Annotated in this window: 33 protein-coding genes and 2 pseudogenes; 21 read left to right on the top strand and 14 right to left on the bottom strand. The window is 60.2% G+C overall.

All coding sequences use genetic code 11. The features are described 5' to 3' along the window. From VGO12_RS28395 to VGO12_RS28355, 9 genes and pseudogenes are all read left to right on the top strand, one after another. The coding region (locus VGO12_RS28395; protein WP_327516075.1) for a LysR substrate-binding domain-containing protein at nucleotides 1-313 on the top strand (313 nt) is incomplete at its 5' end. 306 nt (nucleotides 314-619) lie between these two features. Beyond that, nucleotides 620-2,416, top strand: coding sequence for a caspase family protein (locus VGO12_RS28390; protein WP_327516074.1), 1,797 nt, complete (start codon nucleotides 620-622; stop codon nucleotides 2,414-2,416). Continuing rightward, nucleotides 2,413-3,378 (top strand): hypothetical protein, encoded by a 966-nt coding sequence (locus VGO12_RS28385; RefSeq protein ID WP_327516073.1) that lies wholly within the window; start codon nucleotides 2,413-2,415, stop codon nucleotides 3,376-3,378. The genes VGO12_RS28390 and VGO12_RS28385 overlap by 4 nt, the downstream gene beginning before the upstream one ends. Before the next feature lie 77 nt (nucleotides 3,379-3,455). After that, nucleotides 3,456-3,833, top strand: a pseudogene (locus tag VGO12_RS28380) (LysR family substrate-binding domain-containing protein); the annotation flags it as partial. A 224-nt stretch (nucleotides 3,834-4,057) separates the two neighbouring features. Next, nucleotides 4,058-4,450, top strand: coding sequence for a RidA family protein (locus VGO12_RS28375; RefSeq protein ID WP_327516072.1), 393 nt, complete (start codon nucleotides 4,058-4,060; stop codon nucleotides 4,448-4,450). A 135-nt stretch (nucleotides 4,451-4,585) separates the two neighbouring features. Further along, nucleotides 4,586-5,584: a DctP family TRAP transporter solute-binding subunit gene (locus VGO12_RS28370; protein WP_327516071.1), complete on the top strand. Its 999-nt coding sequence runs from the start codon at nucleotides 4,586-4,588 to the stop codon at nucleotides 5,582-5,584. 80 nt (nucleotides 5,585-5,664) lie between these two features. Continuing rightward, complete coding sequence (locus VGO12_RS28365) at nucleotides 5,665-6,141, top strand: TRAP transporter small permease (RefSeq protein WP_327516070.1); 477 nt, start codon at nucleotides 5,665-5,667, stop codon at nucleotides 6,139-6,141. Next, nucleotides 6,138-7,418, top strand: a complete 1,281-nt coding sequence (locus tag VGO12_RS28360; RefSeq protein ID WP_327516069.1) for a TRAP transporter large permease — start codon at nucleotides 6,138-6,140, stop codon at nucleotides 7,416-7,418. The genes VGO12_RS28365 and VGO12_RS28360 overlap by 4 nt, the downstream gene beginning before the upstream one ends. Before the next feature lie 35 nt (nucleotides 7,419-7,453). Then, complete coding sequence (locus VGO12_RS28355; RefSeq protein ID WP_327516068.1) at nucleotides 7,454-8,698, top strand: Zn-dependent hydrolase; 1,245 nt, start codon at nucleotides 7,454-7,456, stop codon at nucleotides 8,696-8,698. A 31-nt stretch (nucleotides 8,699-8,729) separates the two neighbouring features. Here the strand turns inward: VGO12_RS28355 and VGO12_RS28350 are convergent, their stop codons facing one another. The 7 genes from VGO12_RS28350 to VGO12_RS28320 form a co-directional block, all read right to left on the bottom strand. Beyond that, the gene (locus VGO12_RS28350; protein WP_327516067.1) at nucleotides 8,730-9,650 is read right to left on the bottom strand and encodes a LysR family transcriptional regulator; all 921 of its coding nucleotides are present in this window, start codon (nucleotides 9,648-9,650) and stop codon (nucleotides 8,730-8,732) included. A gap of 328 nt (nucleotides 9,651-9,978) precedes the next feature. Continuing rightward, entirely contained in the window at nucleotides 9,979-10,470 is a 492-nt protein-coding gene (locus tag VGO12_RS28345) for a hypothetical protein (protein WP_327516066.1), read from the bottom strand. 1,199 nt (nucleotides 10,471-11,669) lie between these two features. Beyond that, nucleotides 11,670-12,875, bottom strand: coding sequence for a succinylglutamate desuccinylase/aspartoacylase family protein (locus tag VGO12_RS28340; protein ID WP_414650793.1), 1,206 nt, complete (start codon nucleotides 12,873-12,875; stop codon nucleotides 11,670-11,672). A 715-nt stretch (nucleotides 12,876-13,590) separates the two neighbouring features. Then, nucleotides 13,591-14,040 carry a DUF308 domain-containing protein gene (locus tag VGO12_RS28335; RefSeq protein WP_327516065.1) on the bottom strand — a complete coding sequence of 150 codons (450 nt, stop codon included), beginning with the start codon at nucleotides 14,038-14,040 and terminating at the stop codon, nucleotides 13,591-13,593. Between the two features lie 609 nt (nucleotides 14,041-14,649). Continuing rightward, entirely contained in the window at nucleotides 14,650-14,943 is a 294-nt protein-coding gene (locus tag VGO12_RS28330; protein WP_327516064.1) for a YMGG-like glycine zipper-containing protein, read from the bottom strand. 726 nt (nucleotides 14,944-15,669) lie between these two features. Beyond that, nucleotides 15,670-16,293, bottom strand: a complete 624-nt coding sequence (locus VGO12_RS28325; RefSeq protein WP_327516063.1) for a response regulator transcription factor — start codon at nucleotides 16,291-16,293, stop codon at nucleotides 15,670-15,672. Continuing rightward, the gene (locus tag VGO12_RS28320; protein ID WP_327516062.1) at nucleotides 16,283-18,190 is read right to left on the bottom strand and encodes a PAS domain S-box protein; all 1,908 of its coding nucleotides are present in this window, start codon (nucleotides 18,188-18,190) and stop codon (nucleotides 16,283-16,285) included. Before VGO12_RS28320 ends, VGO12_RS28325 begins: the two co-directional genes overlap by 11 nt. A 445-nt stretch (nucleotides 18,191-18,635) precedes the next feature. Here VGO12_RS28320 and VGO12_RS28315 point away from each other — a divergent pair, with 445 nt between their 5' ends. From VGO12_RS28315 to VGO12_RS28305, 3 genes are all read left to right on the top strand, one after another. After that, complete coding sequence (locus VGO12_RS28315) at nucleotides 18,636-19,610, top strand: alpha/beta hydrolase (RefSeq protein WP_327516061.1); 975 nt, start codon at nucleotides 18,636-18,638, stop codon at nucleotides 19,608-19,610. Between the two features lie 99 nt (nucleotides 19,611-19,709). Then, nucleotides 19,710-20,336, top strand: coding sequence for a pyridoxamine 5'-phosphate oxidase family protein (locus VGO12_RS28310; RefSeq protein WP_327516060.1), 627 nt, complete (start codon nucleotides 19,710-19,712; stop codon nucleotides 20,334-20,336). Further along, nucleotides 20,336-20,806, top strand: coding sequence for a nuclear transport factor 2 family protein (locus VGO12_RS28305; RefSeq protein WP_327516059.1), 471 nt, complete (start codon nucleotides 20,336-20,338; stop codon nucleotides 20,804-20,806). The genes VGO12_RS28310 and VGO12_RS28305 overlap by 1 nt, the downstream gene beginning before the upstream one ends. Nucleotides 20,807-21,086: 280 nt before the next feature. Here VGO12_RS28305 and VGO12_RS28300 read toward each other — a convergent pair whose 3' ends face one another. The 6 genes from VGO12_RS28300 to VGO12_RS28275 form a co-directional block, all read right to left on the bottom strand. Continuing rightward, the gene (locus VGO12_RS28300; RefSeq protein WP_327516058.1) at nucleotides 21,087-21,986 is read right to left on the bottom strand and encodes an NAD(P)-dependent oxidoreductase; all 900 of its coding nucleotides are present in this window, start codon (nucleotides 21,984-21,986) and stop codon (nucleotides 21,087-21,089) included. A gap of 326 nt (nucleotides 21,987-22,312) precedes the next feature. Then, nucleotides 22,313-23,068 (bottom strand): SDR family NAD(P)-dependent oxidoreductase, encoded by a 756-nt coding sequence (locus VGO12_RS28295; protein ID WP_327516057.1) that lies wholly within the window; start codon nucleotides 23,066-23,068, stop codon nucleotides 22,313-22,315. Between the two features lie 144 nt (nucleotides 23,069-23,212). Then, a complete protein-coding gene (locus tag VGO12_RS28290; RefSeq protein ID WP_327516076.1) occupies nucleotides 23,213-24,193 on the bottom strand; it encodes a LysR family transcriptional regulator in 981 nt (326 codons plus the stop codon). Between the two features lie 90 nt (nucleotides 24,194-24,283). Beyond that, a complete protein-coding gene (locus tag VGO12_RS28285; RefSeq protein ID WP_327516056.1) occupies nucleotides 24,284-24,652 on the bottom strand; it encodes a hypothetical protein in 369 nt (122 codons plus the stop codon). A gap of 633 nt (nucleotides 24,653-25,285) precedes the next feature. Next, the gene (locus tag VGO12_RS28280; protein ID WP_327516055.1) at nucleotides 25,286-26,125 is read right to left on the bottom strand and encodes an alkaline phosphatase family protein; all 840 of its coding nucleotides are present in this window, start codon (nucleotides 26,123-26,125) and stop codon (nucleotides 25,286-25,288) included. Nucleotides 26,126-26,186: 61 nt separating this feature from the next. Beyond that, a complete protein-coding gene (locus VGO12_RS28275) occupies nucleotides 26,187-27,770 on the bottom strand; it encodes an ABC transporter substrate-binding protein (protein WP_327516054.1) in 1,584 nt (527 codons plus the stop codon). A 220-nt stretch (nucleotides 27,771-27,990) separates the two neighbouring features. On the opposite strand from VGO12_RS28275, the gene VGO12_RS28270 reads away from it, so the two are divergent. After that, on the top strand, nucleotides 27,991-29,442 hold the full coding sequence (locus VGO12_RS28270) for a PLP-dependent aminotransferase family protein (RefSeq protein WP_327516053.1): 1,452 nt from the start codon (nucleotides 27,991-27,993) through the stop codon (nucleotides 29,440-29,442). A 90-nt stretch (nucleotides 29,443-29,532) separates the two neighbouring features. Here the strand turns inward: VGO12_RS28270 and VGO12_RS28265 are convergent, their stop codons facing one another. Next, nucleotides 29,533-31,623: an FAD-dependent oxidoreductase gene (locus VGO12_RS28265; protein ID WP_327516052.1), complete on the bottom strand. Its 2,091-nt coding sequence runs from the start codon at nucleotides 31,621-31,623 to the stop codon at nucleotides 29,533-29,535. A 560-nt stretch (nucleotides 31,624-32,183) separates the two neighbouring features. Between VGO12_RS28265 and VGO12_RS28260 the strand changes: the two genes are divergently transcribed. The 8 genes and pseudogenes from VGO12_RS28260 to VGO12_RS28225 form a co-directional block, all read left to right on the top strand. Next, the gene (locus VGO12_RS28260; RefSeq protein WP_327516051.1) at nucleotides 32,184-33,446 is read left to right on the top strand and encodes an MFS transporter; all 1,263 of its coding nucleotides are present in this window, start codon (nucleotides 32,184-32,186) and stop codon (nucleotides 33,444-33,446) included. Then, nucleotides 33,446-35,461: a CocE/NonD family hydrolase gene (locus VGO12_RS28255; protein WP_327516050.1), complete on the top strand. Its 2,016-nt coding sequence runs from the start codon at nucleotides 33,446-33,448 to the stop codon at nucleotides 35,459-35,461. The genes VGO12_RS28260 and VGO12_RS28255 overlap by 1 nt, the downstream gene beginning before the upstream one ends. Before the next feature lie 33 nt (nucleotides 35,462-35,494). Then, the gene (locus tag VGO12_RS28250) at nucleotides 35,495-36,442 is read left to right on the top strand and encodes an ABC transporter permease (RefSeq protein ID WP_327516049.1); all 948 of its coding nucleotides are present in this window, start codon (nucleotides 35,495-35,497) and stop codon (nucleotides 36,440-36,442) included. Next, a complete protein-coding gene (locus VGO12_RS28245) occupies nucleotides 36,439-37,344 on the top strand; it encodes an ABC transporter permease (protein WP_327516048.1) in 906 nt (301 codons plus the stop codon). The genes VGO12_RS28250 and VGO12_RS28245 overlap by 4 nt, the downstream gene beginning before the upstream one ends. Then, nucleotides 37,341-38,213, top strand: coding sequence for an ABC transporter ATP-binding protein (locus tag VGO12_RS28240; protein ID WP_327516047.1), 873 nt, complete (start codon nucleotides 37,341-37,343; stop codon nucleotides 38,211-38,213). The genes VGO12_RS28245 and VGO12_RS28240 overlap by 4 nt, the downstream gene beginning before the upstream one ends. After that, a complete protein-coding gene (locus tag VGO12_RS28235) occupies nucleotides 38,210-39,211 on the top strand; it encodes an ABC transporter ATP-binding protein (protein WP_327516046.1) in 1,002 nt (333 codons plus the stop codon). The genes VGO12_RS28240 and VGO12_RS28235 overlap by 4 nt, the downstream gene beginning before the upstream one ends. A gap of 39 nt (nucleotides 39,212-39,250) precedes the next feature. After that, nucleotides 39,251-40,795 (top strand): ABC transporter substrate-binding protein, encoded by a 1,545-nt coding sequence (locus tag VGO12_RS28230; protein WP_327516045.1) that lies wholly within the window; start codon nucleotides 39,251-39,253, stop codon nucleotides 40,793-40,795. Nucleotides 40,796-40,804: 9 nt separating this feature from the next. Continuing rightward, nucleotides 40,805-41,188 (top strand): annotated as a pseudogene (locus VGO12_RS28225) (electron transfer flavoprotein subunit beta/FixA family protein); the annotation flags it as partial.

The raw sequence follows: 41,188 nt of genomic DNA, 5'->3' as shown, positions 1-41,188 counted from the left end.
CTTTTCCCGCCAGAACCTCTCATACTCGGAGCGCTATTTTTTCGAGATGTTCGAGACCCATGGGTTGACCGGCAACATTGCTTATAGCTGCGACGATACATTCTCACTGGTTTCGCTCGTATCCGCCGGCCTCGGCATCGGCTTTGCGCCGGAATGGACGAAGGACCTGCCGAACCGCGACTTCGAGCTTCGGCCGGTGAGGGGAGTGGATCTGAAGATCGGGCTTGGTGTTGCCTGGAGCAAGGAAGACCCAACCGCGTCACGGGACGACATCATCGAAATTGCTCGTTCGCTGGCGCGTCCGGGCAGATGAGGGGAGCGCGCAGATAGTCATGAAGGGAGCCGCCTTGCGAGATAGGGCAAACGTACATTCCGCCGATGCAAAGATGCGTACGCCCGTCGAGCCCTGGGCGCTCGCTGTGGCAATTTGACTGAGCAGCGGACCGCAAAGCGTGTTCGACGCTGCGGATGCAGAGGTCGCGCTGCGCTGCCGGTCTGGGGCCGGAAGACAGAGAAACCTCGCCTCTCAGTCTTTTATATGATAAGTTACTTAAATTGTCGGCGGCACCCTAGCATTGCAACAAAGTGGGGGCCTGGAGTATCTTTTTGGGAGGACTCCATGAAACGGCGCGAAGTTCTGGCTTTAGGTGGATCGTTGGTCGGCGCAGCAGTGGCGCGCCGGGCGTTGGGGCAAGATGCCATACCCTCGCCTCGGGCAGCCGTTGTGATAGGGGTGGACCGACCAACGGACTTGCGCCCCCTCAGTGCAGCTGCGTCAGGGGCCAACGTATTTGGAGATTGGCTCAAATCTGAAGGTTTCGAAGTCCGACGGTTCACCGACGATGTCGCCCCTGTATTCATGCAGCCGATCGCTGACGCCGTAAGAGGTCTGGTGAAGCGGCCTAACCTCACCCAATTGGTCATTTATTTCGCTGGTCATGGGTGCCTTGTCACAGGGACCGAGTGTTGGCTCCTGTCTGGCGCTCCCGAAGACTCGAACGAAGCCATCAACTTCGCCGCGTCGTTCGACCGCGCTCAACTTTGGCCGACACCGAATATCGTTTTCATATCGGACGCTTGCCGCTCAAGGCCGGATTCAATGCGTGCCGACGATCTACGTGGTGACTCGCTCTTCCCGGTTCCTGCCGGTGTTGTGGGGCGGACAAACGCAAAGATCGACAAGTTCTTCGCCGCCAGACCAGGACAAGCCGCCTTGGAAGTGCCGATGGGCGAAAACGTAAGCCAGTACGAAGGGATTTACACCTCGGTGTTCCTTGAGGCCTTTAAACATCCTGATGAAAACATGGTGCTTGATCTCGGCAATGACCTCAAAGTCGTACCCAACCGGAAGCTGGAGGACTATCTTTTCAGGGAAGTGAGAAAGCGAGCCGCGCAACATGACATGAGCGTGCAATGGCCCCAGACAGATGTATGCTCCTCTGACTCAACCTATATTGGACGCCTCACAGCAGCTTCTCGGACCAAAGAGGCGCGCGCGCCCGAGCCGACTGTTTCAGATATAGTCACGATCGCGCTCGCCCAAGTCGAGCCGAACCTGAGTGCTCCCCGCGCTAATTTCAGCAAGACCAGCGTGGATGCCATCGCGGCAGCCTCAGGTTTTGATGAGGCTCGCAAAGCCATCCTGTCAGCCCCCACTCAGGCTCCGCCAGGCGCATCCCTGATGTCCGGATTCACAGTCGTGGGAGCCGAAGTTGAAAGTATCGACACTTCTGCCGAAGCGCGAACTGAGCATTCGGTAGCTGGTGACCAGACGATCGTTCAGGTCGACTTCAAGGGCGTTGCCGCGACTGTGTCTATACGGTTTAAAGGCGGCGCCGGAACCGTCGTCGCTGGTCTCAAGGAATATGTCGGACATGTTGTTGTAGAGGGAGGTCTCGTCAGAAACGTCAGCTATGACCACCAGGGAGAGACCCCTACCGAACAAATTCGTGAGTTGCATGCCACAGTTGCAGCGGCTGCGGAGCTCGGTGTTTTTCGAATCCGAGGTTACGGGGAAGAAAAAACAAGGCAGGCGCGAGAGCTCGGCAATGCCTTGAGAATGGGGAAGTTTGCCGATCCTACGCTTGGTCTCTATGCGGCCTACGCCTATAACGAGGCATCTCTGGAAGACTTGGTAAAGTCAGTCGGCAGTTTAATGCGAGGACAACTCGATGCGATTCTCTTCGATGTCGCGATGCTCTCGGGAGAACTTAAGAGCGGGGCGGTTGCCAACGATGTCTTTCCACAATGCCCAATGCTCTCGCAGGGGTGGAACCTCCTTAAAGTAAGAGGTGTAACACTGCCGGAAGCCTACCTCAGCGCCCAGGCTTATTTGCTACCGGCATTGTGGACGACCTTTGACGCGCCCGGCATGGACATTGTTGTGAAGGCGCTGAAGGAAGGCAGGCTCCGGTGACCGATAAGATTATGATCGCTCGCCGAAACATGCTCAAGATTTCCGGGGCCATTGCTTTGGCAATCGCGCTGCCTCGCCCGAGCAATGCCACCCCATTGAAACTTGCGTTCGTTCACGGCATTGGGCAAGGCGGTTTCGACCCCATCGAACTCAAGGCCACTTGGTATGACACCTTGAAAGAGGGAGCTGCCTCCATTGGAACGACGGTGCCAGCGGGTCTTGAAATTACATTTCCCTATTACGGCAAGGTGCTCGACGACCTTGTCCGTCGGTCGAAGCTTCCACGGCCATCAGAGATTCATTCGAGAGGTGACGCTCCCGATCAGGGCTTTCTCGACTTTCAGGGAGAGGTCGTTAACGAGATTCGACTGCGCAAAGGGATCACCGACGACCAGATCAATGCAGAACTCGACGAGACCGCGAGAGAACGCGGCCCGCAGAACTGGCAGTGGGTTCAGGCCATCATTCGCGCTTTTGACCGACATCTTCCTAAGTTCAGCCAGGACTCTCTCGAAGTCTTTCTGAGGGATGTCTATCTCTATACGACCAATTCCGCGGCGAGGGACGAGATAGATGCCATCGTTGCGAACGAACTAACGCGCCAACCTACTGTTATTGTCGGCCATTCCCTTGGATCGGTCGTCGCCTACAACGTGCTGGCGAGCGATGGGGACCTCAATGTACCTTTATACGTAACCCTGGGATCTCCCCTCGGCATTAACGCAATCAAGCGCTCTTTAAGTCCGATCAACTACCCCAAATCCGTGGCCACGTGGTTCAATGCCTTCGACCCGCGCGATGTCGTGGCTCTTTATCCACTGGACACTGCCAATTTTCCAGTTACCCCGCTTATCGAGAATTATGGCGGGGTGAACAATGCGACCGACAATCGACACGGCATCATCGGATACCTCAATGATAAGACCGTTGCCGAACGCATACTGCGGGCCGTCGGGACGTAACGATCGCCCTGTGTACGAGAGCCACAATCCGCAGTTCTGAACGTCGCTGTCTTGAAACGATTTTCCTGCTAGGTTGGACGAATTGGCTCGCGCTTCGAAGCGAGATCGACATCGAGGATCTGAGGGGAGAGAAGATCATCGCTTTCTCCCGGCAGAACCTCTCCTATTCGGAGCGCTACTTCTCCGAGATGTTCGAGACCCATGGTCTGACCGGCAACATCGCCTACAGCTGTGACGATACATTCTCGCTGGTGTCGCTCGTTTCCGCCGGCCTTGGTATCGGCTTTGCGCCGGAATGGACGAAGGACCTGCCGAACCGCAATTTCGAGCTTCGGCCCGTACGCGGCGTCGATCTGAAGATTGGCCTTGGCGTTGCCTGGAACAAGGAAGACCCGACGGCGTCGCGTGACGATATCATCGACATTGCCCGGTCGCTAGCGCGGCCGGGCAGGTGAGGGCAGGGTGCCAACAATGTGTGGGTCTCGGGCATTTGAAGCATCCGGCCACTCGCGACCTCAGTTGTGAGGTGCGCGCTTGGCCATTTTTCGGCCGGTCTTTACAGGCGTGCTAGCGGCTTCTTGATCACCACCGGTGGCCCGACCTTCGCTGTGCCCCTCTTGCCTCAAGGCATGCAATAGGGCGAGAAAAACATCTGCAACAGCGCAAGAGAGTGGGCACAATGAAGCATGAACTGATTGAAATCCCTGTGATTTCCGAGGCGATCCGCAGACTTGGAGCGCCGACGTCGGCCTTGTCCAGGGTAGATGGCCTTCTCTACACCTGCGGTATGCCGCCGATCGACCTCAACACGGGGGAAATCGTCAGAGGTGATATCACGACCCAGACGCGCGCCTGCCTGGAGGCACTGTCCTTTACGCTCCAGCACGCCGGGTCTTCGCTTGATAACGTCTTCAAATCACTCGTCTTTATCACGGACAATGCCTTGGCCGGCGAGATGAACGCCGTCTATCGGGAGTACTTCCCAGATCGTTTTCCGGCTCGAAGCTGCGTTGCAATCAAGCCCTGGGCGCTGTTTGACATCGAGATTGAGTGCATAGCAACGGTAGGCTGAGCCGAGCGGTTGCCACAGGAAATCGCGTTGCGTCCCATAGGCGGACGCAATGCTTGCCATTGGGACCGGTTATTTGTCTATGGTCGATCCTGTCTGCCTAATGTGCCCAGAACAAATGCAACAAAAGAGGGTGCTATGAAACTGGGCATTTCGAAAATTTCCCGCGGCCTGGCCGCGACGGTGATGGCAGGCATCATCGGTCTTTCCACTCACTCCGCAGCGATGGCTGAGACGAAAATCCGTCTTGGCCACGTGCTCGCCGATACCCATAGCTGGCACAAGGCCTCCACTGACTTCGCCAAGGAAGTGGCCGAAAAGACCGAGGGCCGGGTGAAGATCGAAATCTTCCCCTCGGGCCAGATCGGCACGGAAAAGGAAGTGATCGAGGGCATGCAGATCGGCACGATCCAGGCTGGTCTCATCGGCAGCGGCTCCTTCCAGTTCGTCGAGCCGAAGTTCGGCATCATCGAAATGCCCTATGCCTGGACCAGCCGCGAACAGGCGTTCGCAGCGCTTGACGGCAAGCTGGGTACGACGCTTGCCGACCTGCTTCGCCCGAAGGGCATCGAGGTGCTCGCCTGGTGGGAGAACGGCTTCCGCAACATCACCAACAGCAAGCATCCGATCAACAAGCCTGCGGACCTTTCAGGCATCAAGATCCGCGTGACGCCGGACAAGGTGCGGCTCGCAACATTCGAACTGCTCGGCGCGCAGCCGGCGCCACTCGCCTTCGGTGAACTGTATTCGGCCCTGCAGCAGGGCGTGTTTGACGCACAGGAAAACCCGCTGTCGATCATCGATGCTTCTTCGTTCTTCGAAGTGCAGAAGTACGTTTCGATGACCGGTCATATCTGGGGTGCGGCATGCCTCGCCGTATCGAGCATGACCTGGGCCCAGATTTCTCCCGAGGATCAGGCAATCGTCAAACAAGCTGCCGTCAAATGGGGCAACGCCCAACGGCAGATGGTCGCCGACAACGAAGTCGCGCTCATCGAGAAGCTCAAGTTGAAGGGCATGGAATTCAACGAGGTCGACAAGGCGGCCTTCGTCGAGGCGCTGAAGCCGATCTGGGAGAGCGAAAAGGACGTCTTCGGTCCTGAACTGCTCGCGATCATGGACAGCTATCGCAAGTGACGCATTCCGCCCTGTCTGCCATTGGCGGGCAGGGCGGCATCGGCGCCGAGTTCGTCCACCTGACACCAGCGAGATTTTCCATGCAAAGTGAACCGATGCCGCGTTCGCGGATCGCCGCCGCCATAGACCGGGCAGCCGGCACCATCGGCGGCCTGGCGATTGCCACCTTCACCGCCATCATCGTCTATGTCGTCATCTGCCGATATATCTTCTCCTTCACCCCGCGCTGGTCGGAGGAAATTCCGCGCCTGCTGCTCGTCTGGGTGACGTTCATCGGCGCGGTATCGGCCTTTGTCCGCAAGACGCATCTGTGTGCCGGGCTGACCGATTTGATGGTTGCGCCCGGCCGGTTGCGCGACTTTTTTGCGCTTCTGTCGCGCATCGCAGCGTTCCTGTTTCTCGCAGTCGTGTTCTGGTCCGGATGGAAAATCACGGTCCTCACCTGGTCGCATGAGACGACAGTGCTGAGCTGGCCCGCCGGTCTCGTCTATCTCTCCCTGCCCGTCACCGCGGCCTTCGCCTTCATCGCTTTGCTTGCCATGGAGCTGCGCAAATGAGCATCGCCCTCATTGTCCTCTTTCTCGTCTTTGTCCTGTTGCTGCTCATCGATGCGCCGATCGTCATCGCGCTCGCGCTTTCGTCGGTCGCCTATCTCCTGATCGGCGATGCGCTGCCTGTCATGGTGGTGGCGCAGCGTATGGTCGCCGGCATTGACAGCTTCACCCTGCTCGCGATTCCGTTGTTCCTTCTTGCCGGACTTCTGATGGTCCACGGAGGTCTTGCGCCAAGGATCGTCAACCTTTGCGCTGCCGTCGTCGGCCAGCGCACCGGCGGTCTTGCTATCGTGATGATCGCCGCCTGCATGATGTTCGGATCGCTTTCCGGTTCGGGTGTAGCCGATGTGGTGGCGATCGGATCGATGCTGCTGCCGGCCATGAAGGAGCGCGGCTACGACCCCGGCTTTTCCGCCGCCGGCCTCGGCTGCGCGGGTTCGCTCGGCACGGTCATCCCGCCGTCGATCGTTCTGATCGTCTATGGCACCGCGACCGGAACGTCCATCGGCCAGCTTTTCATCCATTCCATCGGTCCTGGCATCCTGCTCGGGTTCGGCCTGATGCTCGTTGCCTGGTGGATCTCGCGCAAAAACGGCTGGAAGGGCGGCGAGCCGTTCAGCTGGGGCCGGTTGGCCGAGGCGCTGCGGGAGTCGGTGCTCGCCCTGCTTGCGCCTGTCATCATCGTCGGTGGCATCCGCTTCGGCATCTTCACGCCGACGGAAGCAGCGGGCATGGGTGTTGCCTATGCTTTGCTTGTCGGCACGCTAGTCTATCGCCGCCTGACGCTTGAAAAGGTCTTCAGCCTTCTTCGCGACACGACGGAGATGACCGGTTCGATCCTCATCGTCATCGCTGCCGCCTCGGTCTTCGGCTGGATCCTGACAGTCGAGCAGGTGCCTCAGCTCGTCGTCAACGCCATCACGGGTGCGACCGAGAGTGCCACCGTTGCCCTGATGTTGATGATGCTTGCGGTTCTCGTGCTCGGCACGTTCATGGAATCGATCGCGATCATCCTCATCCTCGCGCCGGTCTTCCTGCCTGTTTTGCGGGCCTTCGAGATTGATCCGGTCTACTTCGGCGTCCTGCTTACGATCAACCTGGCGATCGGCGCCAACACGCCGCCGCTCGGCATCGACCTGATGGCCGCCTGCCGCACCGGGGGCATACCGATGTCGGCCTCCTTCCGCTACCTGCTGCCGTTCATTGGCGTCATGACACTCATCATGTTCCTGCTTGTCCTGTTCCCGGGCCTTATGACGCTGATGTCGTTCGGCATGTGATGAGACCAACCGCAATCGCATCTGAAAGGTGAACCATGTCGTTCGCACCCAATACCCGTGTCGATATCGATCGCTTATGGTCGACCATCGAAAGCTCCGCCGAAATCGGTCAGGGCCGGCCGGGCGGCCTCGCCCGCCTGACGCTGACGGATGCAGACCGCCAGATGCGTGACCTGTTCGTCACCTGGTGCCGGGACGCGGGGCTGAGCGTCGAGATCGATGAGCTCGGCAACATCTTCGGCCGACGGGAAGGTCTTGATCCGTCCCTGCCGCCGGTCCTGATCGGTAGCCATCTCGACACCCAGATCAACGGTGGCCGTTTCGATGGCATCGCAGGTGTCCTTGCAGGCTTAGAAGTCGTGCGAACACTGAACGATGCCGGCCATGTCACCCGCCGTCCGATTGTCGTCGTTGACTGGACGAACGAGGAGGGCGCCCGGTTCTCTCCGCCCATGGTGGCGTCGGGTTGTTTCGTCGGCGCCTACAAGGCCGATTGGGTGCGCAACTTGATCGCAGACGACGGAGCCCGCTTTGGCGATGAGCTGGAGCGCATCGGCTACAACGGCAACAAGCCGTGTCATGGTGGCGAAATCGACGCTTATTACGAACTCCATATCGAGCAGGGACCGATCCTTGACCTTGAGGGGCGCGACGTTGGCGTGGTGACCGGCGGTTATCCGAGCTACGGCATGCGTGTACGTTTCGATGGCAAGACCGCGCATACCGGCCCGACGCCGATGGATTTGCGGCGCAACGCGCTGATTGCCGGCGCCCGCTGGCTGACGGCCGTGGACGATATCGGCTGGGATTTCGCCGTCGGTGACGGCAAGGCGACCGGCGCAAGGCTTGCCGCCTGGCCGAACAAGCCGGGCATCCTTTCCGACACTGCGCAGGCCATCTGCGACGTGCGCCACCCCGATCCTGCAACGGCACGCGTGATGGGCGAAAAGATGCGTCGGGCGGTCTTTGAAAGTGCGGCCCGCGCCGGCTGCGAGGCGGTGATCGAGGACGAGTGGTTCTGGGGCGGCGATATCTTCGACCGGTCGATGGTCGATGGCATACGGTCCGAAGCTGTCCGCATGGACTACGACTGGCGCGATATCCAGTCTCAGGCCGGGCATGATGCCTATTTCCTAGCCCGTCATTGCCCGACGGCGATGATTTTCACGCCGTGCAAGGGCGGCGTCACACACAACAACGAGGAAGACTGTGATCGGGACGATCTGGCGCCCGGCCTCAATGTCCTCCTGCATGCGGTCGTCGCACGCGCCGACCGCTGAACGTCGAGAGAAAAGGGCGCCGCTGGCGCCCTTAATGCATGTCGGGGTAGAGGCTGCGCAGCTCCTTGATGAGCTCGAGAAAATGTCGCTCGGGGCGGGAATAGTCGCATTCTGGATGGGTCACCAGGAAGACGTCGGCGCCGAGCGGGAAACCCTTGATCTCGAGCGGCCAGAGCAGGCCATTGGCGACCTCGTCGTGCACTGCGGTCAGTGGCAAGATACCGATCCCGAGACCGGCCACGATCATGCGCCTGACTTCCTCCAGATTGGGGCTCTGCCCGCTGATGCGCTCCCCCAAACCGAGGCTTTGGCTGAGGACGGCCATCGGCTCAAGCCCCATGCCCTCGGTCGCGCAAGTAAAGGATACGAAAGACTCCTGCCTGAGCTCGCGTTTTTCCACCTCCTTGCGGCCGAAGAACGGATGCTCTGCACCGCAATAGACGCTGAATTCCTCACGGAACAGAAGTTCACAGGTGAGGCTGAAGACGGGACGGGAAAGCAGGCAGAAGCCGATGCCGCTCTTCTCCGTCTGGATGCGCTTGATGGTATCCTGGCTGTTTTGGACGTCGACGGTCCAGGTGACCGAGGGATAACGCTGATGGTAAAGCCTGAGAGCCTCGTTGATGAGCGGCGATTCAAGGTTTGAGATGATCTGGATCCGGACTTCGCCGAACTCCTCTACCGCTCTTTCCTGGGTGCTCTGGGCGATCCGCTCAACCGCCTGGAAGATCTCGCTGCACTCTTCGTAAACCTTCTGGCCGGGAGCCGTTAGCTCGAACTTTCGGCCGCCGCGCAGCACGAGTTGGCAGCCCAGTTGTTCCTCCAGCCGTTGGAGTGCCTGGCTCACGGACGGTTGGCTCATGTTCAGCCGCGCTGCAGCCCGTGTCAGGCTACGCTCTTCCGCAATCAGGAAGAAGGAGCGCAGCAGATTGAGGTTGAGATCAGCTAACATCCGACAACGTTTAGACAGCGCGGGCCGAAACGGCAATTCACAAGGCGGGTATATTCATAGAGGCACTGAGAAAGCGTAGGCTCTGTCGGGATACGGACACATACGAAATCGCAGAGGCCGCCGCGACTGCTTCGCCATGCCCAAGTCTGTCGGCGTCTGTCGGCCACGGTCTAACCTCGGATTTGTCTGGTGAGCTGTTTCGTTCGAAGGGTTCTAAGCGACAACGCATGCGAAGCGTGCGGCGTTGTCGGTCGGCGTCTTTGCAACGTCGTTCGTGATGGGTCTGTGTCATCGCCGGCAAAAAGCGGTTCTTCATGTCGAATGGGCACTAGTTTGTTGCGACCTCGGACAAGTATGCCTGATAGCCCAAAACCGGGTCGAGGTGCAGATCCTTACCATCAAACCGAACCACGAACGCGTCCAAGTCTGTCTGCCGCGAAAAACCCATCGCGAGCGCTTCTATGCTCTGCGTGTCGTCGTCCTCGTTTGCGTGAAACGCGCTCATCTCTAGAGCGCCCAACCTTTCGAAGTTTGCCTGCATCTGGAAAGAAAGCCAAACAAGATACTCCAGAGGGTAACCGGGGTTTCCTCCGTAAGTAACGATGTAGGGGTAACCCAGGCGAAAACGCTCGACCAAGGCCTCGCTCTCCAGCAAAAAGACCAGAAGGTCGCTATCCCCATCCAGGCTGCAGAGGTCGATTGTCAGATCATGCCTACGAAGCGCCACATAGCCACCGAGCTTATCGGAGGGCAGGGATGTCAGGACAATGTCGCGCCACTGTTCGAAAGCTTCGCGCAAATCCAACGGTTTCAAAAACATAACATCCCCTAAAGGGCTGTTCGAAGCAATGGTGGCGCGCAAAATCCTTGCGCAACCAGACGGCGGCATCGCACCCGAGAATCGCGTTCGTCGTTGCACACTCAGGCGAATGCGCCAGTCTATAATACACGTAAAGGTTAATGAATATTAGGGTAGTCTAATTATTGCGGGGCGTAGTGACACTTCGAACAGGCGAATTGCCGCTGCTTCATCTCTACGTAACATATGCGGGTGCGAACTCTGCAGGCAACGACCCCTGCCGTGATTGCATAACCTAGAGCCTCTTCTTCGCTGGAAGAGGCTCCTTTTTTGAACCCGACATGGTGTCCGGCTCAGAGATCGCACGCGTTCAAATTCCAAACTCGGGAAAGGAGGCCGCAAAAGTCGCAATTCGACCTGAACTCACAATGGTTTGTTCCATAATGATCGCATAATGTATCGACCGGAACATATGAGGAATTTTGAGCCATGGCTCATCCTGCCAACGCTCGGTGGACATCTTCGTGTTCGAATGCGCTGGCCATTCGGGCGATCTCTTTCACATGCTCGCCGGACGGTAGTTGTCGTGTCCCGCCACGTCGCGGTCACGGAACTACTTTGACGCTCCGGAATTTTCACTCAACATAGATCGCGCTGGTTTGGTTTCTGGATGCCATCGTCGATTCCATGCGAGATGAGACGACCCCGGGCGAAGGCTACTGTTCCTCTCATTGAGTTACGTGCCCTCCCTGTCTTGACCGACCGAGACACTCAACCGCCCACGCATGCGGATGGCACGGCTCGGCCAACACCCCATGATAGGCGCCCCTGTACGATAGTTAGCGTGTGCCGGCCGTTCGAATAAGTCGCACCGTCTGGCCCCATGAGGGGCAGATCGACGGTCGTCGCGCCGTTGACGGACACTGACGCGCGGTCACCGAAGAGGCGTACTGCCAGACGCGTGCCGTCTTCGCACGTATAGTCGCTGATGGGATAGGGGTTGCCCGCGCCGATCGAAACGTCGGACGCGGCAACCTCGAGGCTTGAGAGCATCAAGGCGCCGATTGTTAAGATGGACAGATTTCCCAACATGATGGTCCTCCAACCTTCACACCATGCGCGTAACACCGGTCATTTTCGTGACGCCAACACGTGTTGCCGCCACCAGAGCCGACGAGCGTCGTCATCTGCGCTCTCCAGACATTGCCGGGGCAGATAACTTACTCCGGATAGGTTTCTACGCCGTCTTGCGTCGGCTTGTTGAAAAGGACAAACATCAGGGGGTTCCCGGGCTCGGACATTGCATCGCTGCGCAGCCCCGATATCTCCCCAGCCACTCCACACGTATACTCGGCCACGACTTCGCCGAAACTGTTGCGCTGGATAGCCACTTTTTGTCCGGGCACGACCTTGTCATTAAGCTTGACCAGATGTTCGACGATTCCACCTGCGGTGGCCAGCACCGGGAACCCGCTATTGCCGACAAAGACGGTCATGCCCTTGGCCGTACGGCCGATCGGTCCGTCAACGATGCCATTGTGTTTGAGAACGTTCATCGTACCTTCTACAAACAGCGCGATCATCTCGCGATCCAAGACGCGCGCGGCGCCGATCTCTGGTGCAATGGCCGGGATTCCGACGTCAATGAACGCATTGTGCAGCACGGTGGGATAGGCGGCTTTCGGCATATTGAGGATCTGGCCGACTGGATAAAGATCCAACATTGCCTTGACCTCGGGCCTGTCGACCTCGCCGATGTTAAATGCAGTGACTTCGAATCCGGTCGTTCCGGTATGGAAATCAATTGCTGCGTCGGCGTTCGGCCGCAGCAGTCGGTTGAACAGCAGCCCGGCATGGCGGCTGGGCGCAGTCGGGCCGTTCTCATTTCCGGGCCAAATCCGGTTCATGTCGATCAGATCGATGCCTCTGCCCTGGTTGGGCCACCGGCGTTGCATGCTTTCCAGGGCCGGGCGGGATATTTCGGTGACTGCCATCACTGTCCCGGACATCTTCGCCGGATCGAGCTGGTTCATCACGGTCTGGACCGTATGGATGGAACTCATCTCGTCACCATGCACGCCGCTGGTGAGAACGACACGCTTGCCCGATTTCGCGCCCTTGGCGACCGTTACGGAGACGTACCAGTGTTGGCCGGTGGGCGCCTCCACCCCCTGAAAATACAGATGATGCTTCTGCCCGGCCTCAAGGTCGTTCACGTCGAGCGAACTTATGACCTTTTTCCCGCCGATGACATCACCGGTATAGACGGTTCCTTTCTTCGCACTGGTTTCTGTGCTTGCAGGTGCGTTGGCGGTCTGCGCCTGCGCCGCTCCCGCGATCAGTCCGGTTGCAGCGCCGATCGCGGCAGCCGATGCAAGCATGAAGTCGCGGCGATCAACACCCTCGCCATTTTCATTCGCGATCATTGTCGTTCCTCGCTGATTTGAGTCGTACCGAGGGTTTCACCCCTCAATACAGGCGATTGGACCAAATTCGCAGACGGGGGCGGGATGCTAAAGCGCCCGCTGCATAATTCATCGAATGCTTCAATGAGTACAGTCTGGGCCAAGGAAATGGATACTGCGTCTATACTTAGGACGTGATGCATAGCCGCGGAACGTCGACGCCTGATTGCGCCGGAAGCGCAGAGAAGGGTCAAGTGAGACGTTCTACAGAGCCCTTGCGAGGATGCTCACGTTTTGGGCTGGCCCGCCAAGATTGAGGGCCCGGTGATCGTCTCTCACAACGATGGTATCCCGGAGTGAGGAGTGACCCGCTGCAGGCCGGCCCGCGGTCGCAGTGGTTCCAAGACGGGATAATGAAAATCAGGCCTCTCCTTCGAGTTGATGGTGACGCGCGCAGTACCGCATTCGTATTCCCGTGGCAAAAAGCGGCAAATCACGATACCCCTACGACGATCTTCGCAAGGCTGTTCCGACCACTGAGACCCATCCTATGCCAGTGGGCGGTCCGTACCGTTTCCGCCTCTCGCCAGCCGAGGGGAGAACGCAAATCTAAGCCAAGCTAGGCCCTGCGTCAGGAAATCGATGCCGAGCAAGAGCACAAGCATCCACAGACTTAACTTTGGGAACGCGGACAAGATGGTTAATCCTGCCCCGGCGCCAAAGGCTCCCGACAGCATCATCGTCCATCCTGCCTCACGCCAATGGCTGATGCTGAGCAAGATCCTGACGATCCCGACAGGGTGAACAACAGGCCGATCGTATAGGTTTGCAACAGCTCTTGTGTACGCCCGGACCGGGCCACAATGTTCGTCAACATCTCCATCACGCCCGAGCCGGCGGCGTCAGTAAGGATCAGGCCCAGGGCGATGTAAAGAAACCCGAGCAGCGTCTGCCACGACACGGCGGCCCAGCTTCTCGCCCACAGGGCGTGGACGATTTCGAATGTGCCGACCAGGATGGCAGCGATTCCGATGAAGCCTGGAGTAACGATTGACGCAAACGCCACATCCGTCAGGACGACCAGTCCCGCTAGAAGCATAACTCCGCTCAGCACTAAGCGAACTGACGGCGGCGGGCCGGTCGGATCGCCACCTGCATTGCGCGGCATGGTGTCGTGAGAGGTCATGGTTTGGTTATCACTCCCCTGTTCGTTTGCCACTCCTCCGACTAGCGGAAAGTGCCGCAGAAGAAGGTCCGAATCCGCGCAAACGGCAGCGCAATCTGTCGATTGCGCTGCCGGCATCGCTCTGCCGGACGCATAGATTGCGTCAGTGGGCTTTGTCCCTGCAAACCGCGTGACGTCAATGGCGCTACAGTCGTTCATTTCGGCGGAGGACGTGACCGATGACGAAAGCTATTCCGATAAGCAGAAGGACTACCCCTGCGAACCCGGACCAAAACGAGCCATAGCGGTAGCCGGACGCTACGACGAGGAACCCGATAATGATACTCGCGAAGCCAATCAGCTTCATTCTCATCACGTTGAGGTTACCATATCCAGCCATCTATCTTCCCCACTTTTAGTAGACGCGAGTGGAATGAAAGAAATAAATCTGAAGCCACGGAAACGGTTCGGGCTTACTGATGTGATCGAAGAACGTCGCATAGCTGATCCTGATGCTCTTCGGCAGTCTCATGACATCGAGTGCCCCGGCGGCCAAACACCCTTGCTTCGGTCGCCCAACTGATACCGCAACGACCAAGGCCTGGCTCTAACAGAACGAACCGGGTGGTCTTAACGGCACCGTGCGATGATAAATGTGCCATCGGGTTGCCTGTATCGGCAGTTTCCACGGTTTTCGGGCGAGGTTGTCGCTGTTCCGACCGCACCACCGACCAGTGCGCCACCGGCTGCACCGACGAGTGTGCTTGTTGTGTTCCCGCCAATGACCTGGCCGGCGACGGCACCTGTTCCGGCGCCGATGAGAGCGCCGCTGAGGCCGCGCTGGTTCTGTTGCTGGCTAGCGCAGCCGACAGCTATCGCGGCCACAGTCGCAAATATGAGAGGGAGTACCGTGCTTCGAATCATCGCATTTCTCCTTGGCGAGAGTGGCCAATGTTTGCAACATCGAGCTTTAAGTCGGGGAGGGCGACAGTCACCGCCGCCTCCGTTTTCAATCCAGGCACGGCGCCTCCAGCCATGCCGGCACGAGCGAGAGTATATCTTCTGCTATGCCCCGCGATCGCGTCAGGCGAAAATGTAAGACTAGGACGTCTGCGAGGAGGCGGACGCTGAGAAATTCTGTGTATCTCTCGTCCTCGATATGCGCGCTTGTTGAAAGCCTATGTCAGAATCTATGGCGTTACATATTGCCGTCAGTAGCGTGCGGGAGTAAGCGAAAAATAGCGCGTAATACTCAGAGTTTCCAGAGGAAATATTTTGGTTGGTCCGAGAGAGGTTATTTTTCAAGCGGGAGAAAAACATAAAAATGTGTGGAATCCTGTACTTAAATTCTCTCCTCTTTGTAGAGAATACACGTGCGCGACACACGAAGGGCTTAGTGTCAGTTCTTCGCTTCTTCGAAATGATCAACGAGAATGTGCAGGAAGTACCGGCGACGAGCTATGATCCGGAACTGGCCGGGCAACTGGTGGCGATCGGCATCGTGCAAGGGTAAGCCTTTGCAACCCAAAGGGCGAATCAAGAAAATCCTGACGGAAGCGGCGGCAGTGTCATGCGGATAACCAATGTCGGGTCGCAGTATCTGTGCCGCTTCGTAGGTGCTGACGGTAACCCGTATGATGGCGCCAAGACCTAGCCCTCCAGGATGCTCGCGATCCGAACCAGATCTGCAACTGAGGATGCGTGCATTTTCCGCATCATGTGGCCACGGTGAAGCTTCACTGTGGCCTCAGCGAGTTGAACCTCAGCGGCGATCTGCTTATTCAGTCTTCCAGCGACAACCAAAGTCATGATCTGCCGCTCGCGCTCAGTGAGTTTGGAATACCTCAGGCGCACTGCTGCCGTTTGATTTGCCTCTTCCCGTCGGGCGCTATCACTTGCCAAAGCGCGGTTCACGGCTTCGAGCAGGTCCTGTTCGCGTACCGGCTTGGTAAGGACATCGATTGCTCCAGCCTTCATGGCGCGGACCGCCATCGCCACATCGACATGAGCACTGATCAGCACCACAGACCTGGGGTGTCGGCTTTTCGCGATCGCCTCTTGAAACTCCAGGCCGCTTTGGCCTGGAAGACGAATATCCAAAACGATGCAGCCGGCACGGTCCGGATCATCCGCAGCAAGAAACTCTGCGACAGAACCATGGGTTTCGGCCGTCAATCCGACAGATTCAAAAAGCCCTCTCAAAGCGTCACGCACACTTGCGTCGTCATCGATGACAATGACTGTCGGCCGACCTCTCTTGCGTTCATCGATCATGGACGGCTGCGCCCCCCGCCTTTGGCAAGGTGAAAGCGAACAGACCTCCTCCCGCATTCTCCGACGCTGAAGCCGAAATCCGGCCACCATGCGCTTCAACGATGGAGCGGCAGATCGAAAGTCCCATTCCGATGCCGTCGGCTTTCGTGCTGTAGAACGCTTCGAAAACCCGATCCAGCGCCTCGAGCGGCACCCCGGGACCTGTGTCCGAAACAGTCACGTTCGCAAAATGCTCATCTGCGGTGCATTGGATATTGATGCGTCTTGCCCCTGATGAAACCATCATCGCTTCGGCGCTGTTCATGACCAGGTTTAAAACAACCTGTTGCAGTTGTGTTCGGTCTCCAAGGACTTCGATTGGCATTTCCGCCATATCGAGAGCGATCTCTATACCGCGCCTCTGAAGTTCGCCTCTCAACAAATCGAGGACTTCTCGCACTGCAGGCTTGAAGTCGGTTTGCTCGATTTTTGCAGGCAGTTTCTGAGCCATTGCCCGGATTGTGGTGATGATGTCGCCCGCGCGGTGCCCGTCGTTGACGATTCTTTCGGCGGCAAGCCGAGCCTGTTCCAGATCAGTGTGCCCAGGCTGTAACCAGCGAAGACAAGTACCAGCATTCGTAACGATTGCCATGAGCGGCTGGTTGACTTCATGGGCGATCGAAACGGCAAGCTCCCCTGTGGCCGTCATCCGCGTCACATGTGCGAGGTCACTCTGGCTCTGTCGCAGGGACTCTTCCGCTCGTTTGCGATCCTCGATATCAACAACGACGCCGTACCATCTCACAACATTTCCGTCTGCATCCAGCAACGGGCTTTGTCGAAGGTTGAACCATCGATATTCTCCATCAGCGCGCCTGATGCGGGCGTCTACCGGACGGCTTTTCTTCGAGGCAACGATCTCGTCCCAAGCCATACGCATCGGCTCGACGTCATCGGGATGAAACATGCGATAGAAACCGAAACCGACGAGCTCTTCAAAAGGCAGACCGACATAATCGATCAGGTTGCGGTTGAAATATTCAAGCCGGCCATCCGAAGTGCATGACCAGGCCATGGCCGGGATGGTGTTGATGATAAGGCTGAGCTTGCGTTCGCTTTCCCTGAGGGCAGCTTCGCTGTCCCGCAGTGCAATCTCCGCGCGTAGCAGGTCTTCGATATCGATGTTGCAGCCAAACCAACGCACGACCCCGTTGGCATCGACCAGTTTGCGGCCCGCGAAATAGAACCAGCGGTAGTTGCCGTCGGCTCCGCGGATCCGTCCCTTCAGAACGGTGTGGTCGGAATGCTCAAGGTCTCTCTTCCAGATGTCCACCATGCCTGGGATATCGTCAGGATGATACAGGTCCAGAAAGCCCCATTCGAGGATTTGATCTGCGGGGCGCCCTGCATAGTCCAACCAGCTTTTATTGACAAAATCAGCGCTGCCGTCCGGTCGCGCCGACCACACGAGAACAGGTAGCGAATTGATGATCAGGCTGAGATTTTCTTCACTGGCCGCAAGTGCCGTCTTCGTTTCCTTCAGCGCGTTTTCGGCCTGCTTGCGGTCTTCGATATCGAGGACGACGCCATACCATCTCGTAACATTTCCTTCAGCATCCAGCCGCGGTTTCTGCCGAAGCGTGCACCAGCGATACTGACCATCTGCGCGCATGAGCCTGCCCACGACCTCTCTTGCATTCTTCGAGGCCATAATGGCATGCCATTCCGAAGCAAGATGTGCCGTGTCGTCCGGGTGAAACAGCTTGTAGAAGCCCTCTCCCGATATTTCTTCAAGCGGCGCGCCGATAAATTCGAGGAAATGCTGGTTGGCGAAATCCAGCATGCCTTCCGACGTTGCTGACCAGACCATCGCGGGGATCAAATCGATAATGGGATCGGTTTCCGGCTCTCGTTCCACAACCCTCTCCGTTCAGAATTTGAGACGTTCCGGTGCCCAAAAGCTCCGACACCACGTCAGGAAATGCCGAAAGGTAGTCGACCGTCCGCCGGAAATCGTTACGGGATTTCGGCGGGTTACGTAAGGAAAAATTGATAGACGAAGGTCGATTGCGGCAATGCCATCGTCTAGTGGCGCGTGACCTAGATCGCAATTGAGAGCGATACAAAACGCGCTTACTTCTATCCCTCGAGGTGTTTGATGAACGCCGGCGATGGCGAGACCGCCGGCGCATTCACACCGAACATCTACGTGCATCGAATTCCACACCACTGCCATTTCCCGACCTGAGGCAACAGCCTCCGGCGACGTTGTCTGTTACGCGGCGCTTGCCGGCCCTGAACGGCCAAGGCTGCCCGCATTCAAAACCAACTTTCGTTCCATCTTGACTTAGGGGGAGACCATCATGCGTAGCTTGATTATGTGCCTGATGCTGGCGACCGCCAGCATGACAGCCGCGACCGCGGTATCCGCGTTTCCTGCACAGGCCACGACAGAGGTCCAAAAGGCTCCGGTTCCCGTCTACTATCGGAGCGCGAAGATCGAAGGCCTCGATATCTTCTACCGGGAAGCCGGTCCGGCTGATGCTCCGGTCGTGCTGCTGCTCCACGGTTTTCCGACGTCCTCCCACATGTTCCGGGATCTGATCCCGCTCCTTGCGGACCGCTACCATGTCATCGCGCCGGACTATCCGGGTTACGGACAAAGTGCATCTCCCGATCGCAGCACGTATTCCTATACGTTTGCTGCAGCCGCCGACATCGTCGACAAGCTGATGGCCCATCTCGCCGTCAAGAGCTACGCCATGTACGTGATGGATTACGGCGCGCCGGTCGGCTACCGGCTGGCGTTGAAACATCCGGAACGCGTTAGCGGCCTGATCATCCAGAACGGTAACGCGTATGAAGAAGGGCTGAAGGAATTCTGGGATCCGATCAAGACCTACTGGTCCGATGGATCGGCAAAGAGCCGCGAGGCGCTCTCTGGCCTGCTTACGCTCGAAACCACCAAGTTCCAGTACACCGACGGCATGGAAGACGTGTCGCGCATCAGCCCGGACAACTGGGTTCACGACCAGGCTCTGCTTGACCGGGCGGGGAACAAGGACATCCAGCTTGATATGCTGTATGACTATCGCACCAACCTGCCGCTTTATCCTGACTTCCAGAGCTTTTTCCGTGAGCGCAAACCACCTACGCTGATCGTCTGGGGCAAGAACGACTATATCTTTCCCGAGGCCGGCGCTCATCCTTATCTCAAGGATCTTCCGGATGCCGAGATTCATATCTTGAACTCGGGTCATTTCCTGCTTGAGGAAAAGCTGGATGTCGCGGCTCCGCTCATCAACGATTTTCTTGATCGCAATGTCGCAAAGAACTGATCATCATGCACGGCCGCCGGCGGTGTGACCGAGGCTCCTCCAAGCCGAGGTCGCACAGCTGAAGAGCGGGTCCTGAATTGCAGAGTTTGGAGATCACCCATGCCGTATCATTTTTTGGAAGTTGCGATCACTCCGAATGTGCGGCTGGCCCAGGCTGAAATGGGTGCTGATCAGATCTGGTTGGGTGATCAAAATCGCGAGTCCGATCGTTTCACTGAAAGCGAGCTTGGTTTCATTGCGGCGCGCGACAGTTTCTATATCGCCTCTGTGTCGGAGACCGGCTGGCCCTATGTCCAGCATCGCGGCGGGCCGCCGGGTTTCCTGAAGGCGGTTGACAACAAGACGCTGGCTTTCGCCGATTACAGAGGCAACCGCCAATACATCAGCACCGGTAATTTTGTAGCAAACGACCGGGCGTGTCTCTTTCTGGTCGACTATCCGCGGCGCGCTCGATTAAAGATCTATATGCATGTCGAGAAGCTGGCGCTCGATGCCGATCCGGCGCTGACAGACCTTGTTTTCGATGCGGGTTACCGGGCGAAGGCCGAACGGATTTTGCTCCTGCGGCTGCAAGCCTTCGACTGGAATTGCCCTCAACATATCACTCCCCGCTACACCGAACGTGAGGTGGAGAAAGCTGTGACCCCGTTGCGCGAGCGATTGGCTCAACTGGAATCGGAAAATACAGAGCTGCGTGCCCGGCTCTCGTCCTTGGGAGCGAAATAATGGACGCCACAAGACCGCCCTTGCCTCCGTTTTCAGCGGCTTCCGCGACAGAAAAGGTTCGGCTTGCCGAGGATGGCTGGAATAGTCGGAACCCCGAAAAGGTAGCACTGGCCTATAGCGAGGAAAGCCAGTGGCGCAACCGCTCGGAATTTGTAAGCGGCCGCAAAGCGATCGTTGGCTTCCTGACCCGGAAATGGCAACGCGAGCTCGAGTATCGACTGATCAAGGAGCTTTGGTCCTTTACCGGTAATCGCATCGCGGTTCGCTTTGCCTATGAATGGCACGACGATAGCAGCAACTGGTTTCGCTCGTACGGGAACGAGAATTGGGAGTTTGGGGCGGATGGCCTCATGCAGAAACGGTTCGCCAGCATCAACGATTTGCCGATTCTTGCTGCGGATCGATGCTTCCACTGGCCGCTTGGGCGCCGACCGGATGAACATCCCGGCCTTAGCGATTTTGGCTTCTGAAGGGCGGATAAAATCAGGCCTTTAACCTATGGCCGCATGAATATTGCTATCTGGGGCCACAGGTGTTCATTCTTTCTTCCTGCCGGAGGAGCGTCCTGCAGACGGAATCTGCCGAATGCCGAGATTCGTTTTCTCGACAAAGGGCATCTTGAAATACGCGTGCCTCCGAATTCGCCGCTGCGATCGTGCATTTCCTTGCCTAGCTGCCGTTGCAGTTATTCGAGTGGCTTGCCGCTACGAGCAAAAAAGGTGCTCGGCAAACAGTATGCTTCGTCGTTTGTCACCCCAGCCTTGGCGGAAATCCCTCAGCCCGCAAGTCCTCTCCGACCGCGTCTTCCAGCAGCTTGACGATCTGCGTCGACGGGGCAGCAGCCCCATAGGCTTCCTTTCCCTTGATAAATATTTCATTGGTAAGATTGGCGAGTTCCAACGGAACGTCGAAAGTGCGGCCGAGGTTCATGGCAAATCCGAGATCCTTCAAAGCAAGGTCCATAGTAAAGCCGATGTCGTAGCTGCCGTTGAGAATGAGCTGGCCTTCTGTCTCGTGAACGAAGCTGTTGCCGGAACTTGCCTTGATCGCTTGCCAGGCCTGCGCCAGATCGAGCCCACCGCGTTTGGCGAGCATAAGCGCCTCGCCGTCGGCGACGAGGTGGATGAATGCCAGCATGTTGGTTATGACTTTGATTATCGCCGCATTGCCGAGTGGGCCCATATAGAAGATCTTTTCTCCCATCGCCTGCAGAGCGGGAAGATGTTGGTTGAAGAGATCCTTTTCGCCGCCGGCGAGCATGGTGATCTTGCCTTGCGCGGCAAGATGGACACCGCCGGTGACGGGCAGCTCCATGGTAGCGACGCCCTTCGCTGCAGCGTGCGAAGCGAGCCGAAGAATCTCCTCGCTGCCGACCGTGGACATCTCGATCCAGGTCAGCCCTGGGCGCGCTGTCTCAAGGATCTGGCCGAGAACCGCCTGCGAAACCTGCGGGGATGGTAGACATGTCAGGACGGCGTCACATTGCCGAGAAAGCGCGCCGGCGGAATCGGACCATGTCGCGCCTGCCTGGATCAGCCTTTCGGCTGTTGTGGGATCCCTGTCGTGGACGACGACCTCGAAGCCCGAGCGCCGGAGGCTGGCCGCCAGATGTCCGCCGAGGTTTCCGAGCCCGACGAAACCATAGCGCATTGCATGTCCTTTCGCCTTGTAGGCAACCGATCACGGTGCGAGCGGTTGGGTGACGAGTTTCGTCCTTCTCCTCCAGCAGAACCCTATGTCGCCGAAGGCAAAGTTGCCTCAAGGACACCGGTCATGCCGGCGCAACGCGGGTCCGAATGCTGCTGGCATTGTCGGGTCCGCTGTTTCAATGGAAAGAGAGTTCCGCCGTGAGGCGGAACTCCTAAAGCGGAGCTTACCACCAATGCGCGATGTGACGCAAAGCGCGACGCAGTTCGCATGAGCCAACCAAATTGCGTGGGAGGGAACGCGTCGTGCTATTGCGTCTAACGGCGCTTTCAGACCTGAGCCTGCCCGCCATCGGCGAAAAGTTCAGCGCCATTGACGAAGCTTGCATCGTCAGAAGCGAGGAACAGCGCGGCCTTGGCGATTTCTTCCGGCTCGCCGACGCGGCCAAGTGGAATGCGCGATGCGAGGTAGTCGAGGAGGCCTTGCTGTTGAGCCTTGTCGTCGCCCGCCAGTTCGACCAGGCCGGGCGTCCGGGTGGCTCCGGGCGAGATGACATTGACGCGAATGCCTGTCTCCTTCAGATCCAGCGCCCAGGAGCGGGCAAGGTTGCGCACCGCAGCCTTCGAGGCCGAGTAGACGGAAAAGGCGGCAGTGCCTTCGGTGCCGGCGGTCGAGCCGGTCAGCACCACGGATGCGCCCTTACCAAGCAGCGGCAGCGCCTTCTGAACGGTGAAGATCACAGCTTTCACGTTACGGCCGAACGTGTCGTCGACCTGTTCTTCCGTGATTTGGCCGAGTGGCAGCATCGTGCCGCCGCCGGCGTTGACGAAGAGCACGTCGAGACGACCCTGCTCGTCCTTCACCTGGGCGAAGAGCCTGTCGAGGTCATCGTTTTTGCTGGAGTCTGCCTGGACGCCAATAACTCCGTGGCCGATTTCGGCGACGGCCTCGTCGAGCACATCCTTGCGACGGCCGGTGACATAGACTCTGGCACCTTCGGCGGCGAATAGCTTTGCAGTTGCAAGGCCGATACCGCTGGTGGCTCCGGTCACGATTGCGATTTTGTTTGAAAGTCTGTTGCTCATGGCAGTCTCCTGTTTTTTGGGCGCGCACAAGGGCTCAGCCCTTGCGCGCTTGGGCTGCGATCATGTCGAAAGCTGTTCGGTGTAGGCGGCAGTTGGCTTTTGGTAGACCGCCTCGTCGCCGTCTGATGGGAAAAAGTTAGCCCGTCAGCGGCCGGGGGAGAAGTTGCCCGGGATGGAGACATTATCCATCAGGATGGATGATGGAACGCCGCTGTCGTCCTGTCGGCGCGCGTCAAAGGCTGCGAAGAGCTGTACCGCCCATTCCGTGAACGCCCGCAGTCTTGGGTTCTCGAACCGGTCCGGCGGGTAGACAAGATGCAGAACGTGATTTTCCGGCTTCCAATCCGGCAGCATCTCAACGAGCGTCCCATCGCCGAAGTGCTGTCTGGCCAAGAAGCCGAAACTCTGCCCGATCCCCAGCCCGGACAAGAGCGCTGTCAGGTGTGCCGTACTCTCGTTCACCGCGATGCCGCCGGATGGGCTGATCTCCAGTCGCTCAGCACCGCGAGCGAACCGGAGCGGAAAACGTTTGCCGGACGTGGCCGAGAAGTAGCTGACGACCTGATGACCGGCGACGTCGTCCGGATGCCGCGGCGCCTCTCGTCCGTCCAGATAGGAAGGCGCAGCGCAGACGACGTAATCGAGTTCGCACAGGCGTCGTGCCTTGAGCGACGAGTCTGCCAGCGCCCCGCCGCGGATCACGCAGTCTATACCTTCGCCGATCAAGTCGGTCGCACGATCGCTGACACCGAGAAGCAGTTCGATGTCGGGGTATCCGCGCCGAAAATCATCGAGTGCCGGAATGAGAATTCTGTTGGCAAGAACGGAGCCGATATCGACGCGCAGCCGGCCCTTTGGCGTGCTGCGCGAGCCTTTAACCGTTCCATCCATGTCGTCGAGATCGGCGAGCAACCGCAACGCTCGTTCGTGATAGGCAATGCCTTCCTTGGTCATCGCTACCGATCGCGTCGTCCGCTCGACCAGCTTGGTGCCGAGATGAGCCTCGAGATCCTGCACCATCTTGCTGACAGAGGACCGCGGCAGGTTCATCGAATCTGCCGCCTTGGCGAAAGATCCCGCTTCGGCAACGCGGACGAATGTGCGTATGGCAAGGAGTTGATCCAACGGGAGCCTGCTTGACTTTGTGTTGACCACGACGCTCAAGACGTCGACGAGACCAATATAGACAACTGTGGACCATTCACACGTGCCTGGTCATCCGACGCAGCAAGGTATCACCCGCCACTTCGAATGACGCGCGTTGAGCAAAGTTGAATTGCCATCCACCACGAGCCACAGCCCGTTTTCCAGGGGGCGAACCGAGAGCGGTTTTCGTTTCGCCTTGCCGTTTGCCGCCACAAGCATATGGCGGTTGGCATTGATGATGCCGCGTTCGCGCGCACGCGCGTTGACGAGGTGCTCGATCGGAATCATGACGTGTGGTTCGCCAAGGTCGAAATAGAGCGCAGGATCATCCGGTAGCCGCGAGAGCAGCGTAGCGAGTTCCCGGTTCAATTCAATCTCCGCAATTGCGCCGTTCGGTCCAAGAGTAAGGTATCTCGGCGACATTCCTTCAGCTTCCATGCGGTACCTCTGGCAGATCTCTGATGCGGGGCGCTGGTCACGGGATCTCTCGCGCCGGAAAGAAAAGCCCCGCCGGCGGGCGGGGCGAGTGTCGCGCCCATATGGCTTACTGGGCGCGGGGAGGATGGCAGTCCAACAGAAACTACTCATGTACGCTAAGGGTATAGCTGAGGGGAGGGAAGGTCTGTTTTCCTGAATCCGGTACGCCCATGCATAAAAACCCGGCCGCTTGCGTTTCAGCGTGAACCGCGCGGCCGGCGTCTGCCGTAGATCCACATATAGCCGCCGGCGACGGCGTCAGACGCCAACGCATATCTAATCACGTACAGGCGTGAACCAACACTGTACATTCGGGAGCTTTGTGAGATCGCGGGTGACGAAGTGCGTTTCTGCGCCCATAAACGCGGCGCTGATCGCCCGCTGCTTGCTGCCGATCCGCAGGAAAAGCGCCATGGCCATCAAAGCGAGAACGGCAAACCAGGCAAGGCTCGGCTCTCCCCAGAGGCTCGCATCCCGCGCGATTTTTTGATGTCGGCGCGAGCGCACCAGATTTTGGCAGAGAAGGGTTTTCGTCCGGGGAGGTAGTGTTTTGAAGGCGTGCGCAATGGCTGTGTCGTTCGGAGAACGAGCGAGCTAAGTTAGAAGCGGCCTGAATTTCATCGTCTCCGGTTGCTGCACGCCGAGACGCGACAGCACGGTCGGTGCAAGTTGCAGCTGGTTCAGGAGCGTGTCGGCCGAAGGGCCGTCGCCACCTCCGAACCAATAGAATGCGAAGTCCTGCATTTCCTCATGCGCTCCGCCGTGATGTCCGCGGTCGGTCTGGCCGTGGTCGGCCGTGACGATCACCTCGTAGCCGCTTTTGCGCCAGCGCGGCAGGAAGGCCGCAAGTTGGGCGTCGATTGTGAAGCAGGCCTGGTCCATCTGCGAGCAATCGTGGCCGAAGCGGTGCCCCATACTGTCGAGCGTGCAGGTGTGCAGAATGCCGTAGTCGATCGCATGGCGCTCGGTCAGCATGGTCAGCGTCGCGAAGAGGTCGAGATCGCTGGGTGTCATCTGGTTCTGGTGATTGTAGCCCGCCATCGTGTGGAAGCGGCCATGATGGATGGGCCCTTCCGCATCGTCATATTCGATGTCTCGCACCATGTCGAAAGGCGCGCGCTGAAAGAAAATCGACCAGAAGGAATGGGTGACGGCGCCCGTCTTGCCGCCAGCCCTGGCCACCTCCGAGAAAATGTCGGGCTGCTGGACGCGAAACAGCGTCTCGTTCGAGAGAACGCCATGGACCTGTGGCGGCACGCCAGTGTGGATCGAAGCGTAGCAGGCGGCGGAGGTTGATGGCAGCACCGAGCGCATTTTCCATACGCGCGCCTCGCCGGCTTCGACCCAGCCTTCCAGATTTCCCATGAGCCGGCGCGCATTGCGCCAGGGCTGGCCATCCAGGATGACCAGCAGCAGTTTGTTGCGAAGCGGCATTTCTGTATCCTTGGCGTGCCTTGATCCTTGGCTTGGCGCGGCGCGTGGTCCGGGCTTTCGATCAGGCCGTGAGCCAGCAGCGTAGCGGCGCGTCGCCGTTCATCAGCTCGCCGGCAGGGTTGTCCACCCAGCCCTCGATCCGGTCGCCGACACCGTCGATGAAGTCGTTAAACATCGGCGCGATCAGGCCGCCTTCGTCGCGCATCATTTCCGACATGTCGCGATACATTGCCCGCCGTTTCGCCTCATCGAGTTCCGCGCGTGCGGCGACGACCAACTTGTCGAAAGCCTCGTTCCTGAACCGCGTGTCGTTCCAGTCCGCCGACGAGATGTAGCCGGTGGAGTACATCTGGTCCTGCGTCGGCCGCCCGCCCCAGTAGGACGTTGCGAAGGGCTGGACATTCCAGACATTCGACCAGTAGCCGTCGCCGGGCTCGCGCTTCACTTCGATATCGATGCCGGCCTTCCTTGCGCTTTCCTGATAAAGGACCGCCGCATCGACGGCGCCTGGAAACGCCACTTCCGACGTGCGCAGCGCGATGCCGCCGTCGTGACCGGACTTCTTGAAGTGGAAGGCGGCCTTGTCGGGGTCGTAGGTCCGCTGCTCGATTTCCTCGTAAAGCGGATAGGCCTTGTTGATCGGTGTATCGTTGCCGAGCGAGCCGTAGCCGTGCAGGATACGCGCAATCATCGTCTCGCGGTCCATCGCGTATTTCAGCGCAAGGCGCAGATCCCTGTTGTTGAACGGGGCGGTGTCGCAAAACATGTTGAAGGGGTAAAAGCCGCGGCCGGACACGTTGCGGATCTTTACCCGCGGCATGTTCTTGAGCAGCGCAACGGTTTTCGGCTCGATCCTGTTGATCATATGCACCCGGCCGCTCTGCAGGGCGGCGATGCGCGCCGTCGCGTCATTGATGACGACAACCTCCACCTGCTCGGCAAAGCCGACGGTTTCGCTGGCCCAATAGCCCTCAAAACGGGCAGCGTTGTAGCGCACGCCCGGCTCCCGGTCGGCCAGCTTGTAAGGGCCGGTGCCGATGGCCGCCTCGGGATTGTCGTTGCCGCCATTGGGCTGGATCACCAGATGATAGTCGATCATCAGGAACGGCATGTCGGCGTTGGCTTCCGTGAGCGTGAAGACGACCGTGTCTCCGTCCGCCTTGATTGTCTCGATGCCCTTGAGGATACCGAGCGCGCCTGACTTTGCGCTTTCATCCGAATGGCGCTCGATGGTCGCAACCACGTCGTCGGGCGTCAGCGTCTTGTCGTTGTGGAACCGCACGCCCTTGCGAATCTTGAAGGTCCAGGTCTTGGCGTCCGGCGAGGCGCTCCATTCTTCGGCAAGAACCGGAATTGGCGAACCGTCGGGCGCGAGCCAGACGAGGGTCTCGCCCCACAGATGATTGATCATCGCCGCGACCTGATTGGTCGCAAGGCCGGGGTCGAGGCTGTCGGTCGACGCGCCGCCCTGCATGCCGATCTTGATCGTTCCGCCGCGCACCGGCCCTTCTGCTCTTACGGCTGTCGAGAGCAGGGATCCGGCCGCAGCGACGCCGACGCCGAACGCGGCACTGCGCCCGAGAAAGGCACGGCGCGACATCCGGCCCATGGCAACGAGGCCGGAGAGATACTTGAGTTCATCCATCGATCGTCCCCCGATACAGCCGAATTGGTCCGGCGCGCGCTTCGATTGGCGGCGCCTTTGCTTGATCCGGGTGGATATTAATCGCCAAGAGTGCTGTATACATGGCCAGAAATCTTAAAAATGACCAGTCCACTTGGTGTGGCGGAGACAAACCGCATCTGGACACAGCGCATGGAGGCGCAACATCGCCCGCACGATCGACGGTTCCAACCTGGATGGATTGATACTCGACGCCGAAGGCGCGCGGCCCCTCTACCAGCAGCTCTATGAGGGGGTGCGCGAAATGATCCTGTCGGGCGCGCTTCCAGGCGGCATGCGCATTCCATCGTCGCGCGTCCTCTCGGAAAGCCTCGGCATTTCCCGTTTCACGGTGGTGACCGCGCTCGACCAGCTTATTGCGGAAGGCTATCTGAAATCCGCGCACGGCAGCGGTACCTATGTGGAAACGGTTCCCCGGCGCCAAGCTGGCAAGCCCGGCGAAGCTGGCGAAAGCGATGCTGGCGTCCCGGATCGGTTCGAAAAGCTGCTTTCGAAGCGCGGGCAGGCGCTCACATGGCGCACCTCCCTAACCCTCAACGACGGGTCGCAGCTTCTGCACATGGCGACGCCTGATCATCGGCTGTTTCCGGTGCAGATCTGGTCGCAGTTGACGAAGGAGGTTTACGCTGAAGGCGACTTCCGCATCGTCAATTATCGCGAGATCCTGCGTCCCTCCCTTCTCGAAGAGCAGATCGCCAGGCACATCGCCGTCAGCCGCGGCATCCGCTGCGAGCCGGAGGAGGTGGTCACCACGCTCGGGGCGCACCATGCCGTCACGCTCCTCGCCGAATTGCTGCTCGATCCCGGCGACACCGTGGCCTTCGAGGAACCCGGGATGGCGGCAATCCGCTCGATATTCCTGTCGTCTGGCTGCAAGATCGAGCCCATGCATGTCGATGCGTCGGGGCCTGATCCGCATACGGTCGCCAGCCGCGACGTCAAGCTCGCCTTCGTCACCGCCGCAAAGCAACAGCCGATGACGGTTGCGATGCCGATGAAGCGAAAGCTGGAAGTGCTGCATTGGGCGGCCGACCGCGGGACCCTGATCATCGAGGACGATCTGGGCAGCGAGTTTCGCTATCGGGGAGGTCCTATTCCGCCGCTGAAAGCGCTCGATCAGGCCGGGCAGGTCATCTATGTCGGTGCCTTCAGCATGACGCTGCTGCAGTCTCTGCGCGTCGGCTACATGATCATGCCGCGGGCGCTTGCGGAAAAATGCCGTCGGCTGATCCAGGTTCGCTACAGGGCATTGCCGCAGTTCACCGAACAGGTCGTCGGCCGCCTGATCGAAGACGGCCACTACGTGCGCCATCTTCACCGGATGCGCCGAATCTACGCCAGGCGCCAGGACCGCCTCCTGCAGATCCTGCGGTCCGACTTTGCCGACATTTTCGAGCCGCCCGAGTTCGCGTCGGGGTTCTACAACCTCTGTTACTACAGGGATCAGACTGTTGACGAAGACGCGGCGCTCACCCGCTGTCGCCATGCGAATCTCGGTGTTGAGCAACTGTCCTATTATCATGCCAACCGGAGGTCGCCACGAAAGGCGCTGCTCGTCGGCTTTGCTGCATCGACGGAAGCGGAAATTGAACTCGGCGCGAAACTGCTGAGACGCTGCCTGCTGCCGACATGACGGCTTGTCGCGACACGGCCTCGGAGCGTGCGTTGGATGTACGCCGACCGAAGCCCGCTCCAAGGGCGGAGCAGGCTGGGGTGTCGCGACTTAACCTCTGGCCTCTTGAAGCCTTGCTATGTCTTCGCGCAGGAACGGCACCCGGTCCCTGTCGATCGGTTCCTGGTAGGTGCGGGCATATTGGTGGCCCGCGTAGACGGCGGCGGCAATCAGGCCAGGTGCCAGACAGTCGCCCAGCCGCACAACGCTCTTGATCCCGGCGTCGGCCCACTCCGCTTCGCGTGCCTTCAGGTCACGCCACAAGGTCTCGTCAGGCAGCCTGGCGGTGACGGGCACGAGCGTGCCACAGTCGATCCGCCGGGATTTTCCGCCATAGACGCAGGCGAGTTCGAGCTGGTCCTTCGTGCGGCCCGAGAGGCCCATGGCCGGGATGATTTCGACCCCGAGATCGATCAGGCGCCGCTGCACGCGACCCTGTTCCAGCGTGTTCTTGCTCCAGGGCGAGACCTGCGGTTCGGGCGTCACAAAGATCACCTCCCGTCCAGCCTTGGCGAGCAGTTCGGCAAGCACGCTGCCCAGATAGAAGCTGTCGTCATCGAAGACCACGACGGGGCCGCCGCCGGCAACGGCCGAGGCGCCGTCGGCAAGAAGCGCGTCGGGGGAAACGAGAGCCCCTTCCGTCAGGAACGCTAGGGGTTGCCGGTGGGTGCGGCCGACGCCGTCCGATCGCCACGTCGCTCCGGTTGCGATCGCAACGTGGGGAATGCCGTATTGCAGGGCGTCGTCGGCGCTGAGCGGACTGTGCAGGTAGAGCTCGGCATTGACCTGCGTGCTCAGTTGCCCAACACGCCAGTCGCGAACGCGGCCCCACGTCGCAAGTCCCGGCAGGCGGCATTCGCGCGCAACCCGTCCGCCCCATTCGCCGCTGCCTTCCGCCAGCACCACATCGGCGCCCCGCTGCGCAAGCGCGCGCGCCGCTTCAAGACCCGCCGGACCACCGCCGATGATCAGCGCCGGCTCGGGCGACGGCAGCGACGTGATGATCTCCGGGTGCCAGCCCTTGCGCCATTCCTCGCCGATGGTCGGGTTCTGCGTGCAGCGCATTGGCACGTTGGTGTTGTCGCCCGACGCGCAGATGTTGCAGCCGATGCATTCGCGGATGTCGTCGATGCGGCCTTCCTCGATCTTCTTCGGCAGGTAGGGATCGGCGATCGAAGGGCGTGCCGCACCGATGAAGTCGAGGATGCCCTGGCGGACCACACGCACCATGCTGTCGGGCGACGTGTAGCGCCCGACGCCGACCACCGGCTTGGTGGTGACGGATTTGACGAAGCGGATATAGGGTTCCTGATAGCCTTCCTCGGAGAAGCGGGCCGTCTGGCTGTCGTTGGACCAGTCGGAGAGGTTGACGTCCCAGAGGTCCGGAAGCTCGGCGAGAGCCGCTATGATGTCCTTGCCTTCTCCTTCGCTGGTGATGCCGGACGGGCCCATCAGTTCGTCGACGGCGAGCCGCACGGCAAGCGCACAGGTGTCGCCGATCGCGTCTCGGGTATCGTCCAGGATTTCGCGAAACAGTCGCAGCCGGTTCTCGAAGGAGCCGCCATACTCGTCGCTGCGGTCGTTGTGGCGGCGCGAGAGAAAGTGCTGCAGCACGCTCATGTCGTGTCCGGCATAGAGGTAGACGATGTCGAATCCGGCCTTCTTGGCGCGCAGGGCGGCGTTGCGATACCAGCGGCGCATGTCGGCGATATCTGTCTTGTCCATGGCGCGGGCCTGAACCGGATCGAGGCTGTCGCTGACGGCATGCGACGGGGCAAGCGGGATCATCCGGGTGAAGCGGTTGGCGACATGCAGGCCGTTGTGAACGAGCTGGATGGCAGCGAGACTGCCATGGTGGTGAATGCGGTCGGTGACGGCTGAGAGTGCCGGAAGATCGCCTTCATCCCAAAGACGCGCCTCGTTGGCCGGCGTCAGGTCCGAGGTCGGATGGATCTCCGCCTCCTGGGTTGAGACGACAGCCCAGCCGCCCTCTGCCTTCATCCCGCGCAGGTGCGCCTCGGCGTTCGGATAACGGTAACCCATGCCGGAACAGTGCGGCACCTGGTAGAAGCGGTTGCGCGCCGTGACCGGGCCGATCTTGACGGGTTCGAAGAGAATATCGAAGCGGGGATCTCGGGACATTATTGCTACCATAAATAGAAAAAGATTTGCGGAGGCCTGCGCCGTCAGGCTGTGAAGGCATCAGGATAACCAGCCGCGGTGAGCATGCAAGATCATTGTTATACAAACGTATAATTTTAGCCATGGCAAATTGTTTTGAGGTCATTTCGTTTCCTCATGATCCCGCGATCCTGTGTCCGGGCCGGTCGCGAAGAAGGAGAGAATGCGCGAGATAAATCGTTATAAAACAGTGCGTTATACGATCGGTTCGCCGTCTCTTTCCGGAGCATTCGCATGGCAAGATGCGGCCTGAAGAATGGGATTAAAATCCAATATTATGTAATTATATCAATACTATAATTGAATAGTTATAAGGTCGTATAATTTCTCTTGCGCCGATTTTCGCTTTGTGCGTAACTTGAGGACATACAAAAATACCGTTTGGGCCGGTTGAGCCGAACGGATGGGGCCCGAACATGTCGCGGTGAATTCCACCTGCGGCTGTGGGTCTTCACATTCGAAATTTGCCTTTGATGGTCGCTGCTGGAGATTTCAACCTCCCGCAGGGAAGGAGCTATGTCATGAGCCAGGTGCAAAGCCTGCCCGTTTGGTCGATTGCGTCGCCGCTTGCAGGCGGGGCGCTGCATGCGGCCGGATCGGGACTGTTTCACACCCTGTTGCCGCTGCGGCTGGTCTCTGCCGGCGACGGCGCGAGTGTCGTCGGTCTTGCCGTCATGGCGGAAAGTGCCGGCTTTCTCGTTGGCTGCATCGGCTCGACCCGTCTCATCCGCTCCGTCGGAGAAGTGCGCGCCTACGCGGCTTTTTCGGCGCTTGCTGCCGTGCTCCTGCTCTCCATCGCCTTCAACCCGGGCATCGCCGTCCTCATGGCACTGATGGCGGTGATGGGCTTCGTCAATGCCGGCCAGACGGTTATCATCGAAAGCTGGCTGAACGCGATGGTCCCGAACAGCGGGCGCGGCCGGGCACTGACGCTTTATGTCCTGGTCATCGGCCTGTTCTACGGGCTCGGCCAGTTGCTGGCGCGCGATATCGATCCCTCGGGCAACGACATGCTGATGTTCTCGGCAGCCTTCTACGCGCTGGCGCTGGTGCCCGTCACCGCGATCTGGGTGGGAGAGCCGCAGCTGCACGCGCCGGTCGGCATCCATATCCTGCGGGCGTTTCGAACCTCTCCGCTCGGGGCGTTTGCTTGTCTGCTGACGGGGCTCATTTCGTCGACATTCGCCAACATCGGTTCGCTCTACGTGCTCGATCTCGGCTTTACGCAGGATCGCATCGCGCTTTTGATGTCCGCCGTCGTGCTCGGCGCCCTCTTCCTGCAGTTTCCCTTGGGCGCGCTCTCCGACAAGCTCGATCGCACCAACATGATGCTGACGCTCGCCGTCGTTCTCGTCGCCGTGTGCGCCCTGTTCTTCACGATCACGGTCGCAACACCCCTCTGGATGCTGCTGGTCCTCTTTTCGGTTTTCGGCGGAATTTCGGAAATCTTCTATCCGCTCGGCGTGGCGCACGCCAACGATCGGGCGCAGCCGGAAGAGTTTGTGCCGCTGTCGTCGAATCTCCTGCTGATCTGGGCTTTCGGCGGCACCATCGGTCCGTTGATCGGTGCGACCGGCATTGACCGCTTCGGCGCGGATGCGTTCTTTTGGTACGCCGGCTCGCTTTCCGTCGCCTTTGCCCTTTTTGCCCTCTGGCGTCGCCTCAGCCGCGCCCGCGTGACGCGCCGCAAGGATTTCGTCGCCTATCCGCAGACCTCGCCGGAGGTCTACCAGTGGCTGCCTGCCGACGACCGTCAGACCTCCAAGAGAGACGAGAAACGCTGATGTCCGTTGTCACCACCTTTCCACGCGCCGTGCGCTGCCTCGACCCTGTCTTCATCCCGATGCGCGACGGCTGCCGGTTGGCCGCGACGATCTGGCTGCCCGAAGATGCCGAGGCTTCGCCGGTACCCGCGATCCTCGAGCTCATTCCGTACCGCCGTCGCGACGGAACCGTTTTTCGCGACGTCAAGATGCATCCCTATGTCGCCGGCCACGGCTTTGCCTGCTGCCGTGTCGACATTCGCGGCTCCGGCGACAGCGAAGGCGTTCTGAGCGACGAATACACCGAGCAGGAATTCGACGACGCCGAGGACGTCATCGGCTGGCTCGCCGCCCAGCCCTGGTCGACCGGCGCTGTCGGCATGACCGGCATCTCCTGGGGTGGCTTCAACGCCCTGCAGGTTGCCGCGAGGCGGCCGGCGGCACTGAAGGCGGTGATCGCGCTCTGCTGCTCGGACGATCGCTACGCCGATGACGTACACTATGCCGGCGGCTGCCTTTTGACCGAAGACGCCATGTGGTCGTCCTTCATCCTCGGACTTGGCGCCCTGCCGCCGGATCCGCAGATCGTCGGCGCGCGCTGGCGGGACATGTGGAAGGAGCGCCTTGAGGCGTCCACCTGCTGGTCGGAGATCTGGCTCGCGCACCAGCGACGTGATGCCTATTGGCAGCGCGGCTCGATCAGCGAGGACTTCTCCCGCGTGGACATCCCCGTCTACGCGATCAGCGGCTGGGACGACACCTATTTCAACGCCGTGCCGCGGCTGCTGGAAGGTCTGTCGGGGCCGCGCAAGGGCCTCGTCGGTCCGTGGTCGCACGCCTATCCGTTCCTCGGGGAGCCCGGGCCGGCGATCGGTTACATGCAGGAGGCGATCCGCTGGTGGCGTCAATGGCTCTGCGGCATCGACACCGGCATCATGGACGAGCCCGTCTATACCGCCTGGATCATGGATCCGCATCGGCCGGCCCCATTCTACGCCGATCATCCGGGCCGCTGGGTCGGCGAGCCGTCCTGGCCGTCGCCGAACGTCCACACCCGCACCCTTCATCTGAACGCCAACGGCTTGGAAACTGAGGCGGTTGCCGGTGAGGCATTCGTTCTTTCGACGCCGATGGTGACGATGCGCGACTTCGGCCGCTTCGGCGGCTACGGCGGCGATGCTCCCGATATGGCGCTCGACCAGCGCCGGGACGATGGCCTCGGCCTTGTCTTCGACAGTGATCGGCTCACCACCGACCTCGACATTCTGGGAGCCTGTGACGTCGAGTTCCGCGGCACCTGCGATGTCGCGAACGCTCAGTTGGTCGCAAAAATCTGCGATGTCGCCCCGGACGGGACGTCGACGCTGGTCACCTGGGGATGCCTGAACCTCACCCACCGCAACGGTCACGCGGAGCCGGAAGCGCTACGGCCGGGCGAGGAATTGACCGCGCGCATCACGCTCGGTCATATCGGCCGCCGTTTTCCAGCGGGGCATCGCTTGCGGCTGGTGCTGACGACGCAGCTCTGGCCGATCCTCTGGCCGTCGCCGCAGCAGCCGACAATCCGGCTGCTTCCGGGATCGTCGCGGCTCTTGCTGCCGGTGCGGATGCCGGCCACCGGCGAAGTGGCGCCATCCTTCGCGCCGGTCGAGATCGCGCCGCCGCTCGAGGTCACTGAAATCGCGCCGATGAAGCACCGTCGCGAAATTCACCGTGAGGTGGGGTCCGGCCGTGAAGCGATCGTACTCACCAGCGACTTTGGCCGCTACTGGCTGCCTGATCGCGCGATCCTCACCGCCGCCTGCGTTGTCGACCGCATGGAGCTGACCGACGGCGATCCGCTTTCGGCTGCTTTGGAGACCGGCTGGGACATGGCCTTCACCAGCGGCGAGGCCAATGTCGAAACGCGCTCGAAGATCACGCTGACATCCACTGCAACCCAGTTTCGCCTGCAATGGCAGCTTGTTGCCCTGGAGCAGGGAGAGGTCGTCTTCGAACGCGCAGGCGAACAGCACATCGACCGGGATCACCTCTAGTTCCGGTCATCCATAATCAAAGAGGGGAACCCAATGACACTCTTCATATTGCGGCGTTTAGGGCTTGGCGTCGTCATCCTCTTCGTCGTTGCGCTCATGCTCTTCAGCCTGATGCACATGATTCCGGGCGATCCGGCCGTCGTCGCGCTTGGTTCGCGCTCGACGCCGGAAATGCGCCTGGCGTTTCATCAGATGATGGGCCTCGACCGCCCGTTTTACGAACAGCTTGGCCTTTTTGTCGGTCGACTCTCCGTCGGTGATCTCGGAGTGGACGTCTGGAGCCGGAGGCCGGTGCTGACGATGATTGCCGAAGTGCTGCCGCACACGGTCACGCTGGCGCTTGCGAGCTTCGCCTGGGCGGTGGCACTCGGCGTCGCTCTCGGCTGTCTTGCCGTGCTTTATCGCGGCCGCTGGCCGGACTGGATGATTGGCCTCTTCTCCATCGGTTTCGTTGCCGTACCTTCGTTCGTCGTTTCGCTTTACACGCTGCTTCTCTTCGCCGTTACGCTCAACTGGCTGCCGGCGATCGGAGCGGGCGAGATGACCGACCCGCTCGGCTATCTCAAGGCGCTGATCCTGCCGTCCTTCGCCATCGGTATCGGCTGGGTGGGCTACGTCTCGCGCATCGTGCGCGCCGCGATGATCGAGGCCATGAACGAGCCCTATGTGCGCACGCTGCAATCCTTCGGCGTGGCGCAGCGACGGGTGATCCTGCGCTATGCGCTGCGCCAGTCGATGTTGTCGGTTCTTTCGGTCATCGCCATCGGTTTCGGCGGCCTCCTGACCGGGTCCGTCTTCGCCGAGATCGTCTTTTCACGGCCCGGCCTCGGCAAGATGACTTACGACGCCGTCATCACGCGAAATTTCCCCGTGGTCATGGGCACCGTCATGGTGACCGCCGCCCTCTACGTCACCTGCATGATCCTGGCCGATATCCTGGCGGCGGTGCTCGATCCGCGCGTGAAGAGGGCCCTTCAATGAGCGAGGCAATCTCCACCATGCATGTCGCCACCGGCTTCAACGAGAGGCGAACCTTCCGGATCGCGCGCACACTGCGGCAGGTCCTTTCGACGCCGCTTGGCGCCATCGGGCTCGTCCTCGTCGTATCGATCACGCTCGTCGCCATTCTTGCGCCCTTAATCGCGCCCTATTCGCCGACGGCGATCAGCGTCACCAATCGCCTTGCCGGCCCTTCGGTCGCCCACTGGCTTGGCACCGACCAGCTCGGCCGCGATCTCTTCACCCGCGTCATTCTCGGTACACGAACGGCGATGACCGTGGCGCTCGTTTCGCTTGCCGCAGCCCTTGCCGCCGCGATTCCGCTCGGCCTGATCGCCGGTTACGGCCCGCGCTGGCTGGACGGACTGCTCGTGCTGATCTTCGACAGCCTCAGCTCGCTGCCGATGATCATGTTCGGTCTCGCGATCGTCGTGCTTCTCGGGCCGGGTGTCTCGACCGTCATCCTCGTCATCGTCGCCTATTCCGTGCCGTCCTATGCCCGGCTCGTGCGCGCCCAGACCCTCAGCCTCAAGGCGCGCGACTTCATCAGGGCCGAGCAGGTGATGAACGCCTCCAGCCTGCGCATCCTCTTCGTCCATCTTTTGCCAAACGTGGTCGGGCCGCTGCTGATCCTGGCCTGTCTCGACATCTCGACGGTGATCACGCTCGAAGCCGGGCTCTCCTTTCTTGGCCTCGGCGTCAAGCCGCAGGTGCCGAGCTGGGGCAACATCCTGTCGGACGGTTTTGCCGTGATCCGCAACACGCCCGTTCCGGTTCTGGTCGGCAGCGTGCCCATCATCCTCGCGACGATCGGTTTCACTTTCTTCGGCGAGGCCTTGCGCGACGCGCTCGATCCCAAGCTTGCGAAGGAGAAGACGGCATGAGGAAGGCACAGCAAAAGACACAGCCGGTGCTTGAGATCGAAGAGCTGTCGATCTCCTATGCCGGCCGGCCGGCCGTTTCAAACGTCGACCTCACCATCCAGCCCGGCGAAATCGTCGGCATCATCGGCGAAAGCGGTTCCGGCAAGTCGACGCTTGCCCATTCGATCCTAGGCCTGCTGCCGCCCTCGGCTGCGGTCACCGGCAAGTCACTGTCGCTTGCAGGCACCAACCTGCTTGGCGCCGGCGGCTCGGCCTTTCGCTCCGTCCGCGGTCCGGGTGCCGCCATGGTCTTCCAGAACCCGATGACCACCTTCAGCCCGTTGCACCGGCTGGGCGACCAACTCACCGAGCTTCTTTGGCGGGAGACGAACCTGTCCAAGGAGGAAAAACGCGAGCGGATCGTTGCCGTCTTCAAGCAGGTGGGTCTTTCCAATCCGGTGGGGCGCCTGTCGAACTATCCGTTCGAACTGTCGGGCGGAATGCTCCAGCGGGTGGCGATCGCCGCGGCTCTGATGATGCGGCCGTCGCTGTTGATCGCCGACGAACCGACGACCGCCCTCGATGTCACGATGGAAGCGCAGATCCTGCATCTGATGCGGGAGCTGCGCACCGAAGCCGGTGTCGCCGTGCTGATGATCTCCCACCACCTCGGCGTCATCGCCGAGATCTGCGACCGGGTGGTGGTCATGTATGCCGGCCGCGTGGTCGAGCAGGGATCGGTCGAGGCAATCTTCGCCCAGCCGACCCATCCGTACACCAAAGCGCTGTTTGCCTGCGAACCGGCGCTGATCGCCCCCGGCCTGCATCGCATGCCGGTCATCGACCACGAGGCGCTACGCACCGCCCGCGAGGGGAGGAATATGGCATGACGCAACAGACACCCATTCTTGAGACCCGTGGCCTTGGTGTCAGTATCGGCACGCGGGGACGCATTCTTGGTGCAGGACGCAAGCTCGACATCGTCGTCGACGTTTCGCTGGCGCTCAGGCCCGGAAAGATCGTCTGTGTCGTCGGCGAAAGCGGCTCGGGCAAGACCACGCTCGGCATGGCGCTGCTCGGCCTGACGCAACCGACGGCCGGCGAAATCCACTTCAAGGGTATGCCGCTTGCCGACTTTTCGAAGGCGAGCTTCCGGCCGATCCGCGAGCAGACCTCGTTGCTCTTCCAGGATCCGGCCTCGTCCTTCAATCCGCGGCAGCGCATCGGCGACATCATCGCCGAACCCCGTCGCATCGCCGGCACGGGCGAAAGCTCGGCCGAAGCCATCGCCTCGCTGGCGCAGCTTGCCGGTCTACCGTCCTCGCTGCTTTCGCGCTTTCCGCACGCACTTTCCGGCGGTCAAGCGCGCCGTGCTGCGGTTGCCCGGGCGCTTTCCGTCGTGCCGAGCCTGATCGTTGCCGACGAGCCGACGGCCGGTCTCGACGTTTCCGTCCAGGGCGGCGTGATGAACCTGTTTCTCGACATCCGGGAAAAGCACGACACGGCTTTCCTGATCATCACCCACAACCTCGCCGTCGCGCGGCATATCTCCGACGAACTCGTGATCATGTATCTCGGCCGGGTGGTGGAAAGCGGCCCGACAGCAGAGATCTTCCGCAACCCCCAGCACCCCTACACCAAGGCCCTGCTCGACAGCGAACCGGTTCCGGATCCGAAACACCGCCGCAGCGAACCGCCTGTCATCGGCGAGGTGCCGAGCATCTTCGCCCGCCCGTCGGGCTGCGAATTCCATGAGCGCTGCCGGTTTGCCGAGAGCCTGTGTCGTACCCGGCCGCCCCAGGAAATTGCCGGTGCGAACGGCCAGCGCGTGCGCTGTCATTTTCCGATCGCAGACGCGGCCAGGCGGCCTCAACCGGTCGATGCCTAACATCGACCGACCCATCATCATCTGAGGAGGAGAATTCAGATGTCCATGAACAGACGACATTTTCTAGCGGCGTCGGCCGCGGCCGCGGCCGCTGCGATGGTCCGCCCGCAACTTTCCTATGCGGCCGAAGGCGACACGCTTGTCGTGCGCGGCGGCTCCGATATCCAGATCCTCGATCCGGCCTTCCAGAACGGGTCGCTGGAAGAGGAGATCGGCCGCTGCATCTTCCCGTCGCTCAATCGTCTCAACGACGTCAGGGCGACGCCCGGCTGGGAGGCCTATGCGGCGAAAAGCCTCGTGCAGAAGTCGCCGACCGAAATCGAATTCGAACTCAATGACTGGCTGGAATGGTCCGGCAGTTTTGGTCCGGTGACCGCCGAGGACGTGAAGTACTCCTTCGAGCGCGTCGCAGCACCTGGCAACAACTCACCCTGGGCCTATGCCTTCGATACGATGGACAAGGTCGAGGTCACCGGTGAACGCACCGGCATCATCCGGCTGAAGACGCCGTCCGTGCCGTTCTGGGTGACGACGCTGCCCTACTACATGGGCCACATCGTCAGCCGGAAGGCCGTCGATAAGGTGGGCGGCAAATTCACGACGGAACCGCCGGCGACGGCCGGGCCTTATCTGATCGAGACCTGGATTCCGAAGCAATCGCTGCTTTTGAAGCGCAACCCCCTATGGAAGGGGCCGCAGCCGGCATTTTCTGCGGTGAAGTTCGAGATCGTGCTCGACGACGAGGCAGGTGCGCTCGCCTACGAGGCGAAGGCCTTGTCTTACACCAAGGTCAGCCTCAACACGCTGGCGACCTACCGCCGGACGCTTCCTGACAACAGCGACCTGATCGAGATGAACGGCAGCCGGATGATCTGGCTCAGCCTCAACCTGGCAAATCCGAAATTCGCCGACGAACGGGTGCGGCGGGCCATCCAGCACGCGGTCGACGTCAGCCAGATCATGGCCGGCTCCTATTCCGATCTGGCTGAGCCCGCGACGGGCGTCGTTCCGCCCGGTATGATCGGTCACCGCGAGGCGATCCTTTACGCGCCCGACATGGAGAAGGCGCAGGCGCTGCTGGAGGCGGCGGGGGTCTCCGACCTTTCCATCACTCTTTCTGCCTTGAACGACAAGACGAGCCTGCTCACCTGCCAGATCGTGCAGGCGCTGCTCGGCGTCATCGGCGTCACCGTCGAGATCAATGCGCTCGATGACGCAGTCTTCTGGACGCTCGGCGACAAGGCGCCGGATGGCAGCAATGGGATCGAAATGGTGCTGATGAACTTTGCAGGCGGCGTCGATCCGGCGGAAAATCTCGCCTGGTTCCGCCCTTCTCAGATCGGACAGCTCAACTGGTCGCAGTTCAACAGCCCGGAGTTCGAAGCGCTTTACCTGCAGGCGATGGCCGAGCCCGATCCGGCCACGCGCGACACGATGTACCGGAAGATGCAGGACCTGATGGAACAGTCCGGCGGTTTCGTCTTCCTGACACACGAGACCTTCGCCGCCGTCGCGCGGCAGGGCGTCAAGCCGTTCCTGCTGGCAGATGGCTACATGGACATTCCCCGGTTCGAGAAGGTGTAAGGAGCAGCCATGAAAATACTTGTGACGGTGAAGCGGGTGGTTGACTACAACGTCAAGATCCGCGTGAAGGCGGACGGTTCGGGCGTCGAGCTTGCAAACGTGAAGATGTCGATGAACCCCTTCGACGAGATCTCCGTTGAAGAGGCGCTCAGGCTGAAGGAAGCCGGCAAGGCAGACGAAGTCGTCGTCGTTTCCGTTGGTCCGGCCAAGGCCGAAGAGACCCTGCGCACGGCGCTTGCCATGGGTGCCGACCGCGCCATCCTGGTCGAGACCGAAGACCAGGTCGAGCCGCTCGCCGTCGCCAAGATCGTCAAGGGCGTGGCCGACGCCGAACAGCCGGGGCTGATCATCGTCGGCAAGCAGGCGATCGACGACGATTCGAACCAGACCGGC

Source organism: Ensifer sp. (genome assembly GCF_035999135.1).
Classification (GTDB): domain Bacteria; phylum Pseudomonadota; class Alphaproteobacteria; order Rhizobiales; family Rhizobiaceae; genus Ensifer.
The sequence above is the reverse complement of the archived record's forward strand: the minus strand, read 5'-3'. Positions and strand labels throughout refer to the sequence as shown.

Excerpts from the sequence above, each read along its gene's own strand:
- VGO12_RS28390 (WP_327516074.1), top strand. The coding sequence starts at position 620 with ATGAAACGGCGCGAAGTTCTGGCTTTAGGTGGATCGTTGGTCGGCGCA.
- VGO12_RS28375 (WP_327516072.1), top strand. The coding sequence starts at position 4,058 with ATGAAGCATGAACTGATTGAAATCCCTGTGATTTCCGAGGCGATCCGC.
- VGO12_RS28370 (WP_327516071.1), top strand. The coding sequence starts at position 4,586 with ATGAAACTGGGCATTTCGAAAATTTCCCGCGGCCTGGCCGCGACGGTG.
- VGO12_RS28365 (WP_327516070.1), top strand. The coding sequence starts at position 5,665 with ATGCAAAGTGAACCGATGCCGCGTTCGCGGATCGCCGCCGCCATAGAC.
- VGO12_RS28360 (WP_327516069.1), top strand. The coding sequence starts at position 6,138 with ATGAGCATCGCCCTCATTGTCCTCTTTCTCGTCTTTGTCCTGTTGCTG.
- VGO12_RS28355 (WP_327516068.1), top strand. The coding sequence starts at position 7,454 with ATGTCGTTCGCACCCAATACCCGTGTCGATATCGATCGCTTATGGTCG.
- VGO12_RS28350 (WP_327516067.1), bottom strand. The coding sequence starts at position 9,650 with ATGTTAGCTGATCTCAACCTCAATCTGCTGCGCTCCTTCTTCCTGATT.
- VGO12_RS28345 (WP_327516066.1), bottom strand. The coding sequence starts at position 10,470 with ATGTTTTTGAAACCGTTGGATTTGCGCGAAGCTTTCGAACAGTGGCGC.
- VGO12_RS28340 (WP_414650793.1), bottom strand. The coding sequence starts at position 12,875 with ATGATCGCGAATGAAAATGGCGAGGGTGTTGATCGCCGCGACTTCATG.
- VGO12_RS28335 (WP_327516065.1), bottom strand. The coding sequence starts at position 14,040 with ATGACCTCTCACGACACCATGCCGCGCAATGCAGGTGGCGATCCGACC.
- VGO12_RS28330 (WP_327516064.1), bottom strand. The coding sequence starts at position 14,943 with ATGATTCGAAGCACGGTACTCCCTCTCATATTTGCGACTGTGGCCGCG.
- VGO12_RS28325 (WP_327516063.1), bottom strand. The coding sequence starts at position 16,293 with ATGATCGATGAACGCAAGAGAGGTCGGCCGACAGTCATTGTCATCGAT.
- VGO12_RS28315 (WP_327516061.1), top strand. The coding sequence starts at position 18,636 with ATGCGTAGCTTGATTATGTGCCTGATGCTGGCGACCGCCAGCATGACA.
- VGO12_RS28310 (WP_327516060.1), top strand. The coding sequence starts at position 19,710 with ATGCCGTATCATTTTTTGGAAGTTGCGATCACTCCGAATGTGCGGCTG.
- VGO12_RS28305 (WP_327516059.1), top strand. The coding sequence starts at position 20,336 with ATGGACGCCACAAGACCGCCCTTGCCTCCGTTTTCAGCGGCTTCCGCG.
- VGO12_RS28300 (WP_327516058.1), bottom strand. The coding sequence starts at position 21,986 with ATGCGCTATGGTTTCGTCGGGCTCGGAAACCTCGGCGGACATCTGGCG.
- VGO12_RS28295 (WP_327516057.1), bottom strand. The coding sequence starts at position 23,068 with ATGAGCAACAGACTTTCAAACAAAATCGCAATCGTGACCGGAGCCACC.
- VGO12_RS28285 (WP_327516056.1), bottom strand. The coding sequence starts at position 24,652 with ATGGAAGCTGAAGGAATGTCGCCGAGATACCTTACTCTTGGACCGAAC.
- VGO12_RS28280 (WP_327516055.1), bottom strand. The coding sequence starts at position 26,125 with ATGCCGCTTCGCAACAAACTGCTGCTGGTCATCCTGGATGGCCAGCCC.
- VGO12_RS28275 (WP_327516054.1), bottom strand. The coding sequence starts at position 27,770 with ATGGATGAACTCAAGTATCTCTCCGGCCTCGTTGCCATGGGCCGGATG.
- VGO12_RS28265 (WP_327516052.1), bottom strand. The coding sequence starts at position 31,623 with ATGTCCCGAGATCCCCGCTTCGATATTCTCTTCGAACCCGTCAAGATC.
- VGO12_RS28260 (WP_327516051.1), top strand. The coding sequence starts at position 32,184 with ATGAGCCAGGTGCAAAGCCTGCCCGTTTGGTCGATTGCGTCGCCGCTT.
- VGO12_RS28255 (WP_327516050.1), top strand. The coding sequence starts at position 33,446 with ATGTCCGTTGTCACCACCTTTCCACGCGCCGTGCGCTGCCTCGACCCT.
- VGO12_RS28250 (WP_327516049.1), top strand. The coding sequence starts at position 35,495 with ATGACACTCTTCATATTGCGGCGTTTAGGGCTTGGCGTCGTCATCCTC.
- VGO12_RS28245 (WP_327516048.1), top strand. The coding sequence starts at position 36,439 with ATGAGCGAGGCAATCTCCACCATGCATGTCGCCACCGGCTTCAACGAG.
- VGO12_RS28240 (WP_327516047.1), top strand. The coding sequence starts at position 37,341 with ATGAGGAAGGCACAGCAAAAGACACAGCCGGTGCTTGAGATCGAAGAG.
- VGO12_RS28235 (WP_327516046.1), top strand. The coding sequence starts at position 38,210 with ATGACGCAACAGACACCCATTCTTGAGACCCGTGGCCTTGGTGTCAGT.
- VGO12_RS28230 (WP_327516045.1), top strand. The coding sequence starts at position 39,251 with ATGTCCATGAACAGACGACATTTTCTAGCGGCGTCGGCCGCGGCCGCG.